This is a genomic window from Bacillota bacterium (genome assembly GCA_036504675.1).
Classification (GTDB): Bacteria; Bacillota; Sulfobacillia; order JAJYWN01; family JAJZPE01; genus DASXUT01.
Map to the genome: position 1 here is coordinate 1 of DASXUT010000190.1, position 49,976 is coordinate 49,976.

Sequence of the window (49,976 nt, forward strand, 5' to 3'; positions counted from 1 at the left end):
GTCAGGAAGACATCACCCAGAAAGTGGTCCAGCTCGGGGCGGATTACTACGTCTTGAAGCCGTTCAACCTAGACGTCCTCATCAACCGCATCCGTCAACTGGCCAACCAGCACGGGGCCGCTCCCGTCCATCAGACCAGGACCAAGAGCATGGACTTGGAGGTCACCAACGTCATCCACGAGATCGGCATCCCCGCCCACATCAAGGGTTACCTCTATCTGCGCGAGGCGATTCTGATGGTCATCGGGCGGGTGGAACTGCTGGGGGCGGTGACCAAGGAACTCTACCCGACCATCGCCGCCAAGCACGACACCACTCCGAGCCGCGTCGAGCGGGCCATCAGGCACGCCATCGAGGTGGCCTGGAACCGCGGCAACTTCGACGTCATCAACGCCCTCTTCGGCTACACGGTCAACCACGACCGCGGCAAGCCGACCAACTCTGAGTTCATCGCCATGGTCGCCGACAAGCTGCGGATGGAGAGCAAGGCTTCCTAGGCCTGGGCGGCGACCCGGGCATCGAGGATTAGGGTGATCATGAACAGGGCGGCTCCTGGTTTTCGGGGGGCCGCCCTTTTGCGTGCCGACGGGAATTCGCGGCCGTTCCCGCGGGCCATCAGCGAGCGGTCCGACCGGACATACTAAAGCCATGAGTGTCAAGGGTTTGGCCAGGGTTGGTCCACGGACCAAGGATCTGATCCGGCGACTTGGACCGCGTGAGATCGCCATCATCGCTCACCCCGACCTCGACCCGGTGGCCGCCGCGTCCCTGGCGGCCGTCCCGGTGGTCGCGGTGATCAACACCTGCCCGTCGGTCACCGGGCGATACCCGAACCACGGGCCGGAGGAGTTGCTGCGGCGCGGCATCCCTCTCCTCGACTGCCCGGGTCAAGGGCTCTTGGAGCGGGTCCACGACGGGGATGCCATCGAGATCGTGGGGGATGAGGTCGTCCGGGGCAATGAGGTCCTCGCCGCCGGGACGTTGGTCACGACGGGATTCGTCGCCAAGGTCGGCGCCGGTTCGCACCCCGACCGCCAGCCGTTCTTCGAGCGCTTCGTGCTCAACACCGTCGACCACGTCCATAAGGAGCTGGATTCGTTCCTGAAGGACCTGCCCGTGCCGAACCTGATGACGCCGCTGAAGGATCGGCCGGCGGTCGTCGTCGCCAGGGGGGATGGGTATCTGGACGACTTCAAGGCCCTCCGGCCGTATATTCGGGCCGCCAGACCGACGGTGATGACCGTCGACGGAGCCGCCGACGCCCTCCTGGAGCTCGGGGTGAGGCCGCACGTCATCCTCGGGGACATGGACAGCGTCAGCGACCGAGCCCTGGCCGGCGGGGCGGAGCTGGTCGTCCATGCCTACCCGGACGGGCGCGCCCCGGGGCTGGCCAGGGTGCGCCGTCTGGGCCTCGGGGCGGCCGTTTTTTCGGCCCCCGGGACCAGCGAGGACGCCGGTCTACTGCTGGCCTACGAAGCCGGGGCGCGCCCCATCGTGGCCGTCGGGACCCACTCCAACCCGGTCGACTTCCTCGACAAGGGGCGCCCCGGGATGGCCAGCACCTTCCTGGTCCGGCTGAAGGTCGGCCCGGTGCTGGTCGATACCCGCGGCCTGTCCCGCCTGCGCCCGTCGGACGGCGGCCTGCCCGCCGGGTACCTGGCCGGCGTGATTGCCGCCGGATTGGTCCCCCTGGTCGTGGTGACGGCCCTGTCCCCGTCGGCCAGGTCGGTCCTTCATGTCCTGAGTTCGCACCTCCGGATGGTCCTCGGCTTCTGATGGGCACGGTAGTAGGGGAGGGGAGGGCTTGAGCGACCAGCGGTCGCTGGTAATCACGGTCATCTCCATGTTCCTGGCCCTGGGCCTCGGCCTCCTGATCGGCGGGACGATGCTTGGCGAAGGGGCCATGGTCAGTCAGCAACGCGGGGTGATCAGCCGGCTGGAGGTCGACACGGCCAGGTTGAGCGAGGAAAACAAGCTTTTTGGGGCCCGCTTGATCGCCGCCGAGAACGCCCTCCGGGTCTACCGGGAGTTCGGAAGGCGGGCCCTCCCGCGCCTGATCGACGGTCGCCTTGCCGGACGCTCGGTGGCCGTGGTCGTCCTCGACAACGGGGCCCTCATCGATGAGCCACTGGCCGCCATCCGTCGGGCCGGGGCGGAAATCGCCTCGCTGACGACGGTGGTCGACGGGCTGGACCTGCGGCCGGCCGAGCGGCGGCGGGCGATCGCCGACTACGTCGGCCCGGCCGCCGCCTCGTTGACCGACCTCACCGGCCGGGCAGCCGACCTCCTGGCCGGCGCCCTGGCCGAAGCCGACCTCGATGACCTGGCTTTCCTCGAAGAAGCCGGGTTGATTCGTCGCTCCGGCGCTTATGTCCGGCCGGCTCGGCTGGTCCTGGTGGTCGGGGGCGACCACGATGGCGGGCGGAACACCGCCACCGTCGACGATCGGTTGCTGACCGGACTGGCCGGCCGGGGGGTTCGGGTGGTCCTGGCCGAGCGTTCGGACGTCGAGGTGTCAACCGTCGAAGTCGGGCAGCGTCGGGGCATCCCGACCGTCGACAACCTGGAGACGGCGCCCGGCCAGGCGGCCGCGGTCTATGCCTTGGCCGGCGAGGCCGGAGACTACGGGCAGAAGGCGACGGCCCGCGAGGTGGTGCCACAGCTTGGCCAGTGAGGTGGGGGTGGATCGGGTCTCGGTGGTCATCCCGGCGGCCGACGAAGCCGCGACCGTGGCCGACACGGTCCGGGCGGCCCGCGGGCTACCCGGGGTTACCGAGGTCGTCGTCGTCGACGATGGTTCGCGCGATTGCACCTGTGGTCGGGCGCTGGCCGCCGGGGCCCGGGTCATCCGCAGCCGGGTCAACCGGGGGAAGGGCTGGGCGATGGACCGCGGTTGGCGGGAGACCGCCGGCGGGACCGTCCTCTTTCTCGACGCTGATCTCGGGGCCGCCGCCGCCGGGGCCGACGTCCTCCTCGAACCGGTCCGGGCCGGCCGGGCCGACCTGTCCATCGCCACTTTCCGGCGGCTACCCAACGCCGGCGGCCTCGGCTTGGTCGTCCGCTTGGCCAAGCTGGGGCTGATGAAGCTCGTCGGCTTTGAGACGGTCGACCCTCTCTCCGGCCAGAGGGCGGTGGCCCGCCGCGTGCTCGAGGCCATCGGCGGGCTGGAGGCCGGCTTCGGGGCAGAAGTGGGAATGACCATCGACGCCGTCAGAAAGGGCTTTCGAGTGGTCGAAGTGCCCACCGCCATGACCCACCGGCTGACCGGGCGGTCATGGCGGGACGTCCGCCATCGCGGCCGCCAACTGATGGATGTCGCCGCCGCCCTGGTCTGGCGGGTGAGAAGGGAGGGATGACCATGATCATCGCCGTAACCCTGGCCGAAAACGGTCTGACCCTGGCGGTCCTGGTGGCTTCCTTCGTTCTGGGGGTCCTCCTGGTGCCGTCCCTCGACGGCCTCCTGAGTCGAGCCAACCTGGCTAGGCCGAACTACCGCGGGCGACCGGTGACCATCGCCGCGGGCCTGGCCGTCCTCCTGGCGGCGGTGGTGGCCATGGCCATTCCCGGCCTGCCATTCCTGATGGGACGCGAGCCCGTCCCCGGGGCACCGGTGGGCCTCGACCTTTTCGCTTTCCTCTTCGGGACCTCCCTGACCGGCCTGGTCGGCCTCCTGGACGACCTGGCCGGCGGCGGCCTCAGCCGCGGATTCCGCGGGCACTTCCGCGAGCTCGCCGGCGGCCGGGTGACCACCGGCCTCTTGAAGTTGCTGTTCATCGCCTTTGCGGCGGTCGGCGCCGGGGCGATGGCCGCCCGGGCCGGGGCCGGGACCAACCCCTACCTCGGAGCTTATTGGTTCGGGTTCGTCGCCACCGCCAACGCGGTCCTCGTGGCCGGGACGGCCAATCTCTTCAACCTGCTGGATGTCCGCCCAGGGCGGGCGTTCAAGGCCTTCCTCCTCTTCGGGCTGGCCTACTTCATCCTGGCCCGGCCGCCGCTCCATGGTTACTTCCTGGCGGCGCCCCTGGGCGCTGGTCTGGCCGCCTTCCCGGCCGACCTGAGCGAGCGCTCGATGCTCGGGGACACGGGGGCCAACTTCCTCGGCTACGCCGCGGCCACGGCCATTGCCTTTGACGTCTCCCTGGTCCCCAAGCTGATCCTGGTGATCATCGTCCTGGTGGCCAACGTCGCCGCCGAACGAGTCTCCCTCGGCCGACTGGTCGAGGCCAACCGGCTCAGCGGATGGGTCGACCGCCTGGGCCGTCGCCGGTAAACGAGGTCTGGGCGGGCCTTTGGACGGCCGGGTGATTTCTTCCGAAGGTTCGGAGGAATCCTCGGAGGCGGCGGAGAAACCCTTTAGGGAACCGGTTCGACCTCGAAGCGGGGGCCGGATCGGGTAAGCCCACTAGTAAATAGTTGGGCTTTATCCGTTTGTCCCGCTGTTTTCGACTGTCCGGACGACTCTCAAGGGGGGGGGGACGCCAGTGGGGATCTTCGATGAAATGGCCAAGCTTGGGCACGAACAGCTGATCTTCTGTCATGATCACCCGTCGAAGCTGAAGGCCCTGATCGCCATCCACGACACGACCCTTGGACCGGCCCTCGGCGGCTGCCGAATGTGGCCCTATCAGAAAGAAGAAGAAGCCTGGATAGACGCTTTGCGACTAGCCAGGGGGATGACCTACAAGTCCGGGGTCTCCGGCTGCGACTACGGCGGCGGCAAGTCGGTCATCTGGGCCGACCCGGCCAAGGACAAATCAGAAGAGCTCTTCCGCGCCCTCGGGCTTTACATCGAAGCGTTGAACGGGCGCTTTATTACGGGTACGGATGTTGGGACCAAGTCGGCCGATTTCGTCTGGTCGCTGGCCGAGACGGACAACATCGTGGCCGCCCCCGAGGAATACGGTGGGAGCGGCGACTCATCGATCATCACCGCCTTTGGCGTCTGGAAAGGGATCAAGGCGGCGGTCAAGGAGGGCTTCGGCAGCGACACTCTGCAGGGCCGGAGGGTGGCCCTCCAGGGGCTCGGGAAGGTCGGCTCACGGCTGGCCAAGTATCTGGCCGACGACGGCGCCGAGTTGATCGTCTGCGACACAAACCCCGGCTATGTCACTGAGGTCCAGGCGAAGGTCCAGGTCCGAACGGTCAAGCCGGAGGAGATCTACGACGTCCCGGCCGACGTCTTCTCGCCCAACGCCCTGGGGGCGGTCATCAACGACTCAACCATCCCCCGCCTCAAGGTCAAGGTCGTCGCCGGGGCGGCCAATAACCAGCTGGACGAACCCCGCCACGGCAGGGTCCTCTGGGAGAAGGGGATCGTCTACGCGCCCGATTACGTCATCAATGCCGGCGGCCTGATCCAGGTGGCCGACGAGTTGATGGGCTTCAACCGCGAGCGGGCCTATCGCAAGGCCGCCGCCATCTACGACGCCCTGGAACGGATCTTCGCCGTCTCCCGCGAGAAGCGAATCCCGTCGGCCGAAGCGGCCGACCTCCTGGTCGAGGAGAAAATCAGGCAGCGCGGGCAGCTGAAGGCGATGTGGCTACCGCGCTGAGAAGAAGGAGCCGTGACGATGGCTGATGCCCGATCGGGCCTGCGGGTCCTGGTCATCAACCCCGGGTCCACCTCGACCAAAGTGGCCGTCTACGAGGACGACCGCCCTCTTTTCGCGGGCAAGGTCGACCATCCGGCGGAAGAGCTGGCTGCCTATGGGAGCATCGCCGGACAGGCCGAGCTGCGGCGCCGAGCTGTCCTGGACCTCATCGAGCGGGCCGGGGTCGACCCGGCCGGCCTGAAGGCGGTGGTCGGCCGGGGCGGGCTCCTGAAGCCCCTCCCCAGCGGGACCTACGCGGTCGACGAGGCCATGGTGGCCGACCTCGGGCGGGGCGAACGCGGTGAGCACGCGGCCAACCTCGGCGGATTGGTCGCCAGGGAGATCGCCGCTCCTCTGGGCCTACCCTCCTACGTCGTCGACCCGGTGTCGGTCGACGAGTTCGAGCCGCTCGCCAGGCTGTCGGGACTGCCGGAGATCGAGCGGCAAAGCCTCCTCCACGCCCTGAACATCAAGGCCGAGGCCAGACGGGCGGCGGCCGAGATCGGCCGGCCCCTGAACCAGTGCAACCTGATCGTCGCCCACTTGGGTGGGGGCATCTCCGTCTGCCCTCTGGCCAAAGGACGAATGGTCGACGTCAACAACGCCAACGAAGAGGGTCCTTTCTCACCGGAACGGGCCGGCGGGCTGCCCTCCGCCTCCCTGGTCAGGCTGTGCTTCTCCGGCCGCTACGACCAGGCTGGCTTGCTCAGACGATTGACCGCCGGCGGCGGGATGGTCTCCTACCTGGGGACCAACGACTGTCAGGTGGCCGAGGAGCGGGCCGGGGGCGGAGAGGCCCGCGCCGCCCTGGTCCTCGAGGCCATGGCCTACCAGGTCGCCAAGGAAATCGGGGCGATGGCCACCGTCCTTTTTGGTAGGGTCGACGCGGTGGTCCTGGCCGGTGGCCTGGCCCGGTCGAAGCATCTGGTCAACCTGATCAAGGCCCGGATCTCCTTCATCGCCCCGGTCTTGGTCTATCCGGGCGAGGACGAGCTGGCCGCCCTGGCGGCCGGAGCCCGGCGGGTCCTGACCGGCGAGGAGCCGGCCAAGAGTTATACCGACGCCACAACCCCGGGAGTATAGCCATGTCGATCAGCAATTTTGACGAAGCCATCGCTCTGGCCGCCCGGCGCGGTCCCCGGCGGGTCGCCGTGGCCGCGGCCGCCGATCGGATGGTCATGACCGCCCTCGGCCAGGCAACGAAACTCGGGCTCGTCTCGCCCGTAATGGTGGGGGATGCTAGGAGCATCCAAGAACTGGCCGGAGAGGACGAAGCCTGGTCCGGCCGGCGGCCGCGAGTGGTCGATTGCCCCGATCCACAGCAGGCGGCCAGGCTGGCCGCGGAGATGACCGGCCGCGGCGAGGCCGACATGATCATGAAGGGCCACCTGGCGACGGGGGACTTCCTCCGGGCCATCCTCGAACCGGCCGCCGGCCTACGCCGGGGAGGGCTCCTCAGCCACATCGCCGTTATCGGTCTGCCGGCCTATCCCAAGCTGCTCTTCGTCACCGATGGTGGGTTGAACGTCGACCCGAACCTCGACCGCAAGGCGGCCATCCTCCGCAATGCCGTGGATGCCCTGGTCAAGCTGGGGACGGCGAGCCCGAAGGCGGCCTGTCTGACGGCGGCCGAGGAGGTCAGCCCGGGGATCCCGGCCACGACCGATGCGGCGGCCCTGGCCGAACGGGCGGGGCGCGGGGAATTCCTCCCGGCCGAGGTCGAAGGCCCAATCGCCCTCGACGTCGCTTTGTCGCCCGAGGCGGCGGCGGTCAAGGGACTCCAGTCCCGGATCGCCGGCCAGGTCGACATCCTCCTGGCTCCCTACATGGAGGTCGCCAACATCCTCGTCAAAGGCCTGATCTACCTGGCCGGGGCGAGGGCGGCCGGGGTCGTCGTGGGGGCGGCGGCGCCGGTGATCATGCTTTCCCGCGCCGATACCCCCGACACCAGGCTCAATTCGCTGGCCATTGGCTCCCTGCTCGGATGAGCAAAGCCCGCCAAGGTCGATCTGATGTAAACGACGACGTCCCAGCTTGGTGCAGTCCAAATGGGCGGTCGTCCTGGGGAGGGATGTCCTCCAGAGAGTCCTCGTGACCAGACTATCCGGCGCCATTTCCGTGACCCTCGAAAGCTAGCAGTTCCCCCCGTGGGGAGGAGGAAAGCCATGGAAATCTTCTCATACATGGAGAGGTACGCCTATGAGCAGTTGGTTTTTTGCTATGACAAGACCTCCGGGCTGAAGGCCATCATCTGCATCCATAACACGACTCTCGGGCCGGCCCTTGGCGGTTGCCGCTTCTGGACCTACCCCAACGAGGACGCGGCCATTCTCGATGCCCTCCGCCTGGCCCGGGGCATGACCTACAAGTCCGCCGTGGCCGGGCTCAATCTCGGCGGCGGCAAGTCGGTGATCATCGGCAACCCGCGAGCCGACAAATCGGAGACCCTCTTCCGGGCCTTCGGCCGCTACCTGGAGAGCCTGCAGGGGCGGTACATCACCGCCGAGGACGTCGGCACGACGGTCGCCGACATGGACATCATCCACCAGGAGACCGAATTTGTGGCCGGGGTGTCCACCAGGACCCAGGGCGGCTCCTCGGGCGACCCCTCGCCGGCCACGGCCTTCGGCTGCTGGCGGGGGATGAAGGCCTGCGCCCGCGAGGTCTGGGGGGACGAGGGCCTGTCCGGCAAGACCGTCTCCGTCCAGGGCGTCGGCAACGTCGGCTACCACCTGGCCCGCCACCTCCACGACGAGGGGGCCAAGTTGATCGTCGCCGATATTAATGACCAAAACCTCGAGCGAGCTGTCAAGGAGTTTGGAGCTACGGCCGTGAATACCGAGGAGATTTATGGGGTCAAGGCCGACATCTTCGCCCCGTGCGCCCTGGGAGCCATCCTCAACGACGAGACCATCCCGCAGCTGAAGGTGCAGATCATCGCCGGGTCGGCCAACAACCAGCTCAAGGAGGAGCGGAACGGGGACGAACTGGAGAGCCGCAGCATCCTTTATGCGCCCGACTACGTCATCAACGCCGGCGGGGTGATCAACGTCGCCGATGAGTTGCACGGGTACAACCGCGACCGGGCAATGAGGAAAGTGGCCGGGGTCTATGACAACGTCGCCAAGGTCATCAAGATGGCCAAGGACCGGCACATCCCAACCTACAAGGCGGCCGACCTGGTGGCCGAGGAGCGGATCAGCAAGATCGGGGAACTCCACAAGAAGTTTATCCCGTGAACGGCGTCGCGGGCCCCATTCTCAACGCCCCCTTCGAGCGCCGGTTGGCGTTGCGCCGGGTGACCATTCTCTTCGGCGCCTACGGCAGCGGCAAGAGCGAGATCGCCCTCAACCTCGCTACTCGCCTGCGTCAGGGGGGCTACGACACGGCCCTGGTCGACGCGGACTTCTACAAACCGCTGTTTCGTTCGGGGCAGTTCCGGGGGTCCATGCAGAGGCGGGGAATCAGGGTCATCCTGCCCCCCGGCGAGTTGGCCGGGGCGGACATGGCCGCCCTGCCGTCGGATATCTATGGGGTCCTCGAAGGCGGCCCGAACGTGGTTTTCGACGTCGGCGGGGAACAGGGGGCCAGGGTCCTGGGGGCGATGGCCGGGCGTTTCCGCCCCGGCACCTATGAGGCCTTCCTGGTGGTCAACACCCGCCGGCCGGGGGCCGACACGGCCGAGGGGATCGCCTCGACCGCCGGGCGGGTGCAGGCCGCGGCCCGATTGCCGGTGACCGGTCTGGTCGCCAACACCAACCTCGGTGAGGCCTCCACCGTCGAGGTGGCCATTGAGGGCTACAAGTTGGTCAGCGAGGCCGGTCGGCGGCTGACGCTGCCGGTGGCCTTTGCCGCCCTGGACGAACGATTGGTGGACAGACTCTCCCGGGATGACTTTCCGGTGCCCGTGCTGACCGTCCGGCGTTTCCTCCTGCCCCCCTGGGAGCAGGAGGACGAGTGACCGGGCTCGGTCGATGTCTCGCTCAAAGGGGGGATGCGGTTTGGAGACGAAGACGACCCCGCAGAAGAAAGTGGTCTTTGACGAGGAAAGGTGCAAGGGCTGCGAGCTCTGTGTCGCCGCCTGTCCCAAGGGGATCATCCGCCTGGCCGACCACTTCAACTCAAAGGGCTTCCATCCGGCCTCCGTCGTCGACGATGACCAGGCCAAATGCACTACCTGCCTGCTTTGCGCCAGGATGTGCCCGGACACGGCGATCGAGATCTTCCGCCCCGAGCGGGTGGCAAAGTAGGGAGGGGAGCTCTTTGGCTGAGCAGATCCTGATGAAGGGCAACGAGGCTATCGCCGAGGCCGCCATCAGGGCCGGTTGCCGGTTCTTTGCCGGCTACCCGATCACCCCGCAGAACGAGATCCCGGAATACATGGCGAAGAGGCTCTTCGAGATCGGCGGGAGTTTCATCCAAGCCGAGAGCGAAGTGTCGGCGATCAATATGGTCTACGGCGCCGCGGGCACCGGGACGCGGTCGATGACTTCGTCGTCCAGCCCGGGCATCAGCCTGAAGCAGGAGGGCATCTCCTACATGGCCGGGGCCGAGTTGCCGGCCCTCGTCGTCAACATGGTCCGGGCCGGCCCGGGGCTCGGCGGCATCCAGCCGGCCCAGGGCGACTACTTCCAGGCCACCAAGGGTGGCGGCCACGGCGACTACCGGATGGTCGTCTTCGTGCCGGCCTCGGTCCAGGAGATGATTGACCTCATCCGCCACGAGGTCTTCGAGATCGCCGAGCGCTATCGGAACCCGGTGATGCTGTTGGGCGACGCCATCCTCGGCCAGATGATGGAACCGGTGACCCTCCCCGACCCGGTCGATCCAAAGTCGCTGCCCCAGAAGACCTGGGCGACCACGGGGACCGGGGGCACCCGCAAGCCCAACGTGATCAACTCTCTCTTCCTCGACCCGGAGCTCTGCGAGAAGCACAACTTCAGGCTCCAGGAGAAGTACCGCCAGATGGCCGAGCGCGAGGTGCGCGTAGAGGAGCTGAACATGGACGACGCCGAGATCGTCCTCACCGCCTATGGCACTTCGGCCCGGGTGGCCATCTCGGCGATGAAGCGGGCCCGCGCCGAGGGGCTCAAGGTCGGGATGATCCGGCCCATCACCGCCTGGCCGTTCCCCGGCGAGCCCTTCCGCCGGGCGGCCGAGCGGGTCCGGGCCTTCCTCGACATCGAGATGTCGGCCGGGCAGATGATCGAGGACGTCCGCCTGGCGGTCATGGACCGCGCGCCCATCTACTTCTACAACCGGATGGGCGGGATGGTCCCGACCCCGAAGGCGGTCCTCGAGGAGATCAGGAAGATCGACCAGATGGTCAAGCGCGACGAGCTCGGGGGGAGGTCGGGGGTATGAGCGTCAAGGTCTTCGAGCGCCCCAAGGCGCTATCTGACGTCATCTTGCACTACTGCCCCGGGTGCACCCACGGGATCATCCACCGGTTGGTCGCCGAGTCCATCGATGAGCTCGGGGTCCAGGAGAAGACCGTCGGCGTGGCCTCCGTCGGCTGTTCGGTGTTGGGCTACAACTACTTCAACGTCGACTTCCAGCAGGCCGCCCACGGGCGGGCCCCAGCGGTGGCCACCGGGATCAAGCGTTGCCTGCCCGACCGGGTCGTCTTCACCTACCAAGGCGACGGGGACCTGGCTTCGATCGGCACGGCTGAGGCCGTCCACGCCGCCATGCGCGGGGAGAACATCACCATCATCTTCGTCAACAACGCCATCTTCGGGATGACCGGCGGCCAGATGGCTCCGACCACCCTCATCGGCCAGACGACGACGACCTCACCGGGCGGCCGCAAGCCCGAACGAGCCGGCCGGCCCATCCGCATCTCCGAGATGCTCTCGCAGCTTGAAGGGGCGGCCTACATCGCCAGGGTGGCCACCTTCAACGCCACCCAGGTGGCCCGGGCGAAACAGGCGATCAAGAAGGCTTTCCAGACCCAGGTCGACGGGAAAGGGTTCGCCCTCGTCGAGATCCTCTCCACCTGCCCCACCAACTGGGGGATGACCCCCAACGAGGCCCTCAAGTGGCAGGAGGAGAACATGCTCCCGGTCTATCCGCTGGGCGAGTTCAAGATCGAGCCAGGGCTGCCCCGGTCGTCCGGGGCCGCGGGCTCAGCGGCTAAGACGACGGTCCCGACGCGGGAGGTGAAGACGGAGTAATGACCGACATCGAATGCATCTTCGCCGGCTTTGGCGGGCAGGGCGTGATGATGATGGGCCAGCTCTTGACCTACGCGGCCGGCATGGTCGAGGGCAAGAAGGTCAGTTACATGCCCGCCTATGGGCCGGAAATGCGCGGCGGGACGGCCAACTGCACGGTCGTCATCTCGGATGAGAGTGTCGGCTCGCCGGTGGTCACCGACCCGAACGCCGTGGTCGCCATGAACCAACCGTCCCTCGAAAAGTTCGAGCCGATGCTCAAGGAGGGCGGGGTGCTTATCGTCAACTCCTCGCTGATCGGGATCAAGGCCAAGCGTAGCGACGTCCGGGTCTACTACGTCCCGGCCAACGAGATCGCCACGGGACTCGGGAACGACCGGGTGGCCAACATGGTCGCCCTGGGGGCACTGGTCGAGGCGACCGAGGCGGTGAAGATGGACTCCATCGTCGAGTCCCTCAAGAAGGCCCTGCCGCCGCACCGGCATAACCTCATCCCGTTGAACAAGGAAGCCCTTGAGCGCGGGGCGGAAGCGGTCCGCAAGACGGTCGGCCAGCCGGCCTGAGGGCCTCGGTAAGCTGAGACAGCGAGACCCGGGTTGACCCTTCGGTCATCCCGGGTCTCTTCCTAATCCCAGGGCTCTTGGGACCGGATTGGGACCGGACGGCGGGCGACCGCCCGCGGGCGCCAAAGTGCTAGCACCAAGTTCTAGTATCAAGTTCTAGTACCGCCAGATAGCACCCGGCCGGCGACCCCTGGGCAGACTATCTGACCGGGTGGGCCGCGTCAATGGTCCGCCCGGGGGCGGAGCCGTGTACGGAGCGAAGGTCGTCACCACAAGGGTTTCGCGAATCCTCGAGGGCTGGCCGGGAGTGGTCCTGGTCGCCCTGGATGGATTGGACCGACCAGGCCTGGTTTACCCGGAGGTCGTCGGGGCGGTCCGCGCCGGGGACCTGGTGGCGGTCAATACCACCGCCGCCGACCTCGGGCTCGGGACGGGGGGCTATCATCTCGTGGCCGCCCGACTGGGTGAACTGGAGTCCGGTGGGGAACCCGCTCCGCCCCCCGGCCACCTCATCAAGTGGCGCTACACGCCGTCCCAGGTGGCCTGCTTGACCGTGGAGGAGACCGAGCACCCGGGGGCCCGGGCGGTGAGGGAGTTCGGCGGCCTGGAAGGGATACCGGTGGTCGCAGCCGAACTCCACAGCCAGGTACCCGCGGTGGCGGCCGGGCTCAGGGCGGCCTGGGCGGGGCCCGGGGCGCCGGACTCGGGGGGACCGGGGCGGGATTCAGCGACCCGGGAGCGCCGCTTGATCTACATCATGACCGACGCCGGGGCCTTGGCGGCGAGGTTCAGCCGGCTGATCGGGGCGATGAAAGAGGCCGCTCTGATCGATGCGGTGATAACGGTCGGCCAGGCCTTCGGGGGCGACGTCGAAGCGGTGACCCTCCATTCGGGGCTGGCTGCCGCCCGCGCCTACCTCGGGGCCGACGCGGCCATCGTGGCCATGGGCCCCGGCGAGGCCGGTACCGGGACGCGGTTGGGTTTCTCCGGCTTGTCCCAGGGGGAGGCCCTCAACGCGGCCTGGTCCCTGGGCGGGCGGCCGGTGGCCGCGGCCAGGATCAGTTGGGCCGATCCCAGAGGCCGGCACCGGGGGGTCAGCCACCATACCTTGACGATGATGGAGGTCTCCGCGCTGGCCCCGTCGACCCTCGTCCTCCCGGAACTGCCGGCCCCGCTGGCGGCAGAAGTGCTGGCGGCCCTGGCGGGGTTGCCGGAACGCCACCGCGTCGCGGTGGCCGATGGCCGGCCCGCCCTGGACTGGTTGGCGCACAAAGGAATCCGGCCGTCGACGATGGGTCGGGGGATCGAGGACGACCGCCCGTTCTTCCTGGCGGCCGGCGCGGCCGGCGCCTACGCGGCCGGGCTCTGCGCGGCCGGGCTCACCTCGGCCACCTGATCACCGGAGCACGCCCCGCGACCCAGGCCTCGAGGACCTCCGCCAGGAACGGCTCAACACCCGGCGGCTTCGGCTCGCCCCCCGGACGCCCGGACCACAGCTGTCTCTGGTCCCTCAACCAGGCCCGCAGGTCGGCGACCCGGCCGCGGAAGGACAGGCAGCTGCGGCGGGTGACGATGACATACACGGCGCGTCCCTCCCAGAGGATGGAAGCGCGCCTATTCTATGCAAGAGTCGCGGGCTTTACGCCCAAGGTAGGTCTACGCCGGGTGGGAGACGCATCTCCCCCGGGGGTTGGGAGGAGGAGCGCCGGATGAGCCGATCAAGGCCGGCCGAAAGGTGCCTGGAGACCAGGGAGGTCTACCGGGGGCGGGTGGTCAACCTGAGGGTCGACCGGGTCCGCCTGCCCGGACGTCGGGAGACCACCCGGGAGGTGGTCGAGCACCGAGGGGCCGTGGTCATGCTGGCGGTGGACGAAGCGGGAAGGGTGGCCTTCGTCAGCCAGTATCGCTATGCCGCCGGTCAGGAACTCCTGGAACTGCCCGCCGGAACACTGGAGGAAGGGGAAGACCCGGACGCGGCCGCCGCCAGGGAGCTGGCGGAAGAGATCCGGTTCGCCCCGGACAGGTTGGAGAAGCTCGGCGAGTTCTTCAGCGCGCCCGGTTTCTGCACTGAGCGGCTTCACCTGTACCTGGCGACCAGCCTTCGCCCGGCCGAGGCCGAAGCTGACGAAGACGAGCGAATCGAGGTCGTCTGGGCGGCGCCCGAGGAGGCGGCGGAGTGGGCTCGTGAAGGGCGCATCCGTGACGCCAAGACCCTGGCCGGGTTGCACCTCCTGGCCCTGAGGTCCGGGGCGATGATGGACGCCGCCCGATATTCGGCCGTCGTCCCGTACCTCGTCCTCGGCCTGCTGGAGCGCCACCCGAGGGTCTGGGCCAGGCTTCGCGACTATGCGGCGCAGGCCGAGGGCCACCACAAGCCTAGACGAAGCAACCTGAACCGGCTTGCCCAGCGGTCTCCCCGGAGGCCGATGGGCCGACACCCGACCCGGCAGATGATCGTCTTCCTCGTCCGCAACGCCTCCAAGCAACTGAAACTCGGGTCGGAGGCCGACCCGAACGACCGCCGGCTTCAAGAGGCGGCCAGGGTGATGGACCTGGTCCAGATGGAACTGCGGACGAAAAGGGCGAGGGAGGCGGTGGGGGAGGCGGAGTCCCTCTTCACCGCCGATTTCCTCAAGGAGTTGGAGCGCCTGCTCTGGTTGCCCACCCGAGGAGATCTGCCGGCTCCCGAAGGCCTCCTGCGCCGCCCCTATGAGCGCGAACCGGCTCAAGAGAGGCTGTTCGATCTGACATGACCGACGCCGTCACCGACAACATGACCGGGCATCGTGGGGCTTCCCGGCCCGTCCTGTCCCCGTACTACGCCGATTTCCACATCCACGTCGGCTGCTCGGCCGACGGCCGCTGGGTCAAGGTCTCCTCGGCGGCCGACCTCACCGTCGAGAACATCGCCCGGGAGGCCGCCGACCGCAAGGGGCTGGACCTGGTCGGCGTGGTTGACTGCCAGACCGGTCCGGTCCTCAAGGACCTGAAGGACCTCGTCGCCCGCGGCCGGCTCGAGCCCATGAAGGGCGGCGGATTGAGGTTCGACGGCCGCCTGACCATCCTGCCCTTCGCCGAACTCGAGGTGGGTTGCGGCCGCCACGACCCCGCGCCGGGGAAGCCGGCCGGTTCGGCCCACTTCATCGCCGCCGTGGGGACCATCGAACAGGCCGAGGCCTTGGCCGGCAAGCTCCGCGGGCACGTCTCCAACCCCGACCTCAGCACGCAGCGCCTCTCCCTGACCCCCCGGGAGCTACTGGACATCGTCGCCGGCCTGGACGGGCAACTCATCCCGGCCCACGCCTTCACTCCGTACAAGAGCCTCTACGGCAACTGCGCGGATTCCCTGCGCCAGGTCTTCCCGGAGGGGACAGGGGGCCGGGTCCCGGCCATCGAACTCGGCCTGTCGGCCGATACGGCGATGGCCGACCGCCTGCGCGAACTCAGCGGCCTGACCTTCCTCAGCGACTCCGACGCCCACTCGTTGCCGAAGATCGCCCGGGAGTATAACCTCATGGACCTGGCCGCTCCCACCTACGACGAGGTGATCATGGCCCTCCACCGCCGGGACGGTCGGCGGGTGCTGGCCAACTATGGACTCGACCCGCGGCTGGGGAAGTACCACCGGACCCATTGCGATGCCTGTGAGTTGACCGTCGAGGAGCTCCCGCCGGTGCATGTCTGCCCGCGTTGCGGGAGCCGCCGGGTGGTCCTCGGGGTCCTTGACCGCCTGACTGAGATCGCCGACCGTGAGCGGGGCGAGAGCCCCCCGCACCGACCTCCATACCATTGGCAGGTGCCTCTCGAGTACCTGCCGGGGCTGGGCCCGAAGACGATGGAGCGACTATTGGCCGCTTTCGGCACCGAGATGGCCGTCACCCACCGGACCGGTCCGGCGGAACTGGCCGAGGTGGTGGGGGAGAGGATGGCCGGGACGATTATCAAGGCCCGCCAGGGCGACCTGGCCCTCACCGCCGGTGGCGGCGGGAGGTACGGTCGGGTCAAGGCCGGCGAGTAGGGCTGGACATAAAGGCCAGCCCGGAAAAATAAGGATGGAGGAGAAGCGCGCGAGGGGTGAGCGGCTTGTCCTTCATCGGCCGATTCCGAGAGGGCGTCTTCGACTATTTTCGCAAGAACGTCGCCCTCTATTTCTTTGTCATCTTGCTCTTCGCCCTCGGAGTGGTGGCCGGCTCGCTGACCATCAAGGCCCTTGGACCCGATCAGAAGCGGGAACTCATCGACCACCTGCAGGTCTTCCTGCGGGGCCTGGGACATACCGGACAGACCGTCGACCCTCAGGAGGTCATGCGGCGGGCCGACGGGGTTCACCTGAAGACGGCCGTCCTCGTCTGGGTCCTTGGGGTGACCATCATCGGGCTCCCCGCGGTGGTGGCGGTCATCTTCGTCAAGGGCTTCGTCATCGGGTTTTCCGTGGGCTTCCTGATTGAGCAGATGGGCCTGTCCGGCCTGGTCTTCTCGATTTTCGCCATCTGGCCCCAGAACCTCGTCGCCGTCCCGGCCTTCCTGGTCATCGCCGCCTCGTCCATCTCCTTCTCCTGGCTGCTGTTGATGAACCGGCTGGCCCATCGAAAGACCCCGTGGTTCGAGGAGTTCAGCGCCTACACGGTGCGCTGCCTGGCGATGACCGCCCTCCTGATGGTGGCCGGGATGCTCGAGGGCTACCTGACGCCCGTCCTCATGCGCCTCGTGTCGCAGGTCCTCGGCTGAGGCTGCCGCCCCTTGCGGGTCGCCCTTTGCCGCGGAAGGCGACTGGACAAGCTACCCCCCGGGAGAAGGAATTTTCCCAACCTTGGCTAAGTTAGGTCATGGCCGGTTCGGGCGGGGTTAAAGTCTGACGTCACCGGGGAGGCTGGCGACATGCTCATTGGCGTAGCAAAAGAGATCAAGAACAACGAGAACCGGGTGGCCATGACCCCTGCCGGGGTGGCCGCGCTGGTCAAGGCGGGCCACAAGGTGGCCGTCGAGAAGGCGGCCGGAGTCGGCAGCGGGATCTCCGATAAGGACTACGCCGCCGCCGGGGCCGAGATCTGGGACGACAAGAAAAAGCTCTTCGACGAGGCCGACCTGATCGTCAAGGTCAAGGAGCCGCTGGCGCCGGAGTACGGACTCTTCCACACCGGCCAGATCCTCTTGACCTACCTGCACCTGGCCCCCGAGCCGGAGCTGACCAGGGCCCTGATGAAGAAGAAGGTCGCCGCGGTGGCCTACGAAACGGTCCAGCTCGGTGACGGCTCGTTGCCCCTCCTCAGCCCGATGAGCGAGATCGCCGGCCGGATGGCCCCGCAGATCGGGGCCCACTTCTTGGAGAAGCCGCAGGGCGGGCGGGGAGTGCTATTGGCCGGCGTGCCGGGGGTGCCGCCGTCCGAGGTGGTGATCGTCGGCGGCGGGATCGTCGGGACCAACGCCGCCAAGATGGCCACCGGCCTCGGGGCCAGGGTGACCATCCTGGACATCAACGTCGACCGCCTGCGTTACCTCGACGATATCTTCCACGGGCACCTGACGACCCTGATGTCCAACAGCTTCAATATCGCCGCCGCGGTCAAGCGGGCCGACCTGTTGATCGGCGCCGTGCTCGTCCCCGGGGCGAGGGCCCCGCGGCTGGTCACCGAGGAGATGGTCAAGGCGATGAAGACCGGCGCGGTCATCGTCGACGTGGCCATCGACCAGGGGGGGTCGATCGAGACCATCGACCGGGTGACGACCCACTCCGACCCGACCTATGTCAAACACGGCGTGGTCCATTACTCGGTGGCCAACATGCCGGGGGCCGTCCCCCGGACGTCGACTTTCGCCCTGACCAACGCCACCCTACCATACGCCCTGCAGTTGGCCAACAAGGGCCTCAAGAAGGCGGTCAAGGAGAACTCGGCTTTGGCCAAGGGGATCAATGTCCTGAACGGCAAGGTCACCTATGAAGCCGTGGCCGCGGCTCACGGGCTCGACTACCACCCGCTGGAGGGAGTCCTGAAGTAGGGACTGAACGCCGGCGAGTCAAGAGAGAAGCAGGGGGCCTTCCCGGGCGGCCGGGGAGGCCCCTTTTTCGCCGTCGTGGTTCTACCGCCGTGGCTGGTTCCGTAAAGTCTTAACGGAAGATAGGAGGGGAGGAGAGCGGGTTGGCGCGGGGGGCAAGGCGGCCAAACCGGGTGACCGAGGCCGAGGAACGGCCCGCGGGGGCGGGTCTGAGGCTCCTGCGGATTCTGCTTATCCTCGTCGTCCTCGGGCTGGTCCTGCCGAGGCTCTTGGGGGCGGTGACCGATTACATCTTCCCCTCCGCCGGGCAGACCGCCCTGGCGGGGGTCGAGCCGGTGACCAGCCAGGTGATCGTCGCCGAGCGGACGGTCTATCACGGCTGGCTGGCCGGCGTCGTCATCTGGTGGCAAAGCCTGCAGCGGGGCAGGGAGTAGGGCCGTCCTTCCTTCCTTAGAAATTTCCACCGACAAAAGGAGTTTCAGGAATTATGTAGAATGGATTATGTCGTATAGCCCGGCCCGCCGGGATGCCCCCCGTCAGGGGGCCCAGCCTGCGGAGCCGGGCCGGTCGTCCGAAGGGGATGGCCCTTGGCCCTCTGCATAAAGGCCAGTCCTTCGAGGGAAGCTTGACGAGTGAACGCGGTCCAGACGTCCAATGAAGCCGACCAGGGCTTCGGATAGGAGAGTCCGGGATGAAGAAGCTGATCGGTGACTTCATCGATTACTTGAGTGTTGAGCGGGGTCTGGCCCTCAACACCCTCGAGTCATACGGCCGCGACCTGCGGCAGTACTCGGACTTTCTGGACAAGGGGCGGTTCGCCTCGGTCGAACAGGCTACCCGGGCGACGATAATCTCGTACCTTCTGTTTCTGGAGAAGCAGGGGAAGGCGACGGCGACCATCGCCAGGCGGCTGGCCGCCCTGAAGTCGTTCTATCAGTTCCTCGCCAGGGAGAAGATCCTTGACCGCGACCCCACCGCCAACCTGGAATCACCCAAGCTGGAGAAGCGGTTGCCCAAGGTCCTTTCGGTCAAGGAAGTCGACCAGCTGCTGAGGCAACCCAACCCGATCACCCCGCCCGGCCTCCGCGATCGGGCCATGCTTGAACTCCTTTACGCCACCGGCATCCGGGTCTCCGAACTGGTCAACCTCAATCTCAGCGACATCAACCTTGAGATGGGTTACGTCCGCTGCATCGGCAAGGGTTCCAAGGAGCGCATCGTTCCGCTCGGTTCGGTGGCTCAGCGGAGCGTCCAGGAGTACCTCCAGCGCGGCCGGAGCCGCCTCGTCAAGAGCGGGGAGGAACAATCCCTCTTCGTCAATCACCACGGCCGGCGTCTGACCAGGCAGGGGTTCTGGAAGATCGTCAAGAAGTACGCCAACGACGCCCGGATCGATAGAGAGATCACCCCGCACACCCTGCGGCACTCCTTCGCCACCCACCTCCTGGAGAACGGGGCCGACCTGCGCTCAGTCCAGGAGATGCTCGGACACGCCGACATCTCGACGACCCAGATCTACACCCACATCACCAAGGGCCGCCTCAAGGAGGTCTACGCTAAGACCCATCCGCGGGCCTGAGCCACCCATCCGCGGGCCTGAGCCCGGGGCCCCGGCGAGCACCATTGAGTACCCGACTTCCTGGCCCACCCGGCTACGGAAGTCTTTTCGCGTCAGGGGGGGTGCCCCACGACCCAGACCAATCCAACGGCCGACCGGCGGTCGGAGCCCATCCACCGGGTCATCCTGATCGTCCTCGACAGCTGCGGCATCGGGGCCTTGCCGGACGCGGCCGATTACGGCGACGAGGGCTCGAACACCATCGGCAACCTGTCCAGGGCCCGAGGCGGCCTGCGCCTGCCGAACCTCGGGTCGATGGGGCTCGGCCGCCTGACCGAGGTGACCGGCGTCCCACCGGTGGAGCCGGGCCGGGCCACGGCGGCCTTCGGCCGGATGGCCGAACTCTCCCCGGGCAAGGACACCATCACCGGACACTGGGAAATGGCCGGGATCATCCTCGACCGGCCGATCAAGACCTACCCGCACGGCTTTCCGCCGGAGGTCATCGAACCGTTCGAGAAGGCCATCGGCCGCAAGGTCTTGGGCAACATCGTCGCCTCCGGGACCGAGATCATCAAGGAACTCGGCGAGGACCACATGAAGACGGGCCGGCCGATCGTCTACACTTCGGCCGACAGCGTCTTCCAGATCGCCGCCCACGAAGAGGTTGTCCCCCTGGAGCTTCTGTACCATTGGTGCGAGATTGCCAGAAGCCAGCTGACCGGGGAGCACGTCGTCGGGCGGGTCATCGCCCGACCCTTCCTGGGACGGCCGGGAAGCTTCACCCGGACCGAGAACCGCCACGACTACTCGCTCAAGCCGCCCCACCAGATGCTCCTCGACAACATCGTCGAGGCCGGCCTGCCCGTCATGACCGTCGGCAAGATCATCGACATTTTCGCCGGCCAGGGGGTGACCGCGCAGCGCAAGACGGGCAACAATGCTGAGGGCATCGAGGCCACCCGGGAATACATCGCCGAGGGTGGGCCCGGGCTGATCTTCACCAACCTGGTCGACTTCGATATGCTCTACGGTCATCGCAACAACGTCGAGGGGTACGCCGAGGCCCTCGAGGAATTCGACCGCCGCCTGCCGGAACTGCTGTCGGTCACACGGCCGGGGGATTGCCTCTTCATTGTCGCCGATCACGGCTGCGACCCGACCACGCCGAGCACCGACCACTCCCGCGAATATACGCCCCTGCTCGTCTGGGGAGGGGCCGTCAAGGCCGGCACCGACCTCGGGACGCGCCGGACGATGGCCGATGTCGGCGCGACCATCGCCGAGATGCTGGCCGTCCCACCGATTGGCATCGGCACCAGCTTCGCCCGGGATGTCCTGGGCCAAACGTAGGAGGCTGATCACCTCGTGGACCAGGTGCTACTGAGGGAACGAATCAACGAAGCGGCCGGCTTTATCAAAGGCCGGGCCGGCGGCGAGGGGCTCCCCCGGACGGTGGAGCCGGAGGCCGGGGTGATCCTCGGGTCGGGCCTCGGCCCGCTGGCCGAGGAGGTCGAGAATCCGCTGGTCATCCCGTACGGCGAGATCCCGCACTTCCCGGTATCGACGGTGGTCGGCCACGCCGGCCGCCTCCTCATCGGCCGGCTGGCGGGCCGCCAGGTGGCCGTGATGCAGGGCCGGTTCCACTACTATGAGGGCTACTCCTTGGACGAGGTGACCTTCCCCGTCCGGGTGATGAAGGCTCTGGGGATCAGGGCCCTCATCGTCACCAACGCCTCCGGCGGGATCAACCCGGAGTTCGAGGCGGGTGACTTGATGCTGATCACCGATCACATCAACCTGGTCGGTGACAACCCGCTCCGCGGCCCGAACGACGCCGATCTGGGACCGCGCTTCCCGGACCTGTCCGAGGCTTACGACCCCGTCCTGAGGGCCGCCGCCCACAGGGTCGCCCAAGCTGAGGGCCTGATTCTTCGAGACGGCGTCTATGTCGCCCTCAGCGGCCCGACCTACGAGACACCGGCCGAAGTCTCCTTCGTCCGCTCCATCGGCGGCGACGCGGTCGGGATGTCGACCGTCCCCGAGGCCATCGTCGCCAGGCACGCCGGCCTGAGGCTGTGCGGGGTGTCTTGCGTGACCAACGTCCACCGGCCGAAGGGTGATCCCAGGCGGCGGGAGGTCAGCCACCGAGAGGTCATCGAGGTGGCCAACCGGGCCGGCTCCGACCTCAGCCGCCTGATCCAGGGCCTACTGAGGGCCGACTGGGAGGAGAGAGGATGAGCGTCTACCGGCCCTACGACCTGATCCTGAAGAAACGGGACGGTGGGGTCCTGACCGCCGAGGAGATCCGGCACCTGGTGAACGGCTTCGTCGCCGGCGAGATCCCCGATTACCAGATGTCCGCCTTCCTGATGGCCGTCTTCTTCCGGGGCATGGACGAGGCCGAGACGGCCGCCCTGACCATGGCCATGGCCGAGTCCGGCCAGATCCTGGACCTCAGCCGGATCGCCCCGAACGCGGTCGACAAGCATAGCACCGGCGGGGTCGGGGACAAGACCTCGCTGGTCCTGGTTCCCCTGGTGGCGGCCTGCGGGGTGCGGGTGGCCAAGATGTCCGGCCGCGGCCTGGGCCACACCGGCGGGACCATCGACAAGCTCGAGTCCTTCCCGGGCTTTCAGACCGCCCTCACGCGGCGGCAGTTCGTCGACAACGTCACCCGGGTCGGCCTGGCCATCACCGGGCAGACCGGCGAACTGGCCCCGGCCGACGCCAAGCTCTACGCCTTGCGCGACGTGACGGCGACGGTTGACTGCATCCCGCTGATCGCCTCCAGCGTCATGAGCAAGAAGATCGCCGGCGGGGCCCGGGGCATCGTCCTCGACGTCAAGGTCGGCGGCGGGGCCTTCATGACCACCCAGGCGCGGGCCGAGACCCTGGCCCGGACGATGGTCGCCATCGGCCGTTCGGTCGGCCGCCGGACGGTGGCCGTGATCTCCAACATGGATGAGCCGCTCGGGCGGGCGGTGGGCAACGCCATCGAGGTCCGCGAGGCCATCGACACCTTGACCGGGCGCGGCCCGGCCGATCTGACCGAGCTGTGCCTGACCATCGGCGCCGAGATGCTCATCCTGGCCGGGGCGGCGCCCGACGCCACCGCGGCGCGGGCCGCCCTGTCCGAAGCCCTGGCTTCGGGGACGGCCCTCGGCAAGCTCAGGGCGATGGTCGAGGCGCAGGGCGGCGACCCGGCCTACGTCGACGACCCCGACCGGCTGCCCAAGGCCTCCTCGAGCGAGCCGGTGGCGGCCCCCGCCGACGGCCACGTTCAGGCCATCGAGGCCAGGGAGATCGGCCTGGCGGCGATGCAACTGGGGGCCGGACGGGCGAAGAAGGGCGACCCGGTCGACCTGGCCGTGGGTATCGTCTTGAAGAAGAAGGTCGGCGATGAAGTGCGGGCCGGCGAGCCCCTGGCGGTGGCCCTGACCAATCGGGCGGAGGCCGTCCCGACGGCCGTCGAGCGCGTCAGGGCCGCCTTTCGGATCAGTGCGGAGCCGGTTACGCCGCGCCCACTGATCACCGGGATCATCAGGGAGTAAGACTACAGGGCAATGGGGCAATGAAGAGGACCGGCCCCCCGCGATTGGCGGGGGCCGGTCCTGCTTGTTTAGATGGATGGGGACCCATCCTGGGTCGGCAAGCGCCGGAGGATTGCCGCCGCCAGCCAGGCGGCCAACGCCATCTTGGCCACGTCCCAGGGCAGGAAAAGCAGACAACCCCGGATGATCGCCGCGCTCAGGGAGAGCGGGGCACCAACCACCTTGTTGAGGATTAGATAGAGGTAGGGGACACCGATGGCATAGGTGGCGGCCAGCCCGGCCAGCGCGGCGGCGAAGAGACGCCAAAACCCGGGCTTGGAAGGGCCGCGGCCGCGGCTGAGCGTGCCTGCCACATAGGCCCCGGCGGCCAAGCCCAGCAGGTAGCCGAAGGTCGGACTAACCACGTAGCCGACCCCGCCGCCGTTCGAGAACACGGGGACACCGACCAGGCCGGTGATAAGGTATCCGATCTGGGACGCCAGCCCGAGCCGCGGGCCGAGCAAGAGTCCCGACCACATGGCGAACAGAACCTGCAGGGTGAAGGGTACCGGCGGAACAGAAACGCGGATGAACGCCCCGGCGGCGGTCAAGGCCGCGAACAGCGCCGCCAGCACCAGGCGCTGGGTGCGGGTGGGCAAAGGGATCGCCTCCTGATAAACCACAAGGATCCCATTCATGATGGCCACCGCCCGCGAGAACACACAAGGTCGGATCCAGGCGGTGAGGAATCTGGACTCAGAAAGTCCAGCTTATCCGCTTAGGATCATACCCACAGGGTTTTCGCCAGTCAAACACTTTTTTTGGACCGGTGACCACCCGGAAGGCCGGGTCCGGCATGTCTGGGAGCCGCCCCAAATATGGATTACCGAGTCAGCGTCATTCCGGATGGAGGTGGACAGATGCGGGCGCGCGGGATTCGATCCGGCCTTGCCGCGGTGTTGTCCTTGGCCCTGATCGCCTCCGGGGCGATGGTGGCGGCGGCCGGTCCGGCGGCGGCCCTGAACGCGCCGACCGCGGCCATAGCCACGCTCGGGAAGAGCCTGGAGATCAAGGCGCCTTCGGCCATCCTTGTGGACGCCGGGAGCGGCCAAGTCCTCTTCGAGAAGAACAGCCATGAACGGCGGGCCATCGCCAGCATGACCAAGCTGATGGCCCTGGAGTTGGCTTTTGAGGCCATCGAAACCGGCAAGGTCTCCTTGCAGGACAAGGTATCCGCCAGTTCGGGGGCTTACCGGATGGGCGGTGCCCAGATCTGGCTGGCCCCGGGTGAGCAGATGCCCTTCGAAGACATCCTCCGGGCGGTGGCCATGCAATCGGCCAACGACGCCTCGGTGGTTGTCGCCGAGCACGTCGCCGGCAGCTTGGAGAGCTTCGTGGCGATGATGAACCAACGGGCCAAGGAACTGGGGATGCTGGACACCCACTACCAGAACCCGCATGGCATCGACGAGGCGGATCACTACAGCTCGGCCTTTGACCTGGCCGTCCTGGGCCGGGAGGCCGTGAGGCACTCGAAGCTCCTCGAGTTCACGTCGACCTGGGAGACCCGCATCCGGCCCGATCCGGTCAGCGGCAAGGGGCGGACCTGGCTGATCAACACCAACCGGTTACTGGTTCAAATGAAAGGGGTCGACGGGCTGAAGACCGGCTTTACCAACAACTCCGGCTACTGCCTCACGGCGACCCTCAAACGCGGCGACCTGCGGTTGATCTCAGTGGTCATGGGAGAGACCGAGGGCAAGCTCCGTTTCGATGAGTCGGCGAAGTTGCTCAGCTTTGGCTTCGCCAACTACTCCGGGGTGCCGGTCACCAAGAGCGGCGAGAAACTGGGCTCCGTCACCGTCCAGCGAGGCCTGGTGGAGAAGGTCGACGCGGTGGCCAAGGCCGACTTCTCGGTCGTCGTCCCGAAGGGCCAGGAGAGCGGCCTCAAGCGGGAGGTCCGACTGGCCAGGAGGGTGACCGCGCCCGTCCTCAAGGGTGCCCACCTAGGAACCTTGACCCTCACCCGTGACGGCCAGGAGGTCGGCCGGGTGGACCTGGTGGCGGCGGCCTCGGTCAAACGCATCGGTTACTTCCGGTTGATTGGCCGGTTGACCGTGATCCTGCTAAGGGGGGACTGACCGGACCCGCCAACCCCGGCTTGCCCGGTTCCCCAAACCCCGTCGCCCCGGCCTTGGCCGGGGTTCTCCTTTTTCTGGAAGGGTTTACCGGGCGCTCCGGCGAATGATAAGAAGCTGATGCGCGATGCGGGTTGACCAGGAGGTTCCCAGCAGTCCACACCTGGCCCGCGGCGGCACCGGTATCGTCCTGACTCCCTTCCTCGAGGGGATGAGGGCGGCCGGGGTGCCGATTGACGATGTCCTGGCGGCTCTGGGCAAGGATGGCGGCGACGGCGCTGCCGGGGGCGACCCCGCCCGCCGCGGCGAAGAAGACGGCGATCCACAGGTGGAGGTGCGTTGAAGCAAATGAAGATAGAGCAGGAAGTGCGCGGCCGGACCCTGATCATCCGGCTCGGCGGGGAGCTCGATGTGAAGACCGCCCCCGAGTTCCGGGAGACGACCGAGGCCGCCCTGGAGCGACATGCCCCCAACCATCTCCTCATCAACCTCGACGGGGTCTCCTTCATCGACAGCACCGGACTGGGGGCCATCCTCGGCCGTTACCGCCGGATCCAGCAGGGCGGGGGCCGGATGTCGCTGGTCGCCCCGTCCCCCAATGTCCGGCGGGTGATGGAGCTGTCCGGGATCTTCAAGATCATGCCCGCCTATCGCTCGGAAGAGCGGGCCCTCGAAGGGTAGGTGAGGGTGTTTGACCGAGCCCTTCAAGAACCACGTCAAACTCGAGATGGAGGCCCTGCCGGACAACGTCGCCCTGGCCCGGGTCACCGTCGCCTCCTTTGCCACTCAACTTGACTTCACCCTCGAAGAGGTCGAGGACATCCGGGTGGCCGTCTCCGAAGCGGTCACCAACGCCGTGGTCCACGCCTACGACGGCGGTCCGGGGACGGTGGTGATCGAGGCCGGCCACGATGGAGAGGCCTTGACCCTGACCATCCTCGATCACGGCCGCGGCATCCCCGACGTCGCCCTGGCGAGACAGCCGGCCTACACCACCGACCCCGAGCGGATGGGGCTCGGCTTCGCGATCATGGAGTCCTTCAGTGACGAGCTCGACGTGACCTCGGCCCCGGGCCGCGGGACCACGGTCCGGATGGTGAAGCGCCCACGGGCGGCCAGAGCGCATGGGGGGAACCCGGCCGATGCCCGGCCCGTCTGAGCCGAGCCTCCTCGACCGGGCCAAGAGCGGCGACGCGGGGGCCCGGGAGGCCTTCGTCCGCCAGAACCTCGGACTGGTCCACTGCGTCGTCAGGAGGTTCTGCCCGCGGGCTTCCCCGACCGAGGCCGAAGACGTCTTCCAAGCCGGCTGCCTCGGGCTTATGAAGGCCATCGAAGGCTTCGAGCCCAGCTTCGGCACGCAGTTCTCGACCTACGCCGTGCCGACCATCCTCGGCGAGATCCGCCGTCACCTGCGCGAGGGCGGGCCGCTGAAGATCAGCCGCTCGGTGCGGGACCTGACGACGCGGGTCCGGCGGGTGGCGGCGGAACTGATGGGCAAGTTCGGGCGCGAGCCGACGGTCGCCGAGATCGGCGAGGCCTTGGGTGAGAACCCCGAGGACATCGTCGCCGCGCTGGAGAGCCTGAACCCGGTGGCTTCGCTGGACGCCGCTTCGACCGATCGGGAGGACGACCGGACCCTTGGGGACAAATTGAGCTCCCCGGGGGCCGAGGACGAAGAGGCCTTCCTCGACCGCGTCGCCGTCCGCGAGGCCCTGACCCGCCTGCCCGAGAGGCAGCGGGAGATCGTCTACTGGCGCTTCTTCCGCGATCGCAGCCAGCAACAAGTGGCCGCGCTGGTCGGGCTGTCGCAGGCGCAGGTGTCGCGGCTCGAGCGGGACGCCTTTCGACAGATGCGGCAGCGGCTCGAGGCCTGAAGCGGGCGGACCCTGGTCCGCCGGGGTCCGATTCCGATGATTACCCGAGGGCGCCAATAGAGCCCGGCGGCCCGCCGGCGAAGGTCCGGCGGAAGCCCGCCGGGCCTGCTTTTTTGGGCTCTTGGTGGACGACGCCATTGCTGGCAGGCCGGACCAACGGCATAACGGCTTTACTGCCAGAGCATAATAAACCCACGTCAGGCAGCGGAGGGTATGAACCATGACCGTCCAACCCACCCCCAGGACCTCCCGGCTGATGACCGCCCTGGTCATCGTCAGCCTGATCCTCGTCGCCCTCCTTTGGGCGGCCGCCTACATCCGATCGGAGCCGAAGGTCCCGCGGCGGACCACCATCATCAGGCTCGACCGAAGCGTTTCCCATCGCGGCCTGGTCCGGCGGTTCGATTGACCCGCCGGTGGCATCGACATCACATGGACAGGGAGGCTGAGCGCAAGTGACTGTGGTGAAGGTATTGGAGCTCGTCGGGGAGTCCAAGAACAGCTGGCAGGAAGCGGCTTCGAACGCGGTGACCGAGGCCGCTCGGACGGTCGACCACATCACCGGGGTCGAGGTCATCAACTGGACCGCGGCTGTCAGCGGGCAGGAGATTAAGGATTACAAGGCCAACGTCAAGGTCGCCTTCGTGGTCGACGGGAACCGCCAGGGTCAGGGACAGAGTCAGGGACAGAGCCAGAGCCAGGGTCAGGGACAGAGTCAGGGCCAGGGACAGAGCCAGAGCCAGGGTCAGGGCCAGGGTCAGGGCCACAGCCCGAGCCAGAGATCGCCTTTCTGACGTCCGGTCCGGCACGACCGCATCATGACCACCGCAACGAAGGAACAACAAACCTCTTACACACGCCTGTTGAAGAAGCACCGGCCCAACCCGCCGGTGCTCCGCAATGCCCTGGCTGCCTTCATCACCGGTGGGGCCATCAGCGCCATCGGCCAAGTGGTGATGAGCTTCTTCCTCGGGCGCGGACTGCTGCCGGCGGAGGCGACCGTCTGGACCGCCGGGGCGATGATCTTCCTCGGCTCTCTGCTTACGGCCATCGGGGTCTATGACCTCATCGGGCGGTGGGGAGGGATGGGGGCGGCTTTGCCCATCACCGGATTCGCCAACGCCGTCGTCTCGCCGGCCATGGACTTCCGGCGGGAAGGATGGGTGCTCGGGCTGGGGGCCAAGATGTTTGTCATCGCCGGCCCGGTGATCGTCTTCGGCGTCGTCACGTCGGTCGTGGTCGGTTTGGCCCGCATCCTCCTGTGGGGAGTGCGCTGACGCGAAAATTCGGGGGGGTGACGGAAGACGGCTCCGAACCGGATCGGCCAGGGGACTCTGAGATTCCGGCGGCGCCCGGTGATCGTCGCCACGGCGGCCATCGCCGGGCCCGATGAGGGGAAGGGCCCTTTGGGCCCGGAGTTCGACGAGATCAAGAAAGACCGGCTTCTCGGGCTGGGGAGTTGGGAGAAGGCCGAGTCGCAGATGCTTCGGGAGGCCATCATCATGGCCATGTCCCGCGGCTCCTCCGACGAATGCCAGATCGACCTGCTGTTCGCCGGCGACCTCTTGAACCAGATCATCTCGGCCGACTTCTGCCTCCGCGAGTTCAGCACTCCTTTCATCGGCCTCTACGGGGCCTGCTCGACGATGGCGGAAAGCCTGATCATGGCGGCCATGGCCGTCGATGGCGGTTACGCCGACCGGGCCGTCGCCGCGACGTCCAGCCACTTCGACACGGCCGAGCGGCAGTTCCGCTACCCCATCGAGCACGGCAGTCAGCGGCATCCGACGACCCAGTGGACGGCCACCGGGGCCGGGGCGGTGGTGGTCGCCGCCTCCGGCCGGGGACCGGTGGTCGCCGCGGCGACGGTCGGCGTGGTCATCGACTACAAGCAGAAGAACATCAACGACATGGGCGGGGCGATGGCTCCCGCCGCCGCCGACACCATCATCAGGCACCTCCGGGCCACCGGGCGGCGGCCCGAGGATTACGACCTCATCGCCACCGGGGACCTGGCCGCCGTGGGCCATCCCGTGGCGGCGGAGCTGATCGAGCAGGCCGGCTTCCGCCTGGGCGACCGATTCAAGGACTGCGGCCTGATGCTCTATGACCGCAAGAAGCAGGACGTCCACGCCGGCGGCAGCGGGTGCGCCTGTTCGGCCCTGGTCTATTGCGGGCACATCCATAAGCGTCTCGAGCGAGGGGAAGCCAAGCGAGTCCTGCTGGTCGGGACGGGGGCGCTCTTCAGCCCGACTTCCACCCAGCAGGGAGAGTCCATCCCGAGCATCGCCCATGCGGTGGAGATCGAGGCGGGAGGCGAGGGAGGATGATGAAGGTAGTGATGGCCTTCGTCATCGGTGGCGGTCTCTGCGTCCTCGCTCAATTGGTCCTCGACCTCGGGCGGGTCACGCCCGCCCACGTCCTGGTCGGAGCGGTGGTCATCGGGGCCATTCTGAGCGGGTTCGGGCTCTACAGCCCGCTGGTCCACCTGGGCGGGGCCGGCGCCACCGTACCCCTCCTCGGTTTCGGGCATTCTCTGGTTCAGGGGGTCCTCCGGGATTTCACCCTCCGCGGCTGGCCGGGCCTCCTGACCGGCGGCTTTTCCGCCGCCGCGGTAGGTCTGTCGACGGTAATCATCCTGGCCACCCTGGCCGCCCTGGTGACCCGGCCGAAGCGGAAGTACTAGAGCACTGGCCCCGGCGAGGGTGGAGCCGGGGCGAAGGCGCTGTGGCACATGATTGAACTCGACCTATTCGGATTGCTCCTCACCGCGGTCGTCGTCGGCCCACGCCAGGCGCACCTGGTCGTCCTGGCGTCCTTGCTTCAGGAGGCCCTCCGCGTCCTGGCCGCCGTGGCTTTGCGCCACGACCTCCTGGCGGTGATGGCCGGCGGGGCCTTCGGGGCGACGGCGGCCGAAGGTCTCCCGCCCCTCGTCCTCGGGCTGGCCGGGCCGGCCCTGCTGGCCCTGGTGGCCCTGAACCTGGTCCACGGGCGGGAACGGCTGGCCGAGATCATCACCCCCTGGCGCGAGAGTGGTTATCCCTTCGCCGCGGTGGCCCTCCGACTGGCCGTCCTGACGGCGGCCATCGTCGTCTCCATCAGCCTCGGGGGTGGCGGACCCTGAACAAACACAATGAACCTTGGAGTGACATCATGGAACGGACGGACAAGCAGAAAGCGGGCAAGAAACGGGTCATCCTTGTCACCGACGGCGACCGGGTGGCCGAGAGGGTCATCGAGATGGCCGCCAAGAAGCTCGGGCTACGGACCATCTCGCGGTCCGGGGGCAACCCGACCCCGATCTCCGGCAAGGAGATCGTCGACCTGATCATGGAGGCGCCCAAGGACCCGGTCCTGGTGATGGTGGACGATCGTGGGAAGTCGGAGAAGTGGAAGGGCGAGCGCGCCCTGGAGCGCATCGCCAAGGACCCCAAGATCGAAGTCCTCGGAGTGGTCGCCATCGCCTCCCACACCCATGACGCCAACGGGAGCCACGTGGATGTGTCGGTGACCGCCAAAGGGGAATTGGTCGACGGGCCGGTCAATAAGGAGGGCGTGCCCGATGAGAAGCATGGGCGACTCAAAGGCGACACCGTCGACGTCCTCGAGGACCTGACCATCCCGGTCATCGTCGGCGAGGGCGACCCGGGGAAGCAGGACGGCGCCGACTGGCTCAGTAAGGGGGCCCCGCTGACGATGAAGGCCATCGAGGAGATCCTCCGACGGAACGACATCGAGGCCGAGGGCCTGTCGGGCCGGGTGGATCCGGGGGAACATTGATGGTGACGGACGTCGCCAGGCGGAGACCGATCCGCGTCGGCGTTCCAAGGGCCCTCCTCTACCACGAATACGCCGCCCTCTGGACGGCTTTCCTGGCCGGCCTCGGGCTGGAGGTGGTCGTCTCCGACCCGACGTCGAAGTCCATCGTCGACGCCGGGGTGAAGGAGGCGGTCGACGAGGCCTGCCTGCCGGTGAAGGTCTTCTACGGCCACGTCATCGACCTCCGCCGCAAGGGAGTCGATTACATCTTCCTGCCGCGGGTGGTCGCGGTCGAGCGGCGGGCCTACTCATGCCCGAAGCTCCTCGGGCTGCCCGACATGATCAGGCACACGGTCAAGCCATTGCCGCCGCTCATCGACGAGACCGTGAACGTGGCCAGGAAACCGCGGCAGATCTATGGCGCGCTGTGGCGGGCGACGGCGCCCTTCACCCGCAACCCGTGGACGTTGGCGAGGGCCTGGCGCCGGGCGCTGCGGGCCCACCGGGACTACCGGGAGCGGCTGTTGGCCGGTTGGATCCCGGGCGGGGGGAAGGCGGGGGACCGGGGGGGGACGGAGAGCCCGGGCGTCCACGACGGAGACCCCTCGGACCGCCTGACTATCGGCGTCCTCGGCCATCCCTACAACGTCTACGATCGCCACATCAGCCTCGACCTGCTCGGGAGGCTCGAACGGTGGGGGGTCAGGGTGGTCACGGCCGATTCCGTCCCGACCGAGGTGGCCAGGGCCGAGACGGACCGGTTGCCGAAGGACCTCTTCTGGTCGACGGGCCGGAAGATCCTCGGCTCGGGGCTGCACTACCTCAACAGCCGCTCGGTGGACGGGCTGATCCATCTGGTCTCCTTCGGCTGCGGGCCGGACTCGCTGGTCGGGGAGTTGGTCCAGCGGAAGGCGGCCCGCCTGGGGACGGTGCCTTTCCTCCTGCTCACCCTGGACGAGCATTCCGGCGAGGCCGGACTGGTGACCCGGATCGAGGCCTTCATGGACATGGTCAGGCAGCAGCGGAGGGCCGGCGGGGGGCCGGTCGGGGAGGGTGGGAACGTCGGATGAAGGTCACCTTTCCCCACATGGGCACTCTCTGGGTGGCCGCCAAGGCCATCCTCGAGGACCTCGACCTGGAGGTCGTCGTCCCGCCCAGGCCGACCACCCGGACGATGAACCTCGGGGTCAAGCACTCACCCGAATTCGCCTGCCTGCCGCTGAAGCTGTGCGTCGGCAACTACCTCGAAGCCTTTGAGCGCGGGGCCGACGCCATCGTCATGGCCGGCGGCATCGGTCCCTGCCGGTTCGGCTACTACGCCCAGGTCGAGCGGGAGATCCTCAACGACCTCGGGTACTCGTACCGGATGATCGTCCTCGAGCCGCCCAAGGGGCACCTCTCGGACCTTGTCAACGAGATCAAGGGCTTTACCGGCCAGCGTTCGCTGCGCCGGATCTATCAGGCCGCCCTGTTCGGCTATCGGAAGCTGGGGGCACTCGACGCCATCGAGCGTCGGACGAACCAAGTCCGGGTGGACGAGGCGGCCCGCGGGGGGACCGGCCACGCCGTACAGAAGGCGACGGCCCTCATCGACCGGGCGGCGTCGATGGACGATCTGAAAACGGCCCTCGCCCGAGGCCTTGAGGTCCTCGATCAGGTCCCGCGCAAGGAATCCGGCGACCCGCTCAAGATCGGCCTCGTCGGCGAGGTTTACATGCTCCTCGAACCCTACGTCAACCTCGATATCGAGCGACAGTTGGGGGAGATGGGCGTCCTCGTCGAGCGTCACGTCTACCTGACCGACTGGGTCCGCAGCCATCTGACGGCCGACTTCCTCCGGTTCGATCACGAGCGGGAGATGCGTCAGGCCGCCAAGCCCTACCTCGGGCACTGGGTCGGCGGGCACGGGGTGGAGACCATCGGGAATTCCGTCCTCTACGCCCGCCGGGGCTTCGACGGGGTCATTCAGGTGGCCCCGCTGACCTGCATGCCCGAGATCGTCGCCCGCAGCCTGCTGCCGGTGGTCAGCCAGGACCACGGGATCCCCTTCCTGTCGCTATTCCTCGACGAGCACGCCGGTGAGGCCGGCCTCCGCACCCGCCTGGAGGCCTTCGTCGACCTCCTCGAACGCCGGCGGGAGCAACGCCGGCGGCGGGCTTCAACCCTTTCTTTGGAGGTGGCCGGACATTCGCGGTAAGCCAGCCTACTTGGGAGTCGACGTCGGTTCGGTGAGCACGAACCTGGTCCTCCTGGACGAGGACGAGAAGGTCCTCGAGGCCCTTTACCTGAAGACCGGAGGGCAGCCGGTGAAGGCCGTCCAGGAAGGTCTGGCCCGGTTGAGTGAGGAGGCCGCCGGGGAGGTCCGAGTGGTCGGCGTCGGGGCGACCGGCAGTGGGCGCCAACTGACGGGGGTGGTGGTCGGGGCGGACATCGTCAAGAACGAGATCACCGCCCATGCCGTGGCCGCCCTGCAGCGTTTCCCGGGCGTGCGGACGATCCTCGAGATCGGCGGGCAGGATTCCAAGATCATCATCATCCGCCAGGGGGTGGTGGTCGACTTCGCCATGAACACCGTCTGCGCCGCCGGGACCGGCTCCTTCCTCGACCGGCAGGCGGCCAGGCTCGGGGTGGCCATCGAGGACTTCGGCGCCCTGGCCCTCCAGTCCGAGCACCCGGTGCGGATCGCCGGGCGCTGCGCCGTCTTCGCCGAGTCGGACATGGTCCACAAGCAGCAGATGGGCCACACCACCGAGGACATCACCCGCGGACTGTGCCAGGCTCTGGTTCGCAACTTCCTGAACAACGTGGCCAAGGGCAAGGAGATCCAGCCGCCGGTGGCCTTCCAGGGCGGGGTGGCGGCCAACGTCGGCATGCGTCAAGCTTTCGAGGAAGCGCTGGCGATGGAGGTGAACGTGCCGACGTACTTCGGGGTCATGGGGGCCATCGGAGCGGCCCTCCTGGCCAAGGAGGAGATGGCCAGGCGACCTCGACAGACGTGCTTCCGTGGCTTCGAGATGAGCCGGACGGACTTCCGCACCACCAGCTTCGAATGCGACGGCTGTCCAAACCACTGCGAAGTCATCGAGATCTACTTGAACGCCATCCTGGCCGCGCGTTGGGGCGGTCGATGCGACCGCTGGGATCAGCTCGAGCGAAGCCACTTGGTCGCCGGTGGAAAACAGCTATTGACGTCACTCTGAGCAGGCGTTATCATTGACGCAAGGCTGAGTGGGACAAGTCGGATTGCTTCGGCGCGGTCGCGACCCTTGCGACGACGGCTCAGCGAATGACTTGACCGGTCGGTTTCGGCCGGTTTTTCATTTTACCGAACAAACAGGCGGGGGGAGAACGTTGAGGAAGACCGAGGTTCTGGCCAAGAAGCGGATCGGTACGTCCCCCGAGGACGACCGGCCGCCCAGTCGACGGAACGGACCCGCTGACGTCTTTCTGCTGCCCGGCCAGACGGTCGGGGAGAACGGGCACCTTCATCTCGGCGGTTGTGACGCGGTCGAACTGGCCCGCAAGTACGGGACCCCGCTGTATGTCATGGATGAGGCCGTCATCAGGGAGCGCTGCCGCGAGTATACCTCCGCCTGCCGACGCCACTATCCCGAGGATCCGGGTATCCTTCCGGCCTATGCCAGCAAAGCCTTCTTGAACATGACCATGGCCCGGATCGCCGCCCAGGAAGGCCTCGGGCTTGACGTCGTTTCCGGGGGCGAGCTGCACACGGCCGTCGAGGCCGGTTTTCCGACCGATCGGATCGTCTTCCACGGCAACAACAAGACCCCGGCCGAGCTGAAGCTCGGGATCGAGGTCCAAGTGGGCCGCTTCATCGTCGACAACCTTGAGGAACTCGAGCTCCTCGAAAGCCTGGCGGCCGGGAGCCGGGGCGCGGTTAAGCCCAAGGTGCTCCTGCGGGTGACCCCCGGGGTCCAGGCCCACACCCACGATTATGTCAACACCGGCATCGAGGACTCCAAGTTCGGGTTCACCCTCCGCGGCGAGCAGGCCCTCCGGGCGGCCGCCCGGGCCGCGTCCTCGGCGAACCTGGTCCTGACCGGATTCGCCGCCCACATCGGCTCGCAGATCCTCGAGACTGAGCCGATGGGCATGGTCGGACGGGTGATGGTCGAATTCGCCGCCGAGGTTCGGCGGAGGATCGGCTTTGTCGCCAGCGAACTCGACCTGGGAGGTGGCCTCGGGGTTCGTTATGTGCCAACCGACGACCCACCGTCGATGGACGACTTCATCGGGATGGCCGCCACCACTGTCCGACAGGAGGCCGAACGACTCGGCCTGCCGTTGCCCGGACTGATCTTCGAGGTCGGACGGGCGATGGTCGCCGAGGCCGGCACGACCCTCTACACCGTCGGCGGCGTCAAGCACATCCCCGGTATCCGCACCTACGCCTCGGTCGACGGGGGCATGACCGACAACCCGAGATTGGCTCTGTATGGGTCGAAGTACATGGCCGTCCTGGCCGACCGGGCGGATCGAGCTCACCATCGGACCTACGCCATCGCCGGCCGCAACTGCGAATCCGGGGACATGCTCATCTGGCGGGCCAAGCTGCCGACCCTCAAGGCCGGCGACACGTTGGCCGTCCTGTGCACCGGCGCCTACAACTACTCGATGGCCAGCAACTATAACCGGGTCCCCATCCTGCCGGTCGTGCTGGTCCACGACGGCCAGGCCGACCTCATCGTCAAGGGGCAGACCTGGGCCGATATGACCGCCAACGACCTCCTTCCGGCGCGCTTTGCCGAGCGCAACCTGCGGTTCGCCTCGGCGGGGGCGGCCGGACGTCGGGCTGGGGCCGATTGAGCAGGGAGTTTGTCGACTACTACGCGGCTCTTGCGACGCGCTTTCTTCAGTCTGGAGGTGTCGTCCCGGCGGTTCGCGTTTTGACTTTGCGTCGGCAATCGGGTAAAATGAGCTACAGCGGTTGTGTTGGGCGGTTGGCTCAGTGGTAGAGCGCTTGACTCACATTCAAGAGGTCGCTGGTTCGATCCCAGTACCGCCCACAAGCAGAGAAGCCGCGCTACGGAGGGGTTTCCGGGCGCGGCTTCTTCGTTCCTCGGGCCATGTGGGAAGGGGTCGGACACGAAATTGCACACGCTTTATCCCTTCGGCTTGCCGACCCGCGACAGCACTATGTCTTCGACCCTTGCCGCCGCGTCCGTCTGCATCGACTTCAGCGCCTTTGGTCAAAGACAGGATGTCCTCGAGAACCACATCCATCACGGCAACGGCGTACCAAAAAAGCGAAGGCCGCGATAAGGACGAGCAGCAAGATGAGTGCTGTCAATCTGGCGACCCCTTTCTGCTCTTAACGCTTTACCATCCTACCGCTCCATGAAATCCCTGAGGTATTCCGCGATCCGGTCCAAACCGGTCTCAACCAGCGCCTTCCCCATTTCCGGGGCGGCCTTGGTCGCGTCGCCAAGGGCCCCGTTTTCCGTGCCCTCGTCGAAGAAGCGCGCCTCCGCCACCCACGGCCACTTGTCTATCCGCTCCTGCACCGCCCCGACGATCTTGCCCGGCGTCAGGGCGTCTTTCCTTATCGCCCGCGGGTAGAGGTGCAGCATCACGGACATCTCCCCCTCGCAGGAGTGCCCGTTGACGGGGGACTTGACGTGCTGGTCGTAGACGTCGGAGACCGCGTCGTACGGGACGGTCGCCCAGGCCGCCAGGCACCCCAGCTCGTGCCTGACCCGGTTGTTGATGATGGTGAGAGCGGCCGTGTTGCCGCCATGTCCGTTGGCGAAGAAGAACCGCCGAATGCCGTGGGCTTGGAGCGACCGGACCATGTCCATCAGCACGGCGACGAGGGTCTCCGGCTGGAGCGTGATCGTCCCCGGGAACCGCATGTGGTGGCTGGACACGCCGATGGGGATCGCCGGGGTCACCAGGGCGTGAGGGAAGAGCCTCTCCCCGAGCAGCTTGGAGAACTCCCTCGACCCGGCCGTGTCCATCTCGAAGGTGGCGTGCGGCCCGTGCTGCTCGGTCGAGTCGACCGGGATGATGGCCAGCTTTACCTGGGGCAACGCCTCCTTAACCTCAGGCCAGGTCAGGTCGTGCAGGTATAGGCACTTTCCGACTTCGGACATCAGAGCCACTCCTCAATTTACCGATTGGCCACCACGAGGGCCCCATTTCCAGGTGACGACCGGGATTTCCTGCCCCTGGAACCAGCACGGAGGGGTGAGCGTCTAAGACTCTAGACACTCCCTCAGGAGGTTTGGATGAGACGGTTCGCCCTACTCGTCGCCGCGTTCCTGGCTGTCTCCTTAGCCCTAGCAGGCTGCGGTTCTCGCCTTCCCCTTCAAGAGAACGCCGACCGGGTCCTCCTGGTGGATGAGACCTACGGCTGGCTCCTGACCGGTGAGACCGCCCAGGATTTCCTCCGGTTGCTCCGTTCGGCCGAGGCCGGGCGGGTGAAAGACCCGCCGCTCCTTACCAACTATTCAGTGCGCCTGGTCATCGCCGACGGGTTCGGCGGCCCAGGCCAGGTCATCCTGTACGACGCGGCCCACAAACTCATCTCGTACAAGGGACTGACCTACCGACTGTCTCAGGAGTTGCCTCGCCCTCAGCCGCAGGACGGCGTTCATTTCTTCGCGGTGGGGAGCTACGGTTTGAACGCGTTGGCCAACGCATGGGTCGCGGTGAAGGCCAAGGACAAAGGGGCGGTTATCGGCCTCGACGGCCTCTACGCCGGCGCCAAGGTCCTGCTCGTGAGCATGGGGGAACAGACCACCGCCGGCTATACGGTGGACCTCATGAACGCCCATTACGATCAGGGCACCTGGCGGTTACTGCTCGAATACCGCAGGCTGCCGGAAGACGCCGCCACTGATGGCGTCAGGCCCATCCCGACCTTCGTCGCCACCTTCGACGGGACGGAGAAGGTTGAGGTCTACGAGGTGGGGGAGGCCGGCGGCCAACCCAAGCTCGTCGGCATGCCAATCGAGGAGGAGAAGGTTCAGCCCCCGAAACCTCCTAACGTCGTGGAGCTCACAGGTATCTGCCGAAACCTCATCGACGAGTACCTGCGAGACCTCAAGTCCGCCGCAGTGGATGAGAGCCGCCGCCTGATAGACTACCGCATCGACACGGTCAAGTTCGAGTATGAATGGCCGGCCACCGGGCGGCTGACCTTCTACGTCGAGTTCTCCGTCCTGCCGGCCAACAAGAGCGGCTGGATGGCCGGGAACGGCCAGGAAGGACCCGACGGTTGGATCCTGAAAAAGACCTTCTTTGTAGACATGGAGGGCGCCGGCACCGACTATCACATCACGGGCATGGGCACGAGCCCATGACGGAGCGCCCCTCATGCAACACAGCAATGGCCCGGCAGAACTTGCTGCCGGGCCGTTGTCTTCCTGTCACGCTAGCCTTGACCGATGGTGGGATTCGCCTACGTGTACTTCTTTAGGACCTCATCAGGCAGATAGATGACGTACTTGCACAGCATGTCGCCGCTCAGGACCGACTGCGTGACCTCGCCGTCAAGCTCCCGGCCCCTTTGGATCAGATTGCGGAGGCGCATCGCCATCTTGAAGGAGGACACACGAAGAGCAAGATCGTCGTGGAAATCCTGAGGGGTAATCGCGAGTCGCCAACGCCAGACCTTTGAAGCCATGGCCGAGAGCCATGGCTTCTTTGCGCTTCCGTATGGCTGTTCCACGGTCAATCCGAAAGCGAAAAGGCCCCCAAAGGCTTATCCTCGTAAGTAGAGCGAAGCGTCTTGCCGTCTATGGTCATCTCCCATTGCACTAACACGATGCGGCTCGCGTGTTTGGCTGGGATCATGGCCCTAGCGATGCCACCTTCCACTACGGCGTCGACAGTGAACGTTCCTGTCGCGCCTTCGCGGAGGGGCGTGTAAATGAACCGGACGTTCGTTGCCCCCTCTGGTATGGAGACTTGAAACGGGAGTGGGGCCGAGAAAGGCTCGCTGGGATAATCCAGCTGCCAGGTCGTAAGGAGAAGCCCTTCGGATAGGTCGGGGAGTGGTTCCAACCCACCTTTCCCAGGATCGCTCAGTTCAAGGATCTCGACATCGGCCTTCTTCGGAAATACCATGGCCAGTTTGCCTGTGTCTCTTTGCCAAAAGAAGCGCCAGGAAACGTCGGGAAGCCCTTTGAGGCCGGCGAGGTTCCAGGACTTCGCGACAGAGACTTTCCACTTATCGCCGTCCACGCTTAGCCCAACAAGGTGATAGCTAAAGGGTGCGGATCTCCCCGGGTTCAGCACCAGGACCTTGGCGTCCCTTCCCCAGAGCAGTTCCTGACTCGGCTGATCGCTATAGTAGAGGGCTGTCGCCGTATTGCCGGCATCCCCGGAGATGCGATTGAGATTAGTCTCGACCGTGGTTCCACCCTTGACTGGTGAGCGCAGCTCATAGACCCGTTTGTTGTCGGACAGGAGGTTCTGCGCCGGGTCATAAACGAAGGTGGCCTTCGGAATCAGACTGTCACCCACAAACAAGCTGATGGTCCCAAGGAGCGGCTGGTCTGGTACTGTCTTCTTTATAGAGCTGGCTCTGCGCAGCAAGGAAATGACGTCGGCCGCCTCTTGGCCGCCCATGACCGTGACCCTATCGGCCAAGACCACCATGACCCTGTCGACTTTCCCAGGGATTTCAGGCCCAGCCGAGCAGCTCATCAAGAAGGCTGTCAGGACACTGACGATCGCAATGAGGATTCCACGTCTCATTCGTCTTCCTCCATCGGTCAGCTTCGTCGAGGGTGGTCAGACGCACCTTCACCTGAACTAGACGAGGAACAAAGGAAACGGGTTCCATCATCATCTGTGTCCCGTGCACCCTCAATGTCTCCTCGGGGTCAGTTTGGATGTCGTCTTACAGTCGTGAAAGAACTCGATCAGCCCGTGGTCCAGCGTGGTATACTCATTCAGCACCTCGGAGTAGAAAGACGTCCCGAGAACGCGGTGGGAATTCGCGTAGCCTTTGAACGGGGATCCGTTGGTCGCTCCCGCTTCGACGAGGGCCCCTTGGGCGTCCACGGGAGCATAGTGGGGGTAGAAGTCGGCGATCTGGTGGGCGAGCCACCCACAGGCGACCGCCAGCTCCCTCGGCGAGTGGACTTGACCCGCTTTCGTGGACAACCCTACACTTGGGGTGTAGAGAAGTCCAGAAAGGGTGGGGTCCATGCCAAGAAGCCATCCCCCGTATCCCGCTGAGTTCCGGGCCCAAGCTGTTGAACTGGTACGGACGAGCGGCAAGTCGATCCTGGAGGTCGCGAGAGAACTGGGGATCTCGGGCGAGGGGCTGCGTCGATGGGTGCGCCAGGCCGAAGCCGATGCCGGTCGTGGCCGGCCGGGCGACCTGACCACCGACGAGAAGGCCGAGCTGCACCGCCTGCGTCGGGAGATCAAGGTGCTGCGCGAAGAGCGCGAGATCCTAAAAAAAGCCGCGGCCTTCTTCGTGGGGGAGAGCGAGACCCGGTGAGCCGGTACCGGTTCATCGAGGTGGAGAAGGCGGATCATGCGGTTTCGCTCATGTGCCGTGTACTGACGGTCTCACGGGCCGGATACTACGCCTGGCGGCAGCGTGGTCTGTCACATCGGGCCCGGAAGGACTCGGCCTTGATGGAGCGAATCCGCTCCATCCACCGGGCCAGCCGAGGGACCTACGGGGCGCCCAGGGTGCGCGCCGAGCTTGCCATGGAAGGCGTGGCCACCTCGCGGAAGCGTATCGCCCGGCTGATGCGGGCGAGCGGTCTCAGCGGCGTCCGCCGCCCACGGCGCCGGGTACGGACGACGATCGTCAACCCCGCCGCGCCGGTCGCCGCCAACCTGGTGGCCCAGAACTTCGTGGCCGAGGCTCCAAACCAGCTCTGGTTCGGAGACATCACCTATGTGCCGACCCAACAGGGCTGGCTGTACCTGGCGACGCTCATGGACTGCTACGCGCGGCGCATCGTAGGCTGGTCGATGGCCGACCACCTGCGCACGGAGCTCGCCCTGAGCGCTCTGGACATGGCCATACGGCGTCGCCGCCCTCGGCCAGGCGAACTGGTGCACCACACCGACCGTGGCTGCCAGTACACTTCGTCGGTCTACCAGGCGGCCCTGGCCGGCGCCGGGATCACCGCCTCGATGAGCCGGAAGGGCGAATGCCTTGACAACGCGGTGGCGGAGAGCTTCTTCGCGACGCTCAAGGCGGAGCTGATTGAGAGGCGGACCTGGCGGACGCGGGCCGAGGCGACGCAGGCGGTCTTCGAATGGGTCGAGGTCTTCTACAACCGCCAGCGGCTACATTCCGGCCTCGGCTACTCATCCCCCACGGAATACGAAGAACGGGTTCGAGCAGAGAAGGTAGCGTAAGAAGAACCAAGCGCAAATCTGTCTACGAAACCGGGGCAAGACCAGCGGCCTCCCCAGCCTCCCCTGTGGTGTGGAGGCTTATTTCATGCCCAAGAGGCCCGCCCAACTCTCGGTGGCCGCCACCTCCAAAAAAGAGAAGCCCTCCGGACAGAGTCTCGGAGGGCACATGTCAACAGTCTGAAGGCTGATGATCCGGAGGATCATCAGCCTTCAGGCTGCTATCTCCGTGCCCCTACTGTGTCTTCTCGCGGGGGGCGGGTCATCTCCGGCAGCTACGAACCCGTTGCCGCACGAATCATGTCGACAAATAGCTAACAAAATAAGCCAACAATAGGGAGGAAATGGTGCGAGGTGGAAGAAGCCCCCAATTGGCGAGGAAGCGACAGCCTATGACAGAAAGAGTCTCTTCCACGACTCTCAGGGAGGTGATGCCACGACAATCTTTAGTGTTGGATAGTTGCTCCGGAACGACCCCATGAACAACGAAGCATATTTCTAGTGCTGAAGGGAGGTGCCCCGACAAGACGGATTGAGCTCTTTGAGCGGAATGCTGTGAAGGAGGTATTCGACTTGAGAGCGAAAAGGCTGCTGGGTCTCCTCATTGCTGTCCTGTTGATTGCCTTTGCGGCAACGCCCGCAAGCGCCTATTACTATACCGGCATACACTGGCCGTATGTCCAGCACCAGAAAACACTGATCTACTATAACCCGTACCCTCAAGGCCAGCCGGCCGTAGTCACCGAGATAAACAGCGCAGCTAACTCGTGGAACGGGGCCGGCGCAAACTTCCAGTTTGTCATCCAGGCGGGCGGCCCGAACTCATGGGGGGCTGCTTCTTTGGATCCCCAGACGGGAGCCGAAACACAGTACTGGTACGACATTAACAATATCGTCCTGCAGGCAATAACAAACTTCAACACCAACGTGACCTACTCTACCAATGGCGCTCCCAACACTCTCGACATTCAGTCTGTTGCCGTACATGAGTTTGGCCACTGGCTTGTCCTTGGCCATGCTTCAGCAACAGACGCTGTGATGCTTCCCACAATCGGATTGGGCGTCATCAGGCGCCAACTTACCTCCGACGACGTCCTCGGGGCAAAGGCCGCCTACCCGCAGAATCCGCCCATGCCTTAGGTGACAAAGGAGGGATCCTGCAATGAGAAAAGCGCTGTTGGTCGCGGCGGTATTGGTGCTAATCGTTTCCGCTCTGGCCGGGCAAGCGTTCTGGAGCAACTCAACGGTGTCTGAACAGGGGGGCCCGCCCTCGGCCTTTGTCAGCGTCAGCAGTCTGAGGCTGGATCTCAGCATCCCGCAGTACGTGTCCTACGCGGACGCAATAGTCCGAGGGAGGGTGACCGGAATTGGACCCGGCTCATGGAACACCCCCGACGGGCATAAACCGAGCTCTCCCGACCCCTTGGCGGCGATCTCGGCTCCGGTTCATCTGAAAGTGACGGCCGTGCTCAAGGGGAACGTGGGCGTCGGCAATGATCTCACCTTCGCCCAGATGGGCGGCACGGCGGACGGTGTAACACAGGTCTTTGCCGATGAGCCGACGTTTAACGTCGGCGAGGACGTGATCGTATTTCTGCGCCCCTCAGCCAAGAAGGTCGGCCTGATTGACATCAGCGGTAAGTTTGTCATTGGTCAGGACGGCTCTGCCAGGAACAGCGTAACCAATAGTGTCTTCCGCATGGAGGACCTGGTGAAGCAGGTACAGGCCGCCACAAAGTGAGACAATCAGCGCAGGCCATCAGTCAAGGACTTACGGAATTCTCGCTGAGTTGCCTCTCCACGGCGGCAATGGGAGCCCTTTAAGAGGGCTGGCCGTCTGATGCAGTAGGCCAAGGCCAAAGTGCCAAAAGCTCGAAAGAGAGCTCCCGTTTCATCTGGTCACGCCTCTGAACGCCTCAAACCAGAAAGCTTTGACATCCCTGAACATTGCTACCTTGAGTAGCCCGCCCTCCCGAACCGGGAAGGCGGGCTTCGTTATTGTGAGGGGTTGACGCTCCTTCGTTGTCAAAGGAGGGGTTCCTCGTGCTGAAAGCCTTGTCGCGCCTCTTCGACATCCCGTTCCCGAAACCCGCCCGGCGCGTCTTCTGGAGCGTCGTCGCGGCGGCCCTGGGCGTCTCCGCATGGGCATTCAGGGGCTTCCATTTCCGCTACGTCCCCGCCATCCTGTTCTGGGGGATCCTGGCCGGCTACTTCGACGCCACGGTCGACTCCGACGGCAAGGTGACCTGGGGGGGCGGCGGCGCCATCTACACCTTCGTCCTTGTCACCTACCCGCCAGCGGTGACCGCCGGCGTCACCATCCTCGGCAACCTCATCGTCCAGCACCACCTGGTGCCCCACCGGACGCCCGTCCGCTCTTTGGTCAAGCGGGTCTATAACGTCAGTCAGCTGCTCGTCTGCACGACCGTCGCCAGGTTGTTCTTCACGGCCTTTGGTGACCGTTCCCCCTGGGCTTTTCCACTTCGGACGAGAACTGGAAATCCACAGCATGCACTCATTCAGGACCCAGACCAAACGAGGGGGGACAAATGTAACTTAGCAGGCATCAAAAACGCGTCTTGACAATGGGGTCCACTTGGAAAAGCCAGTCCGGCAAGGGTTTGCCGGACTGGCTTTTTTGTGTCCCTTAATGGGTCGCCTCTCGACGTCAGGAACCGGTCAGGAACCCGCGCTAGCCGACCTTGTGGGCGGCGTATACTTGTTCCTCACAGGAAGGTGCAGGAACTGCCAGTGGCCCTTGTCTTTTCCGACCGACTGCGGGTTATTGCCGAGCGAATGGCCGCCTGAAAGGCCTACGTCACCGACCGATCCGATCACTCCTCGCCCGGCGGCGAAGCCGGCGGCGGATCGGTCGCTCCGTCGTCGGAGACGGGCTGCATCAGCTTGCGGACGAGGACGAGAAGGAATAGGAGGAGGCGTTCCCGCGGCTGGCGAGGGTCAAGGCCGGTGAGATTCCGGATCCGGTCAAGCCGGGCGCGGAGGGTGTTCCGGTGGACAAACAGCTGCTCAGCGCTTTCCTTGGTGTGCCCTCCCGAGTCGAGGAAGACCCTCAGGGTGTGATAGAGGTCGTCGGGGTTGTCGACGACCGGCCCGAGGACCCGATCGATGACTTCGCGAGTCTCGGGCCGCTCCCGCAAGTCCCAGAGAAGGCGATAGGGAGCCAGCTCATCGATGCTGACGACTCGGCCGGGATCGAGGAAAACCTCGCTGAGCCGAAGGGCTTGCTCCGCCAAGGAGAAGGAGTACGCGAACTCCTTGGGTCCCAGGGACATCCGGCCGACGCCGAAGATCACCCGGCGCTGCATCACGGGGCTCAAAGGGGTCATGGCCCGGCTCAGCACCGCCACGGCGTCAAGCGCCCGCTGCCGTGCGCCGGCCGCCGGCAGGAGCCCGAAAAGCAGGCTGCCGCGACGGCCGATGACGGCCCTGGGCTCCACAGCCAATATGTGCTTCTCGACCTCGGCCGCGTCCCGAAGCAGCTCGGTGTCCGACGCTTTGCCCCCTTGCGGCCCTCCCGCGGCGTCCGCGGGGAACTCGAGAATCCGGCCGACGAAGGCGGTGTGTGGCGAGCCGATGCTCCAGCCGTAGTAGCGGCCGGTGACTTCGATATCCGCCGCGGCCTGCCGTTCCCCCGAAAGCAGCTCAAAAAGGAAGGCGTCACGCCTTTCGCGGTAACCCTCGCTCTCCGCATATCGGTTCCCCAAGGCCAGGACGGCCGCTGCCCCAGCGACCTGGACGAGGCCATCCCGCGACAGCGGGACGGTCCCTTCTCGCACCAGGATGAACGAGGGCGGTTGGCCGTGGTTGACGACGGGAACGACGACGGTGGATCCCGCCGACGTCTGGACCCGGGAACCGCCCCAATTCTCTCCGGCGATCGGGGCACTGAAGACTCCCTCGCTATCACCGGCCGAGATCCTCGCGGCCGCCTGGCTAACCTCTTCCTTGCTGAAGGCGGCTCCCGGCACCCCTCGGGGGGTGCTCTGGAAGAGGATCGTCTCCATCGTCGAGTTGACCATGGCGACCGGTCGACTGATGTCCGCGGCCAGGTCGCGGAGGAGTTCCGAAGGCGAGGCCCCCGCCAGGAGAAGGTTGACGAACCGCTCCCGGACCCGGTGGGTCAAGTCCAGGAACTTCGTTTCCTGTCGCCCCAGCCGATGCAGCACGCAGTCAATGACTTTCGACCATCCCCAGTCGCTCGGGACCTCGAGCAGCGGCAGGCCGACCTCATCGGCGGCCTTCACGGTCGCCTCTGACAGGCCCTGCGGGAAGTGGCTTAGCTTAATTCCGAGGGCCGCCGCTCCGCGGGCGGCCACAGACCTGACCAGCTCGACATCCGAAATCTGGTTGACGAGGAAGAAACCGCTACCCAGGACCAGTTCTCCGCCCTTCAGCCAATTGCCGATGTAGGGCGTGTCCATGACGGTGACCGCCCGGATCGGGCGGTCGATTGCCTGGATGCCTGCCAGTAGCTTCAGTCCCTCGAGTTCCGGTTCGCCGAGAAGGGAACGGATCGTCAGTTCTTCGATTGGCTCACTATGCATAGTCGCCACCGCCGAGTCATGAAAGTTAGCTCTAGCTGCACTCAAGCACTCCGGACGGGTCTTTCATCGCGCGTGGGCGGGAGAACACCCTGATGACCATTATGCCACCAAATGGGACGCCATTGCACTGTCCACTTTGCACAGATAGCGGTCGAAATCAGTGTGCCCCCTTTCGACCAGTTCAGAACTACAATTACTTCTGGACGGCCGAACGGTCGGAACAAAGACCAAGGTCCTTGGGGGAGTGCCTATCGAGGTGATAGTGTCGATTGGAACTGGTCGGTTGAGTCGGCTGATGACACAGACGTGGTCGCCGCAAAGTCCGCAGGACTCGACAGAAAGCGAAAGCCCCCAATCATGACGAGGAGGCGAACCCAGTCATCATGTCATCCCAAATCAAGGAACCTGGTCTGCAACGATCGATCTCCTTTTTTGGCCTCATCGCCCTCGGCTTAGGCGGTATCTGGGGTACCTCGTGGTTGCTCGTTTCCAGCACCTGGATGAGCGTTGGCGGCGGCGTCGTCAACGCACTTTTGGCTTGGGTCCTGGTCCTTTTCCTGGAGCTGCCGCTGGTCCTGGCCTATCGCCAGGCCGTACCGATGTTCCCGCAGGCGGAGGGCGAGATGTCTTACTCGGCCGCCGCTTTTGGCCAACTGGCCGGCTTCATCGCAGGCTGGTTCGGCATCCTTGTGAACATGATTGTCTGCGCCTATGAAGTCGTGTCCATCGTCCGGATGGTCGAATTCCTTCAGCCCTCGGTCACCAAGTGGTACTGGTACAAGATAATGGGCTCGCCAGTCGGCATCATCACCATCGCCATCGGATTGGCCCTCGTGATCGGGATCACAGTCCTCCACTACCGGGGGGTCAGGCTGTCCTCAACGTTCCAGAACATCACCAGCACGACCCTGATGATCCTGGTGGGCGTCGGGGTTATCCTTGCCTTCAGCATGGGGACCTTCAAGAACTTCCAGCCCCTCTTCGGCAAACCGGCCTGGGTGGGGATCATTGCCGTGGCGACGATGCTGCCGTTCTCCCTTGCCGGGTGGGAGACCATCGCCAAGGGAGCCGAGGAAGCTAAGGAAAAGGGCAGCAGCGCCGGCCGGACCGTGCCCATCGCCTGGTCCGTCGGCTGGATCGCCTACACGCTGTCACTGATCGCTACCGGCCTGGTCATGTCCTGGCAAGCCGGCGCGGAGGCCGACATTCCCTTCGCCACCGGGCTGAACACGTTGACCGGCACCAACCTTCCCGGGATCCTGTTGATCGTTACCGCCATCATCGGTGTCGTCGGTGTCTACAACGCCCTGTTCTACGGGGTCACCCGGCAGATGTTCGGCATGGCCCGGCGCGGGCTGCTGCCGGCCGGCCTGGCCAAGGTGCACCCGAAGTACGGGACGCCGGTCAACGCCATCCTCCTGACAACGGCGGTCATGGTCATCTCGCCGTTCATCGGCCGCAAGTTCCTGATCCCGCTCGTTGACGCGGCGTCGTTCGCCTACATCATCCTTTGGGGCGGCACCTTCCTCAGCATTGAAGTGCTGCGGAGGAAGCTCGCGGCCAAGGGCCAATTGGTGCCGGCTTCCGGCGGCATCGTCGTCCGACTCCTGGGCTACATCTCGATAGTCTTCTTCATGGTCGCGATGCTGTACCCGAAGAGCCCCGGGGCTCTGATCTGGCCGCTTGAACATATCATCCTGGCCGGCCTGGTCGTTCTAGGACTGGTCCTGTACTCCCTTAGGAGCAACAAGACCCTTGACATTGCTGGGGCAGACTGAGGAGTGAGCGCCGACCAGGCACTGACCCGCCTGCCCTGACGGCAAGCCTACACCAGCCGGCAACACCACCATACGGGAGGTAAGGCAAGTGAAGACTATCTCACTCCGCGGTCGCGATTTCATCACCCTCATGGACTTCAGCCGTGAGGAAATCGAGACCATCCTGGACACGGCCAAACAGCTCAAGCTTGATCGGGCCAATGGCATCCACAAGCACACGCTTCAGGACAAGACCATCTTCCTGCTCTTCTACAACCGGTCGCTGCGTACCCGGAACAGCTTCGAGGCCGGGATCATGCAGCTCGGTGGGCATGGACACTACCTCGACTCGGACAAGGTCTACACCCCGGCCATCGAGGGCATGGAGAAGGCCTTCGTGACCGAGCGTGTATGCGACGTGGCCCGGGTCCTCAGCCGCATGGGCGAGGCCATCGCCATCCGCATTTTCGGTGACCCGGTCGGCTGGAAGCACGGCGCGGGCAACGAGTACATCCGCGAGTTCGCCAAGTGGGCCGACATCCCCGTCATCAACATGGAAGACGACCGGTTCCACCCCTGCCAGGGCATGGCCGACCTGCTCACCATGCAAGAGAAGTGGGGCAGCCTGGCCGGACGCAAGGTCGTCGTGTCTTGGGCCTACTCTCCCAGCAAGAAGAAGCCTGTCTCCGTGCCGCACAGCCTCATGGTCGGCTGCAGCCTCCTCGGGGCGAACGTGGTCTTTGCCCACCCGAAGGGCTTCGAGTTGGAGCCCGGCGTCATCGCCCGGGCCAAGGAAAACGCCGCCCGCTACGGCGGCTCGTTCGAGGAAACCACCGACATGCGGGAAGCCTTCCGCAAGGCCGACGCGGTCTACCCGAAGAGCTGGCCGAGCCTCGAGTTCCTGCCGCCGGTCGTCGCCAAGCCCGACTTCGAGGGCATGGATAAGCTCTTTGAGCCCAACCGCGACTGGAAGGTCGACGAGAAGATGATGAGCCTCGCCAAGCGGGACTGCCTCTATATGCACTGCCTGCCGGCCGACCGCGGCTACGAGGTCACCGACGCCGTCATGGACGGTCCGAACTCGGTTATCTTCGATGAGGCCGAGAACCGGATGCACGCCCAGAAGGCGATCATGTCCCTGACCATGCGGTAACAAGCGCCACCCGCTCAACAAATTCACGAGAGGAGCGAGGATTCTATGGCTCAGTACAACTCGCACGGCAAGCTCCGCCGGGTTCTCCTCTGCCCGCCCACGTACTACAAGGAACTGCCGATCAGTGAGATCGCCCACCGCAGCATGGATGAGGGCGACCCGGTCAAGATTGACGTCGCCAAGAAGATGCACGAGGAACTGGTTCAGGCCCTTACCGAGGCCGGCGTGGCCATCGAATGGGAGAAGGCCATCGAGGATCATTGCTGGCAGGTTTATACCCGGGACTTCGGCGCGAGCACCCCAGGTGGTCCGCTTATCGGGAAGTTCAAGTATGAGCAGCGTTGGGGCGATGAGGAAGCGGCCATCGAGGCCTTCAACCGCATCGGCGTCAAGGTGCCCGGTCGCGTGACCAGGGGCGCCGTCGAGGGCGGCGACTCATGGCAAATCGACGAGCACACGCTGGTCATCGGCTCGGGCAACCGCTCCACCCTGCGCGGCATCGAGAACGCCGCCGAGATCATGAAGCCCTTCGACGTCGAGGTTATGCCGGTCGAGTTCCTGGCCAAGTGGAACCACCTCGACATGATCTTCTCCGTGGTGGCCGACAAGCTCGCCATCATCTGCGAAGAGGGCGTTCCCCCGACGTTCACCAAGTGGCTGGCCAACCACGGCTGGAGGACCATCGCCGTGCCCCTGGGGGAAGTCCTCAAGACCGGCTGCAACGTCCTCGCCCTTGGCGACGGAAAGGTCCTCTCCTTTGAGGAGAACAAGATCGTCAACGACATGCTGAGGGCGGAAGGCTTCACCCTCTATACCCCGCACCTGCGCGAGTTCACCAAGATGGGCGGGGGCCCGCACTGCCTGACCTTCGAGATCGAGCGCGATCGGTAAGTCAAAATGCCCCGGTGGACCGGCGGCTGGTGAGAGATCAGCACCCGGAACCGGGGAGAATAGTGGCGAAA

55 protein-coding genes and 1 tRNA gene are annotated in these 49,976 nt (G+C 66.0%); 49 read left to right on the forward strand and 7 right to left on the reverse strand.

What is annotated here, in order from left to right:
* From spo0A to VGL40_14860, 15 genes are all read left to right on the forward strand, one after another.
* Positions 1 to 497, forward strand: a 497-nt coding sequence (gene spo0A, locus VGL40_14790; GenBank protein HEY3316528.1) for a sporulation transcription factor Spo0A, incomplete at its 5' end; no start/stop codon positions are given.
* 151 nt (positions 498 to 648) lie between these two features.
* Positions 649 to 1,776 carry a putative cytokinetic ring protein SteA gene (gene steA / locus VGL40_14795; GenBank protein ID HEY3316529.1) on the forward strand — a complete coding sequence of 376 codons (1,128 nt, stop codon included), beginning with the start codon at positions 649 to 651 and terminating at the stop codon, positions 1,774 to 1,776.
* A gap of 28 nt (positions 1,777 to 1,804) precedes the next feature.
* Positions 1,805 to 2,674, forward strand: coding sequence for a copper transporter (locus tag VGL40_14800; GenBank protein ID HEY3316530.1), 870 nt, complete (start codon positions 1,805 to 1,807; stop codon positions 2,672 to 2,674).
* Positions 2,664 to 3,356, forward strand: coding sequence for a glycosyltransferase (locus tag VGL40_14805; GenBank protein HEY3316531.1), 693 nt, complete (start codon positions 2,664 to 2,666; stop codon positions 3,354 to 3,356). The genes VGL40_14800 and VGL40_14805 overlap by 11 nt, the downstream gene beginning before the upstream one ends.
* Positions 3,357 to 3,358: 2 nt before the next feature.
* Complete coding sequence (locus tag VGL40_14810; GenBank protein ID HEY3316532.1) at positions 3,359 to 4,270, forward strand: hypothetical protein; 912 nt, start codon at positions 3,359 to 3,361, stop codon at positions 4,268 to 4,270.
* A 211-nt stretch (positions 4,271 to 4,481) separates the two neighbouring features.
* Complete coding sequence (locus VGL40_14815) at positions 4,482 to 5,552, forward strand: Glu/Leu/Phe/Val dehydrogenase dimerization domain-containing protein (GenBank protein ID HEY3316533.1); 1,071 nt, start codon at positions 4,482 to 4,484, stop codon at positions 5,550 to 5,552.
* A gap of 18 nt (positions 5,553 to 5,570) precedes the next feature.
* Positions 5,571 to 6,674, forward strand: a complete 1,104-nt coding sequence (buk, locus tag VGL40_14820; protein HEY3316534.1) for a butyrate kinase — start codon at positions 5,571 to 5,573, stop codon at positions 6,672 to 6,674.
* 2 nt (positions 6,675 to 6,676) lie between these two features.
* Entirely contained in the window at positions 6,677 to 7,579 is a 903-nt protein-coding gene (locus VGL40_14825) for a phosphate acyltransferase (GenBank protein ID HEY3316535.1), read from the forward strand.
* Positions 7,580 to 7,756: 177 nt separating this feature from the next.
* On the forward strand, positions 7,757 to 8,830 hold the full coding sequence (locus VGL40_14830; protein HEY3316536.1) for a Glu/Leu/Phe/Val dehydrogenase: 1,074 nt from the start codon (positions 7,757 to 7,759) through the stop codon (positions 8,828 to 8,830).
* Positions 8,827 to 9,552, forward strand: a complete 726-nt coding sequence (locus VGL40_14835) for a hypothetical protein (protein HEY3316537.1) — start codon at positions 8,827 to 8,829, stop codon at positions 9,550 to 9,552. The genes VGL40_14830 and VGL40_14835 overlap by 4 nt, the downstream gene beginning before the upstream one ends.
* Before the next feature lie 40 nt (positions 9,553 to 9,592).
* The gene (locus VGL40_14840) at positions 9,593 to 9,841 is read left to right on the forward strand and encodes a 4Fe-4S dicluster domain-containing protein (protein ID HEY3316538.1); all 249 of its coding nucleotides are present in this window, start codon (positions 9,593 to 9,595) and stop codon (positions 9,839 to 9,841) included.
* 31 nt (positions 9,842 to 9,872) lie between these two features.
* Positions 9,873 to 10,955 (forward strand): 3-methyl-2-oxobutanoate dehydrogenase subunit VorB, encoded by a 1,083-nt coding sequence (locus VGL40_14845; protein ID HEY3316539.1) that lies wholly within the window; start codon positions 9,873 to 9,875, stop codon positions 10,953 to 10,955.
* Positions 10,952 to 11,767: a thiamine pyrophosphate-dependent enzyme gene (locus VGL40_14850; GenBank protein HEY3316540.1), complete on the forward strand. Its 816-nt coding sequence runs from the start codon at positions 10,952 to 10,954 to the stop codon at positions 11,765 to 11,767. Before VGL40_14845 ends, VGL40_14850 begins: the two co-directional genes overlap by 4 nt.
* Positions 11,767 to 12,330 carry a 2-oxoacid:acceptor oxidoreductase family protein gene (locus VGL40_14855; GenBank protein HEY3316541.1) on the forward strand — a complete coding sequence of 188 codons (564 nt, stop codon included), beginning with the start codon at positions 11,767 to 11,769 and terminating at the stop codon, positions 12,328 to 12,330. The genes VGL40_14850 and VGL40_14855 overlap by 1 nt, the downstream gene beginning before the upstream one ends.
* 247 nt (positions 12,331 to 12,577) lie before the next feature.
* Entirely contained in the window at positions 12,578 to 13,726 is a 1,149-nt protein-coding gene (locus VGL40_14860; GenBank protein ID HEY3316542.1) for a DUF3866 family protein, read from the forward strand.
* On the opposite strand, the gene VGL40_14865 is transcribed toward VGL40_14860, so the two are convergent.
* Complete coding sequence (locus VGL40_14865; protein ID HEY3316543.1) at positions 13,710 to 13,913, reverse strand: hypothetical protein; 204 nt, start codon at positions 13,911 to 13,913, stop codon at positions 13,710 to 13,712. The two genes, VGL40_14860 and VGL40_14865, sit on opposite strands and share 17 nt — an antisense overlap.
* A 126-nt stretch (positions 13,914 to 14,039) precedes the next feature.
* On the opposite strand from VGL40_14865, the gene VGL40_14870 reads away from it, so the two are divergent.
* The 9 genes from VGL40_14870 to VGL40_14910 all read left to right on the forward strand — a co-directional run bounded on the left by VGL40_14870 (position 14,040) and on the right by VGL40_14910 (position 23,436).
* Entirely contained in the window at positions 14,040 to 15,083 is a 1,044-nt protein-coding gene (locus VGL40_14870) for an NUDIX hydrolase (GenBank protein HEY3316544.1), read from the forward strand.
* Complete coding sequence (locus VGL40_14875) at positions 15,080 to 16,348, forward strand: endonuclease Q family protein (GenBank protein HEY3316545.1); 1,269 nt, start codon at positions 15,080 to 15,082, stop codon at positions 16,346 to 16,348. The genes VGL40_14870 and VGL40_14875 overlap by 4 nt, the downstream gene beginning before the upstream one ends.
* 56 nt (positions 16,349 to 16,404) lie before the next feature.
* Entirely contained in the window at positions 16,405 to 17,058 is a 654-nt protein-coding gene (gene spoIIM / locus VGL40_14880) for a stage II sporulation protein M (protein ID HEY3316546.1), read from the forward strand.
* Positions 17,059 to 17,208: 150 nt separating this feature from the next.
* Positions 17,209 to 18,327, forward strand: a complete 1,119-nt coding sequence (ald, locus tag VGL40_14885) for an alanine dehydrogenase (GenBank protein ID HEY3316547.1) — start codon at positions 17,209 to 17,211, stop codon at positions 18,325 to 18,327.
* A gap of 140 nt (positions 18,328 to 18,467) precedes the next feature.
* Entirely contained in the window at positions 18,468 to 18,758 is a 291-nt protein-coding gene (locus VGL40_14890; GenBank protein ID HEY3316548.1) for a hypothetical protein, read from the forward strand.
* A gap of 257 nt (positions 18,759 to 19,015) precedes the next feature.
* Positions 19,016 to 19,903 carry a site-specific tyrosine recombinase XerD gene (gene xerD / locus VGL40_14895; protein HEY3316549.1) on the forward strand — a complete coding sequence of 296 codons (888 nt, stop codon included), beginning with the start codon at positions 19,016 to 19,018 and terminating at the stop codon, positions 19,901 to 19,903.
* A gap of 150 nt (positions 19,904 to 20,053) precedes the next feature.
* A complete protein-coding gene (locus VGL40_14900) occupies positions 20,054 to 21,235 on the forward strand; it encodes a phosphopentomutase (GenBank protein ID HEY3316550.1) in 1,182 nt (393 codons plus the stop codon).
* A 30-nt stretch (positions 21,236 to 21,265) separates the two neighbouring features.
* Positions 21,266 to 22,123 (forward strand): purine-nucleoside phosphorylase, encoded by an 858-nt coding sequence (locus VGL40_14905; GenBank protein HEY3316551.1) that lies wholly within the window; start codon positions 21,266 to 21,268, stop codon positions 22,121 to 22,123.
* Positions 22,120 to 23,436: a pyrimidine-nucleoside phosphorylase gene (locus VGL40_14910; protein HEY3316552.1), complete on the forward strand. Its 1,317-nt coding sequence runs from the start codon at positions 22,120 to 22,122 to the stop codon at positions 23,434 to 23,436. Before VGL40_14905 ends, VGL40_14910 begins: the two co-directional genes overlap by 4 nt.
* A 68-nt stretch (positions 23,437 to 23,504) precedes the next feature.
* On the opposite strand, the gene VGL40_14915 is transcribed toward VGL40_14910, so the two are convergent.
* Positions 23,505 to 24,113, reverse strand: coding sequence for a biotin transporter BioY (locus VGL40_14915; GenBank protein HEY3316553.1), 609 nt, complete (start codon positions 24,111 to 24,113; stop codon positions 23,505 to 23,507).
* A gap of 222 nt (positions 24,114 to 24,335) precedes the next feature.
* On the opposite strand from VGL40_14915, the gene VGL40_14920 reads away from it, so the two are divergent.
* The 17 genes from VGL40_14920 to VGL40_15000 all read left to right on the forward strand — a co-directional run bounded on the left by VGL40_14920 (position 24,336) and on the right by VGL40_15000 (position 36,213).
* A complete protein-coding gene (locus tag VGL40_14920; protein HEY3316554.1) occupies positions 24,336 to 25,556 on the forward strand; it encodes a D-alanyl-D-alanine carboxypeptidase family protein in 1,221 nt (406 codons plus the stop codon).
* A gap of 124 nt (positions 25,557 to 25,680) precedes the next feature.
* On the forward strand, positions 25,681 to 25,896 hold the full coding sequence (locus tag VGL40_14925; protein HEY3316555.1) for a hypothetical protein: 216 nt from the start codon (positions 25,681 to 25,683) through the stop codon (positions 25,894 to 25,896).
* Positions 25,897 to 25,901: 5 nt separating this feature from the next.
* A complete protein-coding gene (gene spoIIAA, locus VGL40_14930; protein ID HEY3316556.1) occupies positions 25,902 to 26,234 on the forward strand; it encodes an anti-sigma F factor antagonist in 333 nt (110 codons plus the stop codon).
* A 10-nt stretch (positions 26,235 to 26,244) separates the two neighbouring features.
* Positions 26,245 to 26,712: an anti-sigma F factor gene (spoIIAB, locus tag VGL40_14935; protein HEY3316557.1), complete on the forward strand. Its 468-nt coding sequence runs from the start codon at positions 26,245 to 26,247 to the stop codon at positions 26,710 to 26,712.
* Positions 26,696 to 27,427: a sigma-70 family RNA polymerase sigma factor gene (locus VGL40_14940; GenBank protein ID HEY3316558.1), complete on the forward strand. Its 732-nt coding sequence runs from the start codon at positions 26,696 to 26,698 to the stop codon at positions 27,425 to 27,427. Before spoIIAB ends, VGL40_14940 begins: the two co-directional genes overlap by 17 nt.
* 220 nt (positions 27,428 to 27,647) lie before the next feature.
* A complete protein-coding gene (locus VGL40_14945; GenBank protein ID HEY3316559.1) occupies positions 27,648 to 27,836 on the forward strand; it encodes a hypothetical protein in 189 nt (62 codons plus the stop codon).
* Positions 27,837 to 27,882: 46 nt separating this feature from the next.
* The gene (locus VGL40_14950) at positions 27,883 to 28,221 is read left to right on the forward strand and encodes a dodecin family protein (protein ID HEY3316560.1); all 339 of its coding nucleotides are present in this window, start codon (positions 27,883 to 27,885) and stop codon (positions 28,219 to 28,221) included.
* 24 nt (positions 28,222 to 28,245) lie between these two features.
* The gene (locus tag VGL40_14955; protein HEY3316561.1) at positions 28,246 to 28,704 is read left to right on the forward strand and encodes a SpoVA/SpoVAEb family sporulation membrane protein; all 459 of its coding nucleotides are present in this window, start codon (positions 28,246 to 28,248) and stop codon (positions 28,702 to 28,704) included.
* Between the two features lie 42 nt (positions 28,705 to 28,746).
* Positions 28,747 to 29,757, forward strand: coding sequence for a stage V sporulation protein AD (gene spoVAD, locus VGL40_14960; protein ID HEY3316562.1), 1,011 nt, complete (start codon positions 28,747 to 28,749; stop codon positions 29,755 to 29,757).
* The gene (locus VGL40_14965) at positions 29,754 to 30,113 is read left to right on the forward strand and encodes a SpoVA/SpoVAEb family sporulation membrane protein (GenBank protein HEY3316563.1); all 360 of its coding nucleotides are present in this window, start codon (positions 29,754 to 29,756) and stop codon (positions 30,111 to 30,113) included. Before spoVAD ends, VGL40_14965 begins: the two co-directional genes overlap by 4 nt.
* Positions 30,114 to 30,161: 48 nt before the next feature.
* Positions 30,162 to 30,551, forward strand: a complete 390-nt coding sequence (locus VGL40_14970) for a hypothetical protein (protein ID HEY3316564.1) — start codon at positions 30,162 to 30,164, stop codon at positions 30,549 to 30,551.
* A gap of 29 nt (positions 30,552 to 30,580) precedes the next feature.
* On the forward strand, positions 30,581 to 31,207 hold the full coding sequence (locus tag VGL40_14975) for a stage V sporulation protein AE (GenBank protein ID HEY3316565.1): 627 nt from the start codon (positions 30,581 to 30,583) through the stop codon (positions 31,205 to 31,207).
* Entirely contained in the window at positions 31,207 to 32,256 is a 1,050-nt protein-coding gene (locus VGL40_14980; protein ID HEY3316566.1) for an acyl-CoA dehydratase activase-related protein, read from the forward strand. Before VGL40_14975 ends, VGL40_14980 begins: the two co-directional genes overlap by 1 nt.
* On the forward strand, positions 32,253 to 33,383 hold the full coding sequence (locus VGL40_14985; GenBank protein ID HEY3316567.1) for a CoA protein activase: 1,131 nt from the start codon (positions 32,253 to 32,255) through the stop codon (positions 33,381 to 33,383). The genes VGL40_14980 and VGL40_14985 overlap by 4 nt, the downstream gene beginning before the upstream one ends.
* Entirely contained in the window at positions 33,373 to 34,386 is a 1,014-nt protein-coding gene (locus VGL40_14990; GenBank protein ID HEY3316568.1) for an acyl-CoA dehydratase activase, read from the forward strand. The genes VGL40_14985 and VGL40_14990 overlap by 11 nt, the downstream gene beginning before the upstream one ends.
* Positions 34,387 to 34,537: 151 nt before the next feature.
* Positions 34,538 to 36,013 (forward strand): diaminopimelate decarboxylase, encoded by a 1,476-nt coding sequence (gene lysA / locus VGL40_14995; GenBank protein ID HEY3316569.1) that lies wholly within the window; start codon positions 34,538 to 34,540, stop codon positions 36,011 to 36,013.
* A 128-nt stretch (positions 36,014 to 36,141) separates the two neighbouring features.
* Positions 36,142 to 36,213, forward strand: a tRNA-Val gene (locus VGL40_15000).
* A gap of 321 nt (positions 36,214 to 36,534) precedes the next feature.
* On the opposite strand, the gene VGL40_15005 is transcribed toward VGL40_15000, so the two are convergent.
* On the reverse strand, positions 36,535 to 37,299 hold the full coding sequence (locus VGL40_15005) for a creatininase family protein (GenBank protein ID HEY3316570.1): 765 nt from the start codon (positions 37,297 to 37,299) through the stop codon (positions 36,535 to 36,537).
* 135 nt (positions 37,300 to 37,434) lie between these two features.
* Between VGL40_15005 and VGL40_15010 the strand changes: the two genes are divergently transcribed.
* Positions 37,435 to 38,511, forward strand: coding sequence for a hypothetical protein (locus VGL40_15010; protein HEY3316571.1), 1,077 nt, complete (start codon positions 37,435 to 37,437; stop codon positions 38,509 to 38,511).
* A 98-nt stretch (positions 38,512 to 38,609) separates the two neighbouring features.
* Here VGL40_15010 and VGL40_15015 read toward each other — a convergent pair whose 3' ends face one another.
* The 3 genes from VGL40_15015 to VGL40_15025 form a co-directional block, all read right to left on the reverse strand.
* On the reverse strand, positions 38,610 to 38,762 hold the full coding sequence (locus tag VGL40_15015; protein ID HEY3316572.1) for a hypothetical protein: 153 nt from the start codon (positions 38,760 to 38,762) through the stop codon (positions 38,610 to 38,612).
* A gap of 119 nt (positions 38,763 to 38,881) precedes the next feature.
* Positions 38,882 to 39,910, reverse strand: coding sequence for a hypothetical protein (locus VGL40_15020; protein HEY3316573.1), 1,029 nt, complete (start codon positions 39,908 to 39,910; stop codon positions 38,882 to 38,884).
* Between the two features lie 111 nt (positions 39,911 to 40,021).
* On the reverse strand, positions 40,022 to 40,321 hold the full coding sequence (locus VGL40_15025) for a hypothetical protein (GenBank protein HEY3316574.1): 300 nt from the start codon (positions 40,319 to 40,321) through the stop codon (positions 40,022 to 40,024).
* A 43-nt stretch (positions 40,322 to 40,364) separates the two neighbouring features.
* Here VGL40_15025 and VGL40_15030 point away from each other — a divergent pair.
* The 4 genes from VGL40_15030 (at position 40,365) to VGL40_15045 (ending at position 44,122) form a co-directional block, all read left to right on the forward strand.
* Positions 40,365 to 41,542, forward strand: a protein-coding gene (locus VGL40_15030) for an IS3 family transposase (protein ID HEY3316575.1) whose coding sequence is annotated in 2 segments (ribosomal slippage) — positions 40,365 to 40,629 and positions 40,629 to 41,542 — 1,179 coding nt in all. Because the reading frame shifts where the segments join, the coding sequence is not laid out codon by codon here.
* 570 nt (positions 41,543 to 42,112) lie between these two features.
* Positions 42,113 to 42,679: a matrixin family metalloprotease gene (locus VGL40_15035; protein HEY3316576.1), complete on the forward strand. Its 567-nt coding sequence runs from the start codon at positions 42,113 to 42,115 to the stop codon at positions 42,677 to 42,679.
* 22 nt (positions 42,680 to 42,701) lie between these two features.
* On the forward strand, positions 42,702 to 43,280 hold the full coding sequence (locus tag VGL40_15040) for a hypothetical protein (GenBank protein HEY3316577.1): 579 nt from the start codon (positions 42,702 to 42,704) through the stop codon (positions 43,278 to 43,280).
* Between the two features lie 302 nt (positions 43,281 to 43,582).
* Positions 43,583 to 44,122 (forward strand): hypothetical protein, encoded by a 540-nt coding sequence (locus VGL40_15045; GenBank protein HEY3316578.1) that lies wholly within the window; start codon positions 43,583 to 43,585, stop codon positions 44,120 to 44,122.
* 251 nt (positions 44,123 to 44,373) lie between these two features.
* On the opposite strand, the gene VGL40_15050 is transcribed toward VGL40_15045, so the two are convergent.
* The gene (locus tag VGL40_15050; protein ID HEY3316579.1) at positions 44,374 to 46,104 is read right to left on the reverse strand and encodes a PucR family transcriptional regulator ligand-binding domain-containing protein; all 1,731 of its coding nucleotides are present in this window, start codon (positions 46,102 to 46,104) and stop codon (positions 44,374 to 44,376) included.
* Positions 46,105 to 46,487: 383 nt separating this feature from the next.
* On the opposite strand from VGL40_15050, the gene VGL40_15055 reads away from it, so the two are divergent.
* The 3 genes from VGL40_15055 (at position 46,488) to VGL40_15065 (ending at position 49,905) form a co-directional block, all read left to right on the forward strand.
* Positions 46,488 to 47,882 (forward strand): APC family permease, encoded by a 1,395-nt coding sequence (locus VGL40_15055; GenBank protein ID HEY3316580.1) that lies wholly within the window; start codon positions 46,488 to 46,490, stop codon positions 47,880 to 47,882.
* Positions 47,883 to 47,970: 88 nt separating this feature from the next.
* Positions 47,971 to 49,014, forward strand: coding sequence for an ornithine carbamoyltransferase (locus VGL40_15060; protein ID HEY3316581.1), 1,044 nt, complete (start codon positions 47,971 to 47,973; stop codon positions 49,012 to 49,014).
* Positions 49,015 to 49,059: 45 nt separating this feature from the next.
* Positions 49,060 to 49,905, forward strand: a complete 846-nt coding sequence (locus VGL40_15065; GenBank protein HEY3316582.1) for an arginine deiminase family protein — start codon at positions 49,060 to 49,062, stop codon at positions 49,903 to 49,905.
* The last annotated feature ends 71 nt before the right edge of the window (positions 49,906 to 49,976 follow it).

Excerpts from the sequence above, each read along its gene's own strand:
- steA (HEY3316529.1), top strand. The coding sequence starts at position 649 with ATGAGTGTCAAGGGTTTGGCCAGGGTTGGTCCACGGACCAAGGATCTG.
- VGL40_14810 (HEY3316532.1), top strand. The coding sequence starts at position 3,359 with ATGATCATCGCCGTAACCCTGGCCGAAAACGGTCTGACCCTGGCGGTC.
- buk (HEY3316534.1), top strand. The coding sequence starts at position 5,571 with ATGGCTGATGCCCGATCGGGCCTGCGGGTCCTGGTCATCAACCCCGGG.
- VGL40_14825 (HEY3316535.1), top strand. The coding sequence starts at position 6,677 with ATGTCGATCAGCAATTTTGACGAAGCCATCGCTCTGGCCGCCCGGCGC.
- VGL40_14830 (HEY3316536.1), top strand. The coding sequence starts at position 7,757 with ATGGAAATCTTCTCATACATGGAGAGGTACGCCTATGAGCAGTTGGTT.
- VGL40_14845 (HEY3316539.1), top strand. The coding sequence starts at position 9,873 with ATGAAGGGCAACGAGGCTATCGCCGAGGCCGCCATCAGGGCCGGTTGC.
- VGL40_14850 (HEY3316540.1), top strand. The coding sequence starts at position 10,952 with ATGAGCGTCAAGGTCTTCGAGCGCCCCAAGGCGCTATCTGACGTCATC.
- VGL40_14855 (HEY3316541.1), top strand. The coding sequence starts at position 11,767 with ATGACCGACATCGAATGCATCTTCGCCGGCTTTGGCGGGCAGGGCGTG.
- VGL40_14870 (HEY3316544.1), top strand. The coding sequence starts at position 14,040 with ATGAGCCGATCAAGGCCGGCCGAAAGGTGCCTGGAGACCAGGGAGGTC.
- VGL40_14875 (HEY3316545.1), top strand. The coding sequence starts at position 15,080 with ATGACCGACGCCGTCACCGACAACATGACCGGGCATCGTGGGGCTTCC.
- ald (HEY3316547.1), top strand. The coding sequence starts at position 17,209 with ATGCTCATTGGCGTAGCAAAAGAGATCAAGAACAACGAGAACCGGGTG.
- xerD (HEY3316549.1), top strand. The coding sequence starts at position 19,016 with ATGAAGAAGCTGATCGGTGACTTCATCGATTACTTGAGTGTTGAGCGG.
- VGL40_14910 (HEY3316552.1), top strand. The coding sequence starts at position 22,120 with ATGAGCGTCTACCGGCCCTACGACCTGATCCTGAAGAAACGGGACGGT.
- VGL40_14915 (HEY3316553.1), bottom strand. The coding sequence starts at position 24,113 with ATGAATGGGATCCTTGTGGTTTATCAGGAGGCGATCCCTTTGCCCACC.
- VGL40_14920 (HEY3316554.1), top strand. The coding sequence starts at position 24,336 with ATGCGGGCGCGCGGGATTCGATCCGGCCTTGCCGCGGTGTTGTCCTTG.
- VGL40_14925 (HEY3316555.1), top strand. The coding sequence starts at position 25,681 with ATGCGGGTTGACCAGGAGGTTCCCAGCAGTCCACACCTGGCCCGCGGC.
- spoIIAA (HEY3316556.1), top strand. The coding sequence starts at position 25,902 with ATGAAGATAGAGCAGGAAGTGCGCGGCCGGACCCTGATCATCCGGCTC.
- VGL40_14940 (HEY3316558.1), top strand. The coding sequence starts at position 26,696 with ATGCCCGGCCCGTCTGAGCCGAGCCTCCTCGACCGGGCCAAGAGCGGC.
- VGL40_14945 (HEY3316559.1), top strand. The coding sequence starts at position 27,648 with ATGACCGTCCAACCCACCCCCAGGACCTCCCGGCTGATGACCGCCCTG.
- VGL40_14955 (HEY3316561.1), top strand. The coding sequence starts at position 28,246 with ATGACCACCGCAACGAAGGAACAACAAACCTCTTACACACGCCTGTTG.
- VGL40_14965 (HEY3316563.1), top strand. The coding sequence starts at position 29,754 with ATGATGAAGGTAGTGATGGCCTTCGTCATCGGTGGCGGTCTCTGCGTC.
- VGL40_14970 (HEY3316564.1), top strand. The coding sequence starts at position 30,162 with ATGATTGAACTCGACCTATTCGGATTGCTCCTCACCGCGGTCGTCGTC.
- VGL40_14975 (HEY3316565.1), top strand. The coding sequence starts at position 30,581 with ATGGAACGGACGGACAAGCAGAAAGCGGGCAAGAAACGGGTCATCCTT.
- VGL40_14980 (HEY3316566.1), top strand. The coding sequence starts at position 31,207 with ATGGTGACGGACGTCGCCAGGCGGAGACCGATCCGCGTCGGCGTTCCA.
- VGL40_14985 (HEY3316567.1), top strand. The coding sequence starts at position 32,253 with ATGAAGGTCACCTTTCCCCACATGGGCACTCTCTGGGTGGCCGCCAAG.
- VGL40_15005 (HEY3316570.1), bottom strand. The coding sequence starts at position 37,299 with ATGTCCGAAGTCGGAAAGTGCCTATACCTGCACGACCTGACCTGGCCT.
- VGL40_15010 (HEY3316571.1), top strand. The coding sequence starts at position 37,435 with ATGAGACGGTTCGCCCTACTCGTCGCCGCGTTCCTGGCTGTCTCCTTA.
- VGL40_15020 (HEY3316573.1), bottom strand. The coding sequence starts at position 39,910 with ATGAGACGTGGAATCCTCATTGCGATCGTCAGTGTCCTGACAGCCTTC.
- VGL40_15040 (HEY3316577.1), top strand. The coding sequence starts at position 42,702 with ATGAGAAAAGCGCTGTTGGTCGCGGCGGTATTGGTGCTAATCGTTTCC.
- VGL40_15050 (HEY3316579.1), bottom strand. The coding sequence starts at position 46,104 with ATGCATAGTGAGCCAATCGAAGAACTGACGATCCGTTCCCTTCTCGGC.
- VGL40_15055 (HEY3316580.1), top strand. The coding sequence starts at position 46,488 with ATGTCATCCCAAATCAAGGAACCTGGTCTGCAACGATCGATCTCCTTT.
- VGL40_15065 (HEY3316582.1), top strand. The coding sequence starts at position 49,060 with ATGGCTCAGTACAACTCGCACGGCAAGCTCCGCCGGGTTCTCCTCTGC.